This window comes from Clavibacter sp. GW821-FHT01D01, from assembly GCF_059422605.1.
Genome location: NZ_JBWKXC010000001.1, coordinates 57334 through 112110, shown reverse-complemented (window position 1 = coordinate 112110; position 54777 = coordinate 57334). Strand labels below are relative to the sequence as shown.

At 74.8% G+C, this 54777-nt stretch carries 57 protein-coding genes (2 of these 57 cut by a window edge); 26 read left to right on the top strand and 31 right to left on the bottom strand.

From position 1 onward, the window contains the following. The 3 genes in view from AC07VC_RS00510 to AC07VC_RS00500 are tightly spaced (each overlapping or abutting the next) and all read left to right on the top strand, a layout consistent with a single transcriptional unit that may run on beyond the window. Nucleotides 1-42, top strand: the 3' portion of a protein-coding gene (locus AC07VC_RS00510; protein WP_104290421.1) for a carbohydrate ABC transporter permease. The gene continues 984 nt to the left of window position 1, outside the view; the window shows 42 of its 1026 coding nt (coding positions 985-1026); its start codon lies beyond the left edge, outside the window; its stop codon occupies nt 40-42. Continuing rightward, a complete protein-coding gene (locus AC07VC_RS00505) occupies nt 39-944 on the top strand; it encodes a carbohydrate ABC transporter permease (protein WP_494674828.1) in 906 nt (301 codons plus the stop codon). The genes AC07VC_RS00510 and AC07VC_RS00505 overlap by 4 nt, the downstream gene beginning before the upstream one ends. Next, a complete protein-coding gene (locus tag AC07VC_RS00500; protein WP_494674829.1) occupies nt 941-3319 on the top strand; it encodes a beta-xylosidase/alpha-l-arabinosidase in 2379 nt (792 codons plus the stop codon). Before AC07VC_RS00505 ends, AC07VC_RS00500 begins: the two co-directional genes overlap by 4 nt. A 124-nt stretch (nt 3320-3443) precedes the next feature. On the opposite strand, the gene AC07VC_RS00495 is transcribed toward AC07VC_RS00500, so the two are convergent. Next, nucleotides 3444-4292, bottom strand: coding sequence for an SDR family oxidoreductase (locus AC07VC_RS00495; protein ID WP_494674830.1), 849 nt, complete (start codon nt 4290-4292; stop codon nt 3444-3446). 95 nt (nt 4293-4387) lie between these two features. Between AC07VC_RS00495 and AC07VC_RS00490 the strand changes: the two genes are divergently transcribed. Further along, nucleotides 4388-5137 (top strand): TetR/AcrR family transcriptional regulator, encoded by a 750-nt coding sequence (locus tag AC07VC_RS00490; RefSeq protein ID WP_494674831.1) that lies wholly within the window; start codon nt 4388-4390, stop codon nt 5135-5137. Nucleotides 5138-5176: 39 nt separating this feature from the next. Here AC07VC_RS00490 and AC07VC_RS00485 read toward each other — a convergent pair whose 3' ends face one another. Further along, nucleotides 5177-6034, bottom strand: a complete 858-nt coding sequence (locus AC07VC_RS00485; RefSeq protein ID WP_494674832.1) for a helix-turn-helix transcriptional regulator — start codon at nt 6032-6034, stop codon at nt 5177-5179. Nucleotides 6035-6135: 101 nt separating this feature from the next. On the opposite strand from AC07VC_RS00485, the gene AC07VC_RS00480 reads away from it, so the two are divergent. Further along, entirely contained in the window at nt 6136-6816 is a 681-nt protein-coding gene (locus tag AC07VC_RS00480) for an SDR family NAD(P)-dependent oxidoreductase (protein ID WP_494674833.1), read from the top strand. 41 nt (nt 6817-6857) lie between these two features. After that, entirely contained in the window at nt 6858-7256 is a 399-nt protein-coding gene (locus AC07VC_RS00475; protein WP_494674834.1) for an SRPBCC family protein, read from the top strand. 30 nt (nt 7257-7286) lie between these two features. Here AC07VC_RS00475 and AC07VC_RS00470 read toward each other — a convergent pair whose 3' ends face one another. After that, a complete protein-coding gene (locus tag AC07VC_RS00470; protein ID WP_317230506.1) occupies nt 7287-8150 on the bottom strand; it encodes a helix-turn-helix transcriptional regulator in 864 nt (287 codons plus the stop codon). Between the two features lie 102 nt (nt 8151-8252). On the opposite strand from AC07VC_RS00470, the gene AC07VC_RS00465 reads away from it, so the two are divergent. Both AC07VC_RS00465 and AC07VC_RS00460 read left to right on the top strand, forming a co-directional pair. After that, a complete protein-coding gene (locus tag AC07VC_RS00465; RefSeq protein ID WP_494674835.1) occupies nt 8253-8993 on the top strand; it encodes an SDR family oxidoreductase in 741 nt (246 codons plus the stop codon). Between the two features lie 29 nt (nt 8994-9022). Next, nucleotides 9023-9919 (top strand): serine hydrolase domain-containing protein, encoded by an 897-nt coding sequence (locus AC07VC_RS00460; protein ID WP_494674836.1) that lies wholly within the window; start codon nt 9023-9025, stop codon nt 9917-9919. 10 nt (nt 9920-9929) lie between these two features. On the opposite strand, the gene AC07VC_RS00455 is transcribed toward AC07VC_RS00460, so the two are convergent. Beyond that, nucleotides 9930-10349 (bottom strand): rhodanese-like domain-containing protein, encoded by a 420-nt coding sequence (locus AC07VC_RS00455; protein ID WP_494674837.1) that lies wholly within the window; start codon nt 10347-10349, stop codon nt 9930-9932. A gap of 94 nt (nt 10350-10443) precedes the next feature. On the opposite strand from AC07VC_RS00455, the gene AC07VC_RS00450 reads away from it, so the two are divergent. Both AC07VC_RS00450 and AC07VC_RS00445 read left to right on the top strand, forming a co-directional pair. Beyond that, nucleotides 10444-10902, top strand: coding sequence for an Lrp/AsnC family transcriptional regulator (locus AC07VC_RS00450; RefSeq protein ID WP_494674838.1), 459 nt, complete (start codon nt 10444-10446; stop codon nt 10900-10902). Nucleotides 10903-10969: 67 nt separating this feature from the next. Next, nucleotides 10970-12208, top strand: a complete 1239-nt coding sequence (locus tag AC07VC_RS00445) for a P-loop NTPase family protein (RefSeq protein ID WP_317230501.1) — start codon at nt 10970-10972, stop codon at nt 12206-12208. Nucleotides 12209-12220: 12 nt separating this feature from the next. Here the strand turns inward: AC07VC_RS00445 and AC07VC_RS00440 are convergent, their stop codons facing one another. Continuing rightward, nucleotides 12221-12778 carry an AAA family ATPase gene (locus AC07VC_RS00440; RefSeq protein WP_494674839.1) on the bottom strand — a complete coding sequence of 186 codons (558 nt, stop codon included), beginning with the start codon at nt 12776-12778 and terminating at the stop codon, nt 12221-12223. 31 nt (nt 12779-12809) lie between these two features. Next, nucleotides 12810-13742 (bottom strand): alpha/beta hydrolase fold domain-containing protein, encoded by a 933-nt coding sequence (locus AC07VC_RS00435; RefSeq protein WP_494674840.1) that lies wholly within the window; start codon nt 13740-13742, stop codon nt 12810-12812. Between the two features lie 225 nt (nt 13743-13967). Between AC07VC_RS00435 and arfA the strand changes: the two genes are divergently transcribed. Both arfA and AC07VC_RS00425 read left to right on the top strand, forming a co-directional pair. Further along, nucleotides 13968-15509 (top strand): arabinosylfuranosidase ArfA, encoded by a 1542-nt coding sequence (gene arfA / locus AC07VC_RS00430; RefSeq protein ID WP_494674841.1) that lies wholly within the window; start codon nt 13968-13970, stop codon nt 15507-15509. Nucleotides 15510-15651: 142 nt separating this feature from the next. Next, nucleotides 15652-16191: a phosphoribosyltransferase family protein gene (locus tag AC07VC_RS00425; RefSeq protein WP_494674842.1), complete on the top strand. Its 540-nt coding sequence runs from the start codon at nt 15652-15654 to the stop codon at nt 16189-16191. A 42-nt stretch (nt 16192-16233) separates the two neighbouring features. On the opposite strand, the gene AC07VC_RS00420 is transcribed toward AC07VC_RS00425, so the two are convergent. The 3 genes from AC07VC_RS00420 to AC07VC_RS00410 all read right to left on the bottom strand — a co-directional run bounded on the left by AC07VC_RS00420 (nt 16234) and on the right by AC07VC_RS00410 (nt 17539). Then, nucleotides 16234-16452: a hypothetical protein gene (locus tag AC07VC_RS00420; RefSeq protein ID WP_494674843.1), complete on the bottom strand. Its 219-nt coding sequence runs from the start codon at nt 16450-16452 to the stop codon at nt 16234-16236. An 80-nt stretch (nt 16453-16532) separates the two neighbouring features. Beyond that, a complete protein-coding gene (locus tag AC07VC_RS00415; RefSeq protein WP_494674844.1) occupies nt 16533-17123 on the bottom strand; it encodes a GNAT family N-acetyltransferase in 591 nt (196 codons plus the stop codon). Between the two features lie 38 nt (nt 17124-17161). Next, entirely contained in the window at nt 17162-17539 is a 378-nt protein-coding gene (locus tag AC07VC_RS00410; protein WP_494674845.1) for an Lsr2 dimerization domain-containing protein, read from the bottom strand. Between the two features lie 98 nt (nt 17540-17637). Between AC07VC_RS00410 and AC07VC_RS00405 the strand changes: the two genes are divergently transcribed. Next, entirely contained in the window at nt 17638-18711 is a 1074-nt protein-coding gene (locus tag AC07VC_RS00405; protein WP_494674846.1) for a CobW family GTP-binding protein, read from the top strand. 41 nt (nt 18712-18752) lie between these two features. Here AC07VC_RS00405 and aztA read toward each other — a convergent pair whose 3' ends face one another. Further along, a complete protein-coding gene (gene aztA / locus AC07VC_RS00400; protein ID WP_494674847.1) occupies nt 18753-19409 on the bottom strand; it encodes a zinc ABC transporter ATP-binding protein AztA in 657 nt (218 codons plus the stop codon). Between the two features lie 56 nt (nt 19410-19465). Here aztA and aztB point away from each other — a divergent pair, with 56 nt between their 5' ends. The 6 genes from aztB to AC07VC_RS00370 all read left to right on the top strand — a co-directional run bounded on the left by aztB (nt 19466) and on the right by AC07VC_RS00370 (nt 27302). Further along, nucleotides 19466-20350, top strand: a complete 885-nt coding sequence (aztB, locus tag AC07VC_RS00395; protein WP_494674848.1) for a zinc ABC transporter permease AztB — start codon at nt 19466-19468, stop codon at nt 20348-20350. A 77-nt stretch (nt 20351-20427) separates the two neighbouring features. Continuing rightward, on the top strand, nt 20428-21660 hold the full coding sequence (locus AC07VC_RS00390; protein WP_494674849.1) for an ABC transporter: 1233 nt from the start codon (nt 20428-20430) through the stop codon (nt 21658-21660). Continuing rightward, nucleotides 21657-22619 (top strand): zinc ABC transporter substrate-binding protein AztC, encoded by a 963-nt coding sequence (aztC, locus tag AC07VC_RS00385; protein ID WP_494674850.1) that lies wholly within the window; start codon nt 21657-21659, stop codon nt 22617-22619. The genes AC07VC_RS00390 and aztC overlap by 4 nt, the downstream gene beginning before the upstream one ends. Nucleotides 22620-22653: 34 nt before the next feature. Continuing rightward, entirely contained in the window at nt 22654-23865 is a 1212-nt protein-coding gene (gene aztD, locus AC07VC_RS00380; RefSeq protein ID WP_494674851.1) for a zinc metallochaperone AztD, read from the top strand. 144 nt (nt 23866-24009) lie between these two features. Further along, nucleotides 24010-25047, top strand: coding sequence for an NAD(P)/FAD-dependent oxidoreductase (locus AC07VC_RS00375; RefSeq protein ID WP_494674852.1), 1038 nt, complete (start codon nt 24010-24012; stop codon nt 25045-25047). A gap of 65 nt (nt 25048-25112) precedes the next feature. Beyond that, nucleotides 25113-27302 carry an ATP-dependent Clp protease ATP-binding subunit gene (locus AC07VC_RS00370; protein WP_494674853.1) on the top strand — a complete coding sequence of 730 codons (2190 nt, stop codon included), beginning with the start codon at nt 25113-25115 and terminating at the stop codon, nt 27300-27302. A 26-nt stretch (nt 27303-27328) separates the two neighbouring features. Here AC07VC_RS00370 and AC07VC_RS00365 read toward each other — a convergent pair whose 3' ends face one another. From AC07VC_RS00365 to AC07VC_RS00335, 7 genes are all read right to left on the bottom strand, one after another. After that, nucleotides 27329-27973, bottom strand: a complete 645-nt coding sequence (locus tag AC07VC_RS00365; RefSeq protein ID WP_494674854.1) for an ABC transporter ATP-binding protein — start codon at nt 27971-27973, stop codon at nt 27329-27331. Nucleotides 27974-27994: 21 nt separating this feature from the next. Then, nucleotides 27995-28699, bottom strand: a complete 705-nt coding sequence (locus AC07VC_RS00360; RefSeq protein ID WP_317229642.1) for a hypothetical protein — start codon at nt 28697-28699, stop codon at nt 27995-27997. Continuing rightward, nucleotides 28696-29472: a hypothetical protein gene (locus AC07VC_RS00355; RefSeq protein WP_494674855.1), complete on the bottom strand. Its 777-nt coding sequence runs from the start codon at nt 29470-29472 to the stop codon at nt 28696-28698. Before AC07VC_RS00355 ends, AC07VC_RS00360 begins: the two co-directional genes overlap by 4 nt. Beyond that, nucleotides 29469-30122: a hypothetical protein gene (locus AC07VC_RS00350; protein ID WP_494674856.1), complete on the bottom strand. Its 654-nt coding sequence runs from the start codon at nt 30120-30122 to the stop codon at nt 29469-29471. The genes AC07VC_RS00355 and AC07VC_RS00350 overlap by 4 nt, the downstream gene beginning before the upstream one ends. 216 nt (nt 30123-30338) lie before the next feature. After that, complete coding sequence (locus tag AC07VC_RS00345) at nt 30339-30734, bottom strand: hypothetical protein (protein WP_494724443.1); 396 nt, start codon at nt 30732-30734, stop codon at nt 30339-30341. A gap of 313 nt (nt 30735-31047) precedes the next feature. After that, a complete protein-coding gene (locus tag AC07VC_RS00340; protein WP_494674858.1) occupies nt 31048-33231 on the bottom strand; it encodes an alpha-galactosidase in 2184 nt (727 codons plus the stop codon). A gap of 86 nt (nt 33232-33317) precedes the next feature. Beyond that, nucleotides 33318-33677, bottom strand: a complete 360-nt coding sequence (locus tag AC07VC_RS00335; protein WP_494674859.1) for a hypothetical protein — start codon at nt 33675-33677, stop codon at nt 33318-33320. Between the two features lie 124 nt (nt 33678-33801). On the opposite strand from AC07VC_RS00335, the gene AC07VC_RS00330 reads away from it, so the two are divergent. From AC07VC_RS00330 to AC07VC_RS00320, 3 genes are read left to right on the top strand one after another with little or no spacing between them, the layout of a single operon-like run. Next, nucleotides 33802-34806: an aldo/keto reductase gene (locus AC07VC_RS00330; RefSeq protein ID WP_094114807.1), complete on the top strand. Its 1005-nt coding sequence runs from the start codon at nt 33802-33804 to the stop codon at nt 34804-34806. Between the two features lie 7 nt (nt 34807-34813). Continuing rightward, the gene (locus tag AC07VC_RS00325; RefSeq protein ID WP_494674860.1) at nt 34814-36061 is read left to right on the top strand and encodes a dipeptidase; all 1248 of its coding nucleotides are present in this window, start codon (nt 34814-34816) and stop codon (nt 36059-36061) included. Further along, nucleotides 36058-36948 (top strand): GNAT family N-acetyltransferase, encoded by an 891-nt coding sequence (locus AC07VC_RS00320; protein ID WP_494674861.1) that lies wholly within the window; start codon nt 36058-36060, stop codon nt 36946-36948. The genes AC07VC_RS00325 and AC07VC_RS00320 overlap by 4 nt, the downstream gene beginning before the upstream one ends. Before the next feature lie 60 nt (nt 36949-37008). On the opposite strand, the gene AC07VC_RS00315 is transcribed toward AC07VC_RS00320, so the two are convergent. The 13 genes from AC07VC_RS00315 to AC07VC_RS00255 form a co-directional block, all read right to left on the bottom strand. Further along, nucleotides 37009-38838, bottom strand: a complete 1830-nt coding sequence (locus AC07VC_RS00315; RefSeq protein WP_494674862.1) for a DUF2207 domain-containing protein — start codon at nt 38836-38838, stop codon at nt 37009-37011. Further along, nucleotides 38825-39208, bottom strand: coding sequence for a hypothetical protein (locus AC07VC_RS00310; RefSeq protein ID WP_494674863.1), 384 nt, complete (start codon nt 39206-39208; stop codon nt 38825-38827). Before AC07VC_RS00310 ends, AC07VC_RS00315 begins: the two co-directional genes overlap by 14 nt. Before the next feature lie 39 nt (nt 39209-39247). Further along, complete coding sequence (locus AC07VC_RS00305; protein WP_494674864.1) at nt 39248-40666, bottom strand: serine hydrolase; 1419 nt, start codon at nt 40664-40666, stop codon at nt 39248-39250. Nucleotides 40667-40758: 92 nt separating this feature from the next. Next, nucleotides 40759-41946, bottom strand: a complete 1188-nt coding sequence (locus AC07VC_RS00300; protein ID WP_494674865.1) for a glycoside hydrolase domain-containing protein — start codon at nt 41944-41946, stop codon at nt 40759-40761. A 241-nt stretch (nt 41947-42187) separates the two neighbouring features. Then, nucleotides 42188-43414 (bottom strand): glycoside hydrolase domain-containing protein, encoded by a 1227-nt coding sequence (locus AC07VC_RS00295; protein ID WP_494674866.1) that lies wholly within the window; start codon nt 43412-43414, stop codon nt 42188-42190. 248 nt (nt 43415-43662) lie between these two features. Continuing rightward, nucleotides 43663-44121, bottom strand: a complete 459-nt coding sequence (locus tag AC07VC_RS00290) for a phage holin family protein (protein ID WP_494674867.1) — start codon at nt 44119-44121, stop codon at nt 43663-43665. Nucleotides 44122-44232: 111 nt separating this feature from the next. Then, nucleotides 44233-44838, bottom strand: a complete 606-nt coding sequence (locus tag AC07VC_RS00285; protein WP_494674868.1) for a hypothetical protein — start codon at nt 44836-44838, stop codon at nt 44233-44235. Beyond that, nucleotides 44835-45413, bottom strand: coding sequence for a hypothetical protein (locus AC07VC_RS00280; RefSeq protein ID WP_494674869.1), 579 nt, complete (start codon nt 45411-45413; stop codon nt 44835-44837). Before AC07VC_RS00280 ends, AC07VC_RS00285 begins: the two co-directional genes overlap by 4 nt. Further along, the gene (locus tag AC07VC_RS00275) at nt 45410-45784 is read right to left on the bottom strand and encodes a hypothetical protein (RefSeq protein ID WP_094114813.1); all 375 of its coding nucleotides are present in this window, start codon (nt 45782-45784) and stop codon (nt 45410-45412) included. The genes AC07VC_RS00280 and AC07VC_RS00275 overlap by 4 nt, the downstream gene beginning before the upstream one ends. Beyond that, a complete protein-coding gene (locus AC07VC_RS00270; protein WP_094114814.1) occupies nt 45781-45969 on the bottom strand; it encodes a DUF2273 domain-containing protein in 189 nt (62 codons plus the stop codon). The genes AC07VC_RS00275 and AC07VC_RS00270 overlap by 4 nt, the downstream gene beginning before the upstream one ends. Further along, nucleotides 45966-46397 carry an Asp23/Gls24 family envelope stress response protein gene (locus AC07VC_RS00265; RefSeq protein ID WP_494674870.1) on the bottom strand — a complete coding sequence of 144 codons (432 nt, stop codon included), beginning with the start codon at nt 46395-46397 and terminating at the stop codon, nt 45966-45968. The genes AC07VC_RS00270 and AC07VC_RS00265 overlap by 4 nt, the downstream gene beginning before the upstream one ends. A 202-nt stretch (nt 46398-46599) precedes the next feature. Further along, nucleotides 46600-47799, bottom strand: coding sequence for a helix-turn-helix transcriptional regulator (locus AC07VC_RS00260; protein ID WP_494674871.1), 1200 nt, complete (start codon nt 47797-47799; stop codon nt 46600-46602). Nucleotides 47800-47969: 170 nt separating this feature from the next. Continuing rightward, nucleotides 47970-48911 carry a ferritin-like domain-containing protein gene (locus tag AC07VC_RS00255; protein WP_494674872.1) on the bottom strand — a complete coding sequence of 314 codons (942 nt, stop codon included), beginning with the start codon at nt 48909-48911 and terminating at the stop codon, nt 47970-47972. Between the two features lie 199 nt (nt 48912-49110). Here AC07VC_RS00255 and AC07VC_RS00250 point away from each other — a divergent pair, with 199 nt between their 5' ends. The 3 genes from AC07VC_RS00250 to AC07VC_RS00240 all read left to right on the top strand — a co-directional run bounded on the left by AC07VC_RS00250 (nt 49111) and on the right by AC07VC_RS00240 (nt 54134). Continuing rightward, nucleotides 49111-50217 (top strand): spore photoproduct lyase family protein, encoded by a 1107-nt coding sequence (locus AC07VC_RS00250; protein ID WP_494674873.1) that lies wholly within the window; start codon nt 49111-49113, stop codon nt 50215-50217. Between the two features lie 264 nt (nt 50218-50481). Then, a complete protein-coding gene (locus tag AC07VC_RS00245; RefSeq protein ID WP_494674874.1) occupies nt 50482-52176 on the top strand; it encodes a ribonuclease J in 1695 nt (564 codons plus the stop codon). A 155-nt stretch (nt 52177-52331) separates the two neighbouring features. Then, entirely contained in the window at nt 52332-54134 is a 1803-nt protein-coding gene (locus AC07VC_RS00240) for a BCCT family transporter (protein ID WP_494674875.1), read from the top strand. Nucleotides 54135-54278: 144 nt separating this feature from the next. Here the strand turns inward: AC07VC_RS00240 and AC07VC_RS00235 are convergent, their stop codons facing one another. Next, nucleotides 54279-54512: a YrhK family protein gene (locus AC07VC_RS00235; protein WP_494724442.1), complete on the bottom strand. Its 234-nt coding sequence runs from the start codon at nt 54510-54512 to the stop codon at nt 54279-54281. A gap of 193 nt (nt 54513-54705) precedes the next feature. Between AC07VC_RS00235 and AC07VC_RS00230 the strand changes: the two genes are divergently transcribed. After that, nucleotides 54706-54777: the start of a maleylpyruvate isomerase family mycothiol-dependent enzyme gene (locus AC07VC_RS00230; protein ID WP_494674877.1), read on the top strand. Its footprint extends 579 nt past the window's final position; only the first 72 of its 651 coding nucleotides appear in the window; its start codon is at nt 54706-54708; its stop codon lies off the right edge, out of view.

The window sequence follows — 54777 nt, the reverse complement described above, 5'->3', positions numbered from 1 at the left end:
ACCGCCGGCGCCCTCACGGGCACGGGAAGGAAGAAGAAGTGACCGTCGTCACCGCCGCTCCGCGCAACGCGGACCTGGACCCCGCCTACTCGGCGAAGGCGCCGAAGCCCCGGAGGGCGAAGACGCCGGGGCAGGGCAACAACCCGATCCCGTACCTCGTCGCGGTCGTGCTCATCGCCCTGATGCTGACGCCGGTGGCGTACATCATCCTCGGCGGCTTCCGCACGAACGCCCAGATCACGACCGACCCGGCGGGCTTCCCGTCGCCGTGGCAGATCCAGAACTACGTCGACGTCCTCACGGGCTCCATGTTCTGGCGCCAGGTGGGCAACTCGCTCATCGCTGCGATCGGCACCACGGTCGGCGCGGTCGTGCTCGGCCTCATGGCGAGCTACGTGCTGGCCCGGTACACGTTCTTCGGCCGCGGGGCGCTGTACGCGCTCTTCGCGTCGGGGCTCATGTTCCCCATCACCGTGGCGATCACGCCGCTGTACATCGTGATCCGCTCGCTCGGCCTCACGAACTCGCTGCCGGGGATCATCCTCCCGCAGATCGCATTCGCGCTCCCGACGACGATCATCATCCTGGTGCCGTTCCTGCGGGCGATCCCGGACGAGATCCAGGAGGCCGCGTTCATCGACGGGTGCAGCCGACTCGGGTTCTTCTTCCGCATGGTCGTGCGGCTGTCGATGCCGGGCGTGATCACGGTCGGGATCCTCGCGTTCATCGGCAGCTGGAACAGCTACCTCCTGCCGCTGTTCCTCCTCAGCGACGCGTCGATCTACACGCTGCCGCTCGGCGTGCAGTCGTTCTCGTCGCAGTACTCGGTCGACACCGCCAAGGTGCTCGCGTTCACGTCGCTGTCGATGATCCCCGCGCTCGTGTTCTTCTCCGTCTTCGAGCGCCGCATCGTCGGCGGCCTCACCGGCGCGGTGAAGGGATGACCGGCGCGGAGGCGCCGGCGCCCGGCGCCGTGGAGCTGCCCCGGGTGTCGGAGCGCGTGCGCGAGCTGCACGCGCGCATGACCCTCGAGGAGAAGCTCGCGCAGATCGTCGGCTACTGGGTCGACCAGGGCGGCGAGGTCGTCGCGCCCATGCAGGGCGAGATGGCCACGACCGGCCGGTACGAGGAGGCCACCGAGCACGGCCTCGGGCACCTCACCCGCGTATACGGCACGCGGCCGGTGGATCCCGTGGAGCGCGCGTCGTGGCTGTGGGCCGAGCAGAGGCGGCTCCAGACGGAGACGCGGCTCGGCATCCCGGCGCTCGTGCACGAGGAGTGCCTCACCGGGCTCGCCGCGTGGCAGGCCGCCACGTTCCCCACGCCCCTCGCGTGGGGCGCGTCCTTCGACCCCGGCCTGGTCGAGGAGATGGCGGGCCTCATCGGCGGGTCGATGCGGGAGCTCGGCGTGCACCAGGGCCTCGCGCCCGTGCTCGACGTGATCCGCGACGCCCGCTGGGGCCGCGTCGACGAGTGCATCGCCGAGGACCCGTACGTCGTCGGCACCATCGGCACCGCGTACGTGAAGGGGCTGCAGGGCGCGGGGATCCACGCCACGCTCAAGCACTTCGTCGGCTACTCGGCGTCGCAGTCCGGGCGCAACCACGCGCCGGTGCACGTGGGCCCGCGCTTCGTGGAGGACGTGCTGCTGCCGCCGTTCGAGATGGCGGTGCTCGACGGCGGCGTGCGCTCGGTCATGAACTCGTACGCGGAGATCGACGGCGCGCCCGTCGGCGCCACCCCCGAGTACCTCACCGACGTGCTCCGCGGCCGCTGGGGCTTCGACGGGGTCGTCGTCTCCGACTACTTCTCCGTCGCGTTCCTCCAGGTGATGCACGCCGTCGCGGGCGACCGCGGCGAGGCGGCCGAGCTCGCGCTCGCGGCCGGCATCGACGTGGAGCTGCCCACCGGCGACGCGTACCTCGCGCCGCTGGCGGAGCGGATCCGCGCTGGGCTCGCCGACGAGTCGCTCGTCGACCGCGCGGTGCTCCGGGTGCTCGACGAGAAGGAGGAGCTGGGGCTCCTCGACGCGACCTTCGACGCGCCGCCCACGAGCATCGACCTCGACACCCCGGCCCACCGGGACGTCGCGCGTCGCCTCGCGGAGGAGTCCGTGGTGCTGCTCGCGAACGACGGCACCCTGCCGCTCGCGTCGGCCGACCGGCCCGCGCCGCGCCGCATCGCGCTGATCGGCCCCAACGCCGACAGCGCCGAGGCGCTCATGGGCTGCTACTCGTTCGCCAACCACGTGCTCGCGCACCACCCGGGCACCCCGCTCGGGTTCGCGATCCCGACCGTGGCCGAGGCGCTGCGCGTCGAGCTGCCCGACAGCGAGCTGGTGCTCGTCGCCGGCGCCGAGGTGGAGGGCGACGACCGCTCCGGCTTCGACGCGGCCGTCGACGAGGCCTGCCGTGCCGACCTCGCGGTCGTGGTCGTCGGCGACCGGGCGGGCCTGTTCGGCCGCGGCACGGTCGGCGAGGGCAACGACGTCGAGAGCCTCGACCTGCCGGGCGTGCAGCGCGAGCTGGTGGAGGCGATCCAGGCCACCGGGACCCCCGTGGTCATGGTGCTGCTCACCGGCCGGCCGTACGCGGTGGCGTGGGCGATCGAGGGCGAGTCCGCCCCCGCGGCCGTGCTGCAGGCGTTCTTCCCGGGCGAGGAGGGCGGATCCGCGATCGCGGGCGTGCTCTCCGGCCGGGTGTCGCCGTCCGGCCGACTCCCGGTGTCGCTCCCGCGCTCCGCGGGCGCGCAGCCGTTCTCGTACCTGCACCCGATCCTGGGCGGCCCGTCGGAGGTGACGAGCGCCGACCCGACGCCCGTGCTCCCGTTCGGGCACGGACTCTCGTACACGTCGTTCGCGCGCACCGGCCTCGCGGTCGCGGCTTCCGAGGTGCGGGCGGGGGAGTCGTTCACGGCGACCGTCGAGGTGCGCAACACGGGCGACCGCGACGGCACCGACGTGGTGCAGCTGTACGCCCGCGACGTGCAGGGCAGCGTGACGCGGCCCGTCGCGCAGCTGCTCGGCTACCTGCGGCTGGACCTCGCCGCCGGCGAGTCCGCGCGCGTCCGGTTCGAGGTGCCCACCACCCGCCTCGCCTTCACCGACCCGCGGTACCGCCGCATCGTCGAGCCGGGCGCGGTGGAGCTGTGGGTGGGGCCGTCGAGCGCCGTGCGGGAGACGGAGGCGGCGATCGAGATCGCCGGACCCGTGCACCACGTCACGATCGCGGACGAGCGGTACGTGCGCACGTCGGTGGAGCCGGTCGGCGCGTCCGCGGGCGCGCCGGCCGTCCCGGAGCGGGTGCTCGAGCCGAGCTGATCCGGCCTACACCGGCCCGCAGCGCGGAGCCCCGGCGCCACGTCCTCGCGACGCGGCGGCCGGGGCTTCGTCGTGCGACCGGCCCGACGCCCGGACGTGGACCGCCCGGACGCGGGTCGCCCGGTCAGCCGCGCGCGAGGTGGTCGCGCACGCCCTCGGGCTCGCGGCCGAGGAGCTCGGCCAGGAGCGGGTCCGTGCCCGCGAGGAAGCCGCCGGCAGCCGCGAGCGGGAGCCCCAGGAGGAAGCGCGCGACGGGGGCGGGCGTGCCGACGGCGACCAGCCCGGCGATCCAGTCCTCGGCATCCACGACCTCGAGGCGCACCGGGCGGCCCGCGACCTCGGACGCCAGCTCCGCCACCTCGGCCATGGTCGGCGCCGTGCTCGCGGTGAGGGTGACGGGACCGTCGGCGGGCGCGTCCTGGAGCAGGATCCGCGCGGCGCCCTCCGCGGCGTCGGCGCGCGACGTCCAGGAGACGGGGCCGTCGGCGGGGACGCGGATCACGCCGGTCTCGCGCCAGGCGCCCAGCAGCAGGTCGATGCTGTGCAGGTAGAAGCCGTTGCGGAGCGCCGTCCACGGGATGCCGGAGGCCGCGAGGATCCCCTCGGTGGCGGCGTGGTCGTGGGCCGGGGCGAAGGGCGAGTCGGGGGCCGCGCCCTGGTGGCTCGTGTAGAGGATCCGTCCCACGCCCGCCTCCGTCGCGGCCTCGACGGCGGCGCGGTGCAGCGCGACGGCGTCGGCGCCCGGATCGCTGGCGGAGACGAGGAGCAGCCGGTCGGCGCCCGCGAAGGCGGCGGGGAGCGATGCCGCGTCGGCGTAGTCGCCGCGGCGCACCTCCACGCCGCGGTCGGCGAACGACCGCGCGCTCGCGGGGTCGCGTGCGACGACGGCGATGCCCGCCGCGGGGACGGTCCGCAGCAGGTGCTCGGCGGTGGCGCCGTTGAGGGCGCCGGTGGCTCCGGTGATGACGATCATGTGCGTGCCTCTCGTTCGTCTCGTGTTATCGGTGGTAACGCGTGAAAGGTAGCACGGGAATCACTGCGCTAACACCCGTGCGTTATCGTCGGTCCATGACCACCGACGCTCCCGCGCCCGACGAGGCCGCCGCCGACCCGCGCGCGGGCACGCGCGACCGCATCGTCGACGTGGCCGCCGACCTGCTCCGCGCATCCGGCCGGCCGGCCGTCACCACCCGCGCCGTCTCCGAGGCCGCGGGCGTGCAGGCCCCCACCATCTACCGGCTATTCGGCGACAAGGAGGGGCTCCTCGACGCGGTCGCGGAGCGGGAGATGACCCGGTTCAGCGCCGTCAAGGCCGAGGCCGTGCGCGCCGCCGCGGCGGGCGCGGCCGACGCCGTCGACGACCTCCGCGCGGGCTGGGACGCGACGATCGCGTTCGGGCTCGCCAACCCCGACCTCTACGCCCTCATGAGCGACCCGGCCCGGGGACTCGGCTCCCCGGCCGTGCGCGCGGGCGTGGCCCTCCTCGAGGCGCGCGTGCACCGGGTCGCGCTCGCGGGACGCCTGCGCGTCGCCGAGCCCGTCGCGGTCGACCTCCTCCACGCGGCCGCGACGGGTGCGCTGCTGTCCACGATCCGCCGCCCGGCCGCCGACCGCGACCGGGTCCTGGTCGACGTGATGCGGGAGGCCGTGCTCCAGCGCATCCTCACGCCCCCGCCGGGAGGCCGCGCCCGCCGCGAGCCCGGCCTCGTCGAGCGCGCCGTCGCGCTGCGCGCCCACGTGGCCGACGCCGACCGGCTCAGCACGGGCGAGCGGACGCTCCTCGCGGAGTGGCTCGACCGGATCGCAGCGGCCCGCTGATCCACCGCCACGCGACGCGAGCGCCCCGGCGGACCGCCCTCAGGCCCCCGCCGCCTCCACCGGCGCCGTCGTCAGCGCCTGCAGGCCCGTGACCCGGAGCAGGTCCAGCCGCGCCTCGTCCTCGCTGCCCGGCTCGGCCGTGTAGACGACGATGCGCAGGTCGCTGCCCGGCACGGAGAGGGTGTCGCAGTCGATCGTGATGGGGCCGACGGGCGTGCTCGTCACGGTCTTCCGGCTCGACCGGTGCTCGGCGACGCGGGCCTCGCTCCAGCGGCGCGCGAACTCCGGCACCTCGGCGCGCAGCCGGGCCACGAGCCGCGCGAGCGCGCGGTCCGCCGGGTAGCGGCCCACCGCCGTGCGCAGGTCCGCGGTGAGGTCGCGCGCGAACTCCTCCTCGTGCACGGCGTCGAAGTCGGTGCCGGCGTGGCCCTCGGTGAAGTACGTCCACACGAGGTTCCGGTCCCAGCCGGTGCGCGTCGACGGATCCCCGTTCAGCGCCGCCCACAGCGGGTTCCACAGGAGCAGGTCGTGCGTGGCGGTGAAGACCGCGAGCGGCACGTCGCCCAGCCGGTCGACGATGCGGTGCACCCCCGGCGTGATGTGCCGCGGCACCTCGCCGCGACCGGGCGGGGCGACGCCCGCGACGCGGTGCAGGTGGTCGCGCTCGTCCTCGGTGAGGCGGAGCGCGCGGGCGAGCGCGCCGAGCATCTGCGGGGACGGGTTGACCGAGCGGCCCTGCTCGAGCCGCACCACGTAGTCGACGCTCACGCCCGCGAGCGCGGCCAGCTCCTCGCGGCGGAGGCCGGCGGTGCGGCGATGGGGTCCCGCGGGCAGGCCCACGTCCGCCGGCTGGACGCGTTCGCGCCAGGCGCGGAGGACGCTCGCGAACTCGGTCATGGACCAATCCTCCGCGCTCGCGGCCCGATCAGCCTGGTACCGCCGGTCCTCCCGTCGACGGGTGCCTGGACGCGGCGTCGGCCCGGGCGCAGGCTCGACGCATGACCACCACGCTCATCACCGGATCCAACCGCAGCCTCGGCCTCGAGACCGCGCGCCGCCTCCTCGAGGCGGGGCACACCGTCTACGCCGGCATGCGCGACACCGCCGACGGCGATGCCGTCCGCGCCCTGGGCGCCCACCCCGTCCAGCTCGACGTCGACGACCAGGCCAGCGTGGAGCGCGCTGTCGCCTCGCTGCCGGAGCTCGACGTGCTCGTCAACAACGCCGGCGTGCTCGGCACCTCCTTCGGGGTCGACGACCTCACCCCCGCGGCGATGCTCTCGGTGCTCCAGACCAACGTCGTCGGCATCGTGCGGGTGACGCAGGCCGCGCTGCCCCTGCTGCGGGCGTCCGCCGCGCCGGTCATCGTCAACGTCGCCTCGGGCGTCGGCTGGCCACGCGCCCTCGCCGGCGACGGCACCGACGAGAGCCACGTGCTCGCGGTGCCGTACGCAGCCTCGAAGGCGGCCGTCATCACCCTGACCCTGCAGTACGCGAAGAACCTGCCGGGCTTCCGGGTCAACGCCACCGACCCCGGCTACACGGCCACCGACTTCAACGGCCACGGCGGCCACCAGACGGTCACCGAGGGCACCGACGCGACCGTCGCGATGGCGCTCGTGGGACCGGACGGGCCGACGGGCGGGTTCCACAGCCGGCACGGCCGCATCGACTACTGAGCGGCGTGGACCGCCGTGCCGCTGCGCGCTACCGTCGAACCGTGACCTGGCCCGCGCTGCACGTCTCCCGTCCCGTCGACGCCGACGTGGCGTCCGTCGTCGCCGTCGCGGGGGATCCCGCGCGGCTGCCCGAGTGGGCGGCGGGTGTCAGCTCGGGCATCCGCCTCGAGGGCGGGCGCTGGCTGTCGGACTCGCCGATGGGCGCGATCGAGATCGCGTTCACCGGTCCGCGCGAGCTCGGGATCCTCGACCACGACGTGACGCTGCCCGACGGGACGGTCGTGCGGAACCCGCTGCGCGTGCTGCCGAACGCCGACGGCAGCGAGGTGGTGTTCACCCTCTTCCAGCGCCCGGGCGTGACCGACGAGGAGCTCGCCGCCGACGCCGCCCTCGTCGCCGCGGACCTCGACCGGCTCGCGGCGCTGGTCGTCCGCGCCTGACGTCAGCCCCGCGTCGCGCGGCTCACGCCGTCACGCGTCGGCCGTGACCGGCGCGTCCTCGCCGAACCGGTGGTGTCCGAGCACGGCGAGCAGCTCGAGCTTCCCCGCGGCGTCGGACCGCGGGGCGGCCGTGAGCACGAGGAGCGCCTGGCCCTGGTCCTCGGTGAACAGCGCCTGGCAGTCGAGCTCGATCTCGCCCAGCTCCCGGTGGATCAGCGTCTTCCGGTCGTGGAACCGGGTCCCCACCTCGTGCCGTTCCCACAGCGCCCGGAACTCGTCGCTCGTCGCGCTGAGCCGGTGCACCAGCGCGGCGGCGGGGGAGGACGGGCCGGCGGAGCCGAGGGCCATCCGGAGGCCCGCGACGAGCGACGCGCCCTGGCGCTCGTGGTCGGACGCCGGGTACACGTCGCGCTCGCCCGGCCGGGTGAACCAGCGGTAGACGGCGGCGCGCGCCATCCCGCGCTCCTGCATGTGATCGCCGAGCAGGATCGCGGCCAGCCGGTTCTGCGCGAGCGTCTCCCCGAGGCGGGAGATGATGACGGCCGGCGTGTCGTCCAGCCGGTCGAGCACCCGGCGCAGCGGCGGGGCGACGTGCGAGTCGAGGGGCGTCCGCGCGGGGACGTTCTGGCCGGCCAGCCGGTGGAGGTGGTCGCGCGCGTCGTCCGTGAGCCGCAGCGCACGGGCGAGCGCCTGCAGCATCTGCACGGACGGCTGCGGACCCCGCCCCTGCTCCAGCCGCGCGTAGTAGTCCGTGGACATGCCCGTCAGCTGCGCGACCTCGTCGCGTCGCAGGCCCGGCACGCGGCGGCGGGGCGAGTCGGGGAGCGCCACGTCCGCGGGCCGCAGCCCCTCGCGGCGGGCGCGCAGGAAGGCGGCGAGCGCGGATCTGTCCACGCCGCCATCATCGCGCTCGCGGCGGGGCGGGAGGGAGGGAGCGCCGGTCCCACGATGACCGCTCCCCTCCCGGATCCGCCCGGGCCGCCGCACACTCGGCCCATGGACATCACCGGCAACACCGCATTCATCCCCGGCGCCACCTCCGGCATCGGCCTGGCACTGGCCCTGCGACTGCAGGCGGCCGGCAACACCGTCGTCATCGGCGGACGCCGCACCGGGCTCCTGCAGCGACTGGCCGCCGAGCACGGCCTGGGCACCGTCGTCATCGACGTCACCGATCCCGCCTCCGTGCGCGCCGCCCGCGACCAGGTGCTCGCCGAGCACCCCGACCTCGACGTCGTCATCGCGATGGCCGGCGTCATGGGCGTGGAGGACATCCGGAGCGCGGACTTCCTCGACCACGCCGAGCGGGTCATCGACACCAACGTCCGCGGACCGCTGCACCTGGTCGCGGCGTTCGTGGAGCACCTGCGGACCCGCCCGCGTGCCGCCCTCATCACGGTCTCCTCGGGGCTCGCCCACACCCCGCTCGCCGTCACGCCCACGTACAACGGCTCCAAGGCGTTCATCCACCGGTTCACCGAGTCGATCCGCCTGCAGCTGGCCGGCACCTCGGTGCAGGTCATCGAGATCGTCCCGCCGGGCGTGCGGACGGAGCTGCTCCCCGGGGGATCCGAGGACGAGCGGTTCATGCCCCTCGACGCCTTCGCCGACGAGGTGATGGCCCTCCTCGGGTCCCAGCCCGACGCCCGCGAGATCCTGGTGGAGGCGGTCAAGCCGCTCCGCTTCGCCGAGGTCGAGGGCCGGTACGACGCGACGGTCGCCGCGATGAACGGCTGAGGGGGCGGGCCGGCCGCCACACTGGATCCATGAGCACCGCCGCCGCCGACGTCCTCGCCCGCCTCGTCGAGGGCATCGACCGCGAGCGGCTCGGCGCGTACGGCGCCGTCGTCCGGATCGGCGACGACGAGGCCGCCCACCGCTGGCGCAGCGACGACCGGGAGGACCTCTACTCGGTGTCGAAGGGCGTGTGCGCGCTCGCCGTCGGCATGGCGGTGGACGCGGGGATCCTCCGGCTCGACACCCGCGTGCCCGAGCTGCTGCCGGATCTGGACCTCGGCGCGGGCGTCGACCGGGTCACGGTCGAGCACCTCCTCACCATGACGAGCGGCATCGACTTCGCGTGGTTCGGCGACGAGCCCGTCCCCGGCCCCGATCTCGCGCAGGCGATGCTCGGGCTCCCGACCCGCGGCCCCGGCACCGTCTTCCGCTACAGCGACGCGAGCCCGTACGTCGCCATGCGGATGCTCGCCGCGGCCGTCGGCGACGTGCGCGACTGGCTCCTCCCGCGCCTCTTCGCGCCGCTCGGCATCGGGAACCCGCAGTGGCACCGCTGCCCCCTCGGCTTCGTCGTGGGCGGCAGCGGACTGCACCTGCGGACGGGCGAGCTGGCGCGCATCGGCCGGCTGCTGCGCGACCGCGGTGCGTGGGAGGGTCGTCAGCTCGTGAGCGGGGAGTGGATCGACCGGATGCACGCCGACTGGGTCGGCACCGGCGGCGACGATCCCGACGCGCCCTTCGCCCGCTACGGCCTCGCGACCTGGGACGGCCCGGGCGACGCCTGGCGCCTCGACGGCCGGTACGGGCAGTACGTGGTCGTGGACGCGTCCCGCGACGCGGTCGTCACCATCACCGCGCACGAGGAGGAGCGGGACCACCTGCTCGCCGAGCTCGCGGTGGCGTCGGTCGTCGACGTCGTCGGCTGATCCGCGCGGGTCAGTGCACGGGCGCCGTCAGCGGATCCGGTGCCCGGCGCGTGCGCCCCGCGTCGGTCGCCACCGCGAACCCCTCGCGTGCCCAGTACTCGAACCCGCCGATCAGCTCCTGCACGGCTGTGTAGCCGAGCGTCGCGAGCGCGAGGGCGGCGCGCGTGCTGCCGTTGCAGCCCGGTCCCCAGCAGTAGACGACGACGCGGGCGTCGCGGTCGGGCAGCTCGGTGGCGGCGCGCTCCGCCAGCTCCGCGCCGGGGATGTGGACCGCCCCGGGGATGCGCCCCTGCGCCCACGCGGCGTCGGATCGCACGTCGACCACGAGGGGCGCGGCGCCGCTCGCGCGGTCCGCGGCGAGGTCGGCGGGGTCGGTCTCGCAGGCCAGCTTGGCGGCGAGGAAGTCGATGGCGGAGAGGCTCGTCTGCATGCCTCCATCGAAGCGGTCGGGCTCCCCGGCGCGGAAGGGCGGTCGCCCGGCATCCGGGCCCTCGCGCCGCGGATCGCCCGGTAGGTTCGGCCGCATGCCGACGAATCCGCCGCTCGCCCTCGACGCCACCGACCACGCGATCATCGCCGGGCTCCAGGCCGACGGCCGCATGAGCGTCGTGCAGCTCGGCCGCGCCGTCTCGCTCTCGGCCAGCGCGACGGCCGAGCGGGTGCGCCGCCTGACCGAGGCCGGGATCATCACGGGCTACTCCATCACGGTGGATCCCGAGGCCCTCGGCTGGGCCGTCACCGCCTTCGTGCGGCTGGCCTACCCCTCCGGCGACTACCGCCCCTTCCACGCGCTCGTGGCGGAGATGCCGGAGATCGTCGAGGCGCACCACGTCACGGGCGCCGACTGCTTCATCGTCAAGGTGCACGCCCGCTCGATGCGCGACCTCGAGCGAATCACGGGCCGCCTCGCCGTCCTCGGCGGGATCACGACCCACGTCGTCTACTCCAGCCCGGTCCCGGGTCGGCACGTCGGGCCGGCATGACCCGCGCCGGGACCCGGACGGGTTGGTAACATTACCAAGCCTCGCGGGGCTTGGTAACATTACCAACATGCGCGACGCGACGGACAATCCCTTCAGCCCCGGATCCGACACGGTCCCGGAGATCTGGGCCGGCCGCACCGAGCAGCTCGGCGACTGGCGCGACGTGGTCCGCCCCCGGCTCCTCCGCGGGCTCCCCGAGCGCGGGCGCACCGTGCTCGGGGAGCCCGGTCTCGGCAAGTCCTCGCTCGTCCGGCGCATCGCGCGGACCGCCGCCCGCGACGGGGACTGGGTCACGCCGCAGCTCCGCATCCCGCTCGGCGCCGATCCGCTGAAGCCCGTCGCGGCCGCCGTGCTGGAGCTCGCGCGGGCCGCGGGCCTGCCCTCGGCGCGCGAGAGGCGGATCCGGGAGGCGATCGACCGGGTGGAGACGGTCGCCGCGGCCGGGCTCTCGCTCACCGTGCGTGGATCCGACCGGAGCGGCCCCGAGCCGTACACGGCGCTGACCGCGCTGCTCGTCGAGGTCGGCCGCGCCGCCATGCGCCAGGACCGGGTCGCCCTGGTCCACGTCGACGAGGTGCAGAACATCACCGACGAGCGGACGCTCTCCCAGCTGCTGATCGCGTTCGGCGACGCCCTCACGCACGAGGAGGAGGTCGAGGTCCCCGGGGGCGCGCGCGTGCGCCGGTCCCTGCCCATCGCGGTGTACCTCACGGGCCTGCCGGACTTCGAGGACCGGGCCGGCGCGCACAAGGGGGCGACGTTCGCGCGCCGCTTCCGCACGACCGTCCTCACCGCGATCGACGACGAGGACATCCGCGCCGCCCTGCAGGACTTCGTCGTGCCCGGCTGGGAGGTCGCGGACGGGACCGGCCGCACCGCGCGGATCCGCATGGAGCAGGACGCCGCGGCCGCCATCGTCGACCTGTGCCGCGGGGAGCCGTTCCTCTTCCAGCTGGCGGGGGAGCGCGCCTGGTACGCCGGATCGGGGACGACGATCACCCGCGACGAGGTCCACGCCGGCTGGCGGGGCGCGGAGCGCGAGGCGGCCGCGCACGTGGAGCGGATCCTCGAGCGGCTGCCCCCGCGGGAGCGCGCCTTCGTGGAGGCGATGGCCGCGCTGCCCGCGGCCGAGCGCACGCTCACCCGCATCGCGAGGGCGATGGGCCGGTCGAGGGCCGCGGAGGTCGGCACGACGGCGCAGCGCCTGGACACCGTCCGCGGGATCATCGACCGGGGCACGTCCTACGGCTTCCGCCACCGCGCGATCGAGGCCCACCTGACGAGCGCCTGGCCGCGGGTCGGGTGACGGGTCCGCGGGTCAGCGCGGCGTCGCACGCGGCCGCCCGTCGTGGAGCCACCCCGTGAGCGCCACCACCTCCGCCGCGATGTCGCCCACCGACCGGCCGTCGGTCGCCACGCGGTGCACCGCGCCCGACGCGCCCGCCGCGAGCCGCGGCGCCGCGGCCGCGCTGCGCTCGACGGCCTCGGCGAGCCCGGATCCGATCTCGCGTCCGGCGAGGCGCCGGGCGGCGGTCGCGTCGTCGGCCGTCAGCAGCACGCCGACGGCCTCGACCTCGCCGCCGAGCGCGGCCGTGAGGGCCGGCATCTCGAGCACGCTCACGGTGTTCGCGTAGATCACGCGCGTCCATCCCGCCGCGCGGTAGTTCCGCCACATCGCCGCCAGGTTCCGCTCCGCCAGCGGGATGCCCTGCCGCCACGGCTCCGGATGCGCCTGGTCGAGCGCGTCGCCCTCGACGAGGGCGTGCCGCACGTCGGCGAGGGCGAGCAGCCGCGACGCCTCGGCCGCCACCGTCGACTTGCCGACGCCGGAGCGCCCGCCGAGGAACAGGGCCTGCGTGGGAGCCGGGATCGTCATGGTCCGAGCGTGGCATGCGGCGCCGGCCGGGTCAGCCCGCGGGATGCAGCGCCCCGCGGAGCGCGGCGGCCTGTGCCCGCCAGAACTCCCGGGAGACCCCGGCGCGAGGCAGGATCGCGTCGAAGCCGTGGAAGGCGCCGTCGACGACCGTCAGCTCGACGGCGACGCCCGCCTCCCGGAGCCGCTCGGCGTAGCGCACGTCCTCCTCGCGGAACAGGTCGAGCGAGCCGACGCCGATCCACGCGGCGGGGAGCCCCGAGAGGTCCTCGCGTCGCGCGGGGGCGGCGTAGGGGGAGACGTCCGGGGCGCCGGGCGGACCGCCGAGGTACGCGGTCCAGCCGACGCGGTTGCTGCCCGGCGTCCAGACGCGCACCTCCGACGTGTCCATGTCGGTGCGGGTGACGGTGCGGTCGTCGAGCATCGGGTAGACGAGGAGCTGGAACGCGGGTGCCGGGGCGCCGCGGTCGTGCGCCATGAGGGCGACGGCGGCGGCGATCCCCCCGCCCGCGCTCGCGCCGCCGACCGCCACCCGGGACGCGTCGACGCCGTGCTCCTCCGCGTGCGCGTGCAGCCAGAGCAGGGCGGCCAGCGCGTCCTCGACGGCGGTGGGGGCCCGGTGCCCGGGGGCGAGGCGGTAGCGCACCGACGCGACGACGATCCCGAGGGTCCGCGCGAAGCGGATGTTCGACGCCTCGTCCTGCAGGTGGTCGCCGAGCACCATCCCGCCGCCGTGGATCCAGAGCAGGGCGGGCACCCGCCCCGAGGCCGTCCGCGGGCGGTAGAGGCGCATGTCGACCGCCGACGCGCCCCCGTCGACGGGCACCCGCACGTCGTGCACGAGGAGGTCCTCGGGCGCCTCCGACCGGCGGGGCTCCCGTCGCGCGGCCATCGCCACGAGCGGCGCCGGGAGGGTGAAGCGGGGGATCAGCCGGGCGAGGGCGAGGTCGGGGTGCAGGGCGGACATGGTGCTCCATCCGGTGGTCGGGCCGCCTCGGCGGGCGGCGTCGGGGGAACCGTACGCGGGCCGCATGGGAGCTCCGACCCGCCCCGCCGCGGACCCGCGTTGACACTGCCCCGACGCCCCCGCGAGAATGGGGGGACGTTGCTCTTACAACGTTGTAATGGCCCGGATCGCCTGCGTTCGCCAGGCGTCGACCAGCCCCGTTCCCGATGAAGTGAAGGACACTCCATGACCGACGCCTCCACGTCGACCGACGCCCGCACCGCCGCGGACGCCCGCATCGCCATCGACCGCACCGCGGTCGTCGCCCCCGTCAACCGCCGCACGTTCGGCTCGTTCGTCGAGCACCTCGGCCGCTGCGTGTACGACGGCATCTACGAGCCCGGCCACCCCACCGCGAACGAGGACGGCTTCCGCCTCGACGTGGTCGACCTCGTCAAGGAGCTCGGCTCGAGCGCCATCCGCTACCCCGGCGGCAACTTCGTCTCCGGCTACCGGTGGGAGGACGGCGTCGGCCCGCGCGCCGAGCGCCCGAAGCGCCTCGACCTCGCCTGGCACTCGCTCGAGACCAACGAGGTGGGCCTCGACGAGTTCGCGCGCTGGTGCGAGCTCACCGGCAGCGAGCTGATGATGGCCGTGAACCTCGGCACGCGCGGCGTGCTCGAGGCCCTCGACATCCTCGAGTACTCCAACCACCCGGGCGGCACCGCCCTCTCCGACCAGCGCATCGCCAACGGCTCCCCGGAGCCCCACGGCGTCAAGATGTGGTGCCTCGGCAACGAGATGGACGGCCCCTGGCAGGTCGGCCACATGACCGCCGACGACTACGGCAAGCTCGCGAACCGCACCGCCGGCGCCATGAAGATGGTGGATCCCACGCTCGAGCTCGTCGCGTGCGGCAGCAGCGGATCCGGCATGCCGACCTTCGGCGAGTGGGAGCGCACCGTGCTCGAGCACGCGTACGACAACGTCGACTTCATCTCCGCGCACGCCTATTACCAGGAGCGCAAGGGCGACCTCGGCAGCTTCCTCGCCTCCTCGCTCGACATGGAGTACTTCATCCGCACGGTCGTCGCGTCGGCCGACCAGGTCAAGTACCGCCGCAAGAGCGACAAGACCATCAACATCTCGTTCGACGAGTGGAACGTCTGGTACCTCGACGAGCACCAGGAGTCCGGCGTCATCACCGAGGGGTGGCCCTACGCGCCGCACCTGCTCGAGGACGTCTACTCGGTCGCGGACGCGGTCGTGCTCGGCAACCTCATGATCACGCTGCTCAAGCACAGCGACCGGGTGACCTCGGCCAGCCTCGCGCAGCTCGTGAACGTGATCGCGCCGATCATGACGGAGAAGGGCGGCGGGGCCTGGCGCCAGACCACCTTCTTCCCGTTCTCGGTCACGAGCCGCCTCGCGCAGGGCGAGGTGCTGCGCCCGCGCATCGACGTGGGCACGTACGAGACCGAGGTGCACGGCACCGCGCCGCTCGTCGACTCGGTCGCCACCTTCGACGAGGCCACCGGCCGCGCCGCGGTCTTCCTCGTGAACCGCAGCCTGTCCGACGCCCTCACGATCGAGGTCGACGTCGCCGGGCTCGCCGTCTCCGAGGTGCTCGAGGCGGTCGGGATCCACGACGACGACGTCTACGCGAAGAACACCTTCGAGGACCGCGAGCGCGTGGGCCTCACGGAGAACGCGTCGGCGACCCTCGCGGACGGCACCCTCACCATCACGCTGCCGCCCGTGTCGTGGACGGCCGTGTCGCTCGGCTGATCCGTACCGCTCCACCACGCGCCCGTCGCGCCGCACCCGCGGCCGGCGGGCGTCGTGCGCGGTGCCGGGTGCGTCGGGTCACGGCGCCGCGGCCGAACGTGCGGGGCGCGGGGCCTCGCGGGCTCGGCGATACGGTGGGCGCGTGGGCGACGAGGCGATCATCGAGCGGGGCCGGCGGCACGTCCACGAGCGGTTCCGCTGGATCGACGGGCACGCCGACACGTGGGCGATGCTCCGCGACCCCGGGTCGCTCGCGGCCGTGGTCGCGGCGCTGGCGGAGCTGGCGCGGGGCGACCGGCCCGACGTCGTGGTCGGCATCGAGGCGCGCGGGTTCGCCCTCGGCCCGGCCGTCGCCGTGGCGCTCGGGGTCGGGTTCGCGCCGATCCGGAAGGACGGCGCGCTCCTGCCCGGGGACGTCGTGCGGCGGGACGCCGACGCCGACTACCGGGGCGTCCGACGCGGGTACTCCGCGCGGCGCGACCTCCTGCTGCCCGGGCAGCGCGCGGTGCTCGTGGACGACTGGATCGAGACGGGCAGCCAGGCCGCCGCCGCGGCCGCGCTCGCGGGGGACTGCGGGGCCGCGCTGGCGGGGATCGCGGTCATCGTGGACGAGCTGCGGCCCGGCATGCGCGCCACGCTGCCGCCCGTCCGCGCGCTGACCACGGCCGACGCGCTGCGCTGACGGCGCCGCCGCGGCGGCATCACGAGGGCGTGCGCGGCGGGGTCAGGCCTGGCGGGACCGTTCGCGCGCGGTGCGTTCGTTGCCGCGCCTGTAGTCGCCCGTCACGCGCGCCATGATCTGCTGCGCGTCGCCGGACTCGACCTGCGCGAGGAACCTGCGTGCGGTGGATCCCCGCAGCGTGGCGGCCACCCGTCCGTGATGCCGGATGACCACCTCGTCGCCGCGCGAGGTGTGCTCGAAGCCGTTCGGGGGCGTGCCCATGGCGGCACGCTACCCGAGCCGTCCTGCCTCGAGGAGGGCGCCGGCTGCCGTGCGGCGGCCCGGCTGCGCCCGCCCGGAGGTCAGGGGCGCGGATCCGTGCGGAGGAGCGCCATGACGATCACGTCGACGGGCTCTCCGTCGAAGCGGGAGGCGGCGCGGAGGCGCCCCTCCTCGACGAAGCCGACGCGCGCGTAGACGCGGCGGGCGCGCGGGTTGGACGCCAGGACCTCGAGGGAGACGCGCTCCAGGTCCGTGGCCGCGAACGCGTGGTCCACGAGGAGCCGGACGGCCTCGGTGCCGAGGCCGCGGTCGCGCCCGGCGGGTCCGATGAGGATGCGGAGGTTCGCGCTCCGGTCCTCCGGGCTCCACTCGTTGATGACGGCCTCGCCCACGCAGGCGTCCGACGCCCGGTCGACGAGCGCGAGGTCGAGGCGGTCGGGCTGGGCGGCGCGCGTGGCGTACCAGGTGCGCGTGCGTGCGTCGAGCGTGGGGCGCGCGGACAGCTCGGCGACCTCCGCGGTCGAGTGGGCGGATGCGGTGAGGCGGAGGACCTCGGGATCGGCGAGCACCGGTCCCATCGCGTCGACGTCGGCGGGGGAGAAGGGTCGCAGGATCACGCGCTCTCCGACGAGGAGCGGCACGGCGGGGAACAGGCGGGGCGGGGCGGTCATGGCGGCACCGGGGCGGGACGCGGCGCGGGCGGCCGGCGTCAGCGCCCGTCGCGGGCGCGGTAGAGGGTCATCAGCGTGGCCGAGATGCGGCCGCCGGGCCCGAGGCGGTGGCCGTTCGCCTCCAGCCACGCGCGGGCGGCGGCACGCTCGCCGGTGGGGGAGCCGCCGGTCGCGGCGGCACGCTCCTCGGGCATCGGCGTGATCGTGACGGTCGTGCGCCTCCCCGCGGCGACGTAGGGCGCGAGCACCGCGCGGAGGGCGCGCGCGTCGGCGGCGTCGAGGTCCGCCTCGAGCACGAGGCCGTCGAGGCCGAAGCGGACCGCCTCGGTCGTGCCGGCGCCCGCGGGCCCGTGCCCGTCGTCGTGCCCGTCGTCGCGTCCCTGCCCGTCGTCGCGCGGATCCGCGTGCTCCGTCATGCCGTCTCCTCGTGCCTCATGCCCCCTCCGAAAGCCTAGATCGCCGTCGTCCCGTCGCCGCGCCGCAGATGAGAACGGTTCTCTTCTAGGCTGGGGTCATGGAACCCCCCGCGAACGCCCGCCCGATCGTCACCCGCGGCGGCCTCGCCGTGATCGTCGTGTCCTCGTCCGACCTCCGGGCGGCGTCCCGGGTCGCCGCGGCCGCGGTCGGGGCGCCCGCGTCCGAGGAGCCCACGCCGGTGGAGGCGCCCGGCGGCGACAGCGGCGACCTGGGCGCCGACCTCGCCGAGGGGCTCATCCAGGACGCCGACGACGGGCGCACCGGGCTCGCGGTGGTGGCGATCGAGCCCGCCGCGGATCCGCTCGAGGTGGCCCTGGTGCTGGAGCACGTCGTCGAGGCGCGGCACCCGGGGTCGACGCCCATCGGGATCCTCGACCTCGTCGCCGTGTCCTCCGTCGCCGAGGTGCGCGACCTGCTGCTCGACCCCCGGACCGTCGATGCGACCCCGTTCGATGCCGCCGAGCGGCTGGCCGGGCGCCTCGAGTGCGCGAGCGTCGTCGTGCTCGAGGACCTGGATCCGGCGCGGCCCTCGCCGGACGCCCGCCGGGCCCTCGCCCTGCTCGCGTGCCTCGCCCCGGACGCGCGCGTGGTCGCCGTCGCCGACCGGGCCTCGCTCGTCGCCGCGCCGCTGCGGATCGGGCGGCAGCGCGCGCGGCGGCTGGCCGCCGGCATGGGCTGGCAGGCGGCGCTCGCCGGCGTCGCCGTCCCGCCGTCCACCGGCGGGATGGGCGTGCACGTCTTCCGGGACCCGCGGCCGTTCCACCCCGGCCGCCTGCATGCGGCCGTCGTGAACGACCTCGTGCCGGGCCCCGTCGGGCGGATCGTGCGCTCCCGGGGCCTCGTGCGCCTCGCGACGCGACCCGCGACCGTCGGCTCGTGGGCCACCGCGGGCGATGTGCTGAGCCTCGATCCCACGGGCATGCGCAGCTGGGACGCCGAGTCGCCCGCGGGCCAGGAGATCGCGTTCGTGGGCGAGCACCTCGACGCCGCGCTGCTCGACGGGATCCTCGGCGCGTGCCTCCTGGCGCCCGACGAGCTGGTCGCGGGACCGGGCGCGTGGCACGGCTACGCGGACCCGTTCCCCGCCTGGGACGCCGAGCACCGGCACTGAGGTCCGCCGCCGGACGGCGGCGTCCGTGCGGCCCGGCCCGCTCACGCCGCCGAGTCGTGCGCGACGAGCCCGTCCTCCAGGCGGACCACGCGGTCCGCGTCGGCGAGCACCGCCGGGTCGTGCGACGCGCACACGACGGCGACCCCGCGGCCGGCCTCGGAGCGCATGATCGCGCGGATCCGCTCGGCGCTCGCCGCGTCGAGGCCCGTCGTCGGCTCGTCGAGGAGCAGGAGCCCGGCGCCGCGGGCGAGGCCCTGCGCGAGGAGCGCCCGCTGCCGCTGCCCGCCCGAGAGCGCCGCGAATCCCCGTCCGGCGAGGGGGATCAGGTCGAGGCGGTCGAGGGCGTCGTCGACGGCGCGGCGGGCGGTCGCGTCGAGCCGTCGCCAGCGCCCGGCCCGGCCCCAGGCGCCGACGGTCGCGACGTCGCGGACGGTGACGGGCAGCCGGTCGGAGACGGCGGCGCGCTGCGGCACGAAGGCCGCGGCGGCGGCGAGCGCGCGCGTCCCCGACAGGGGGATCCGCGTGCCCGCGATCACCTCGAGGAGCGTCGACTTGCCGGCGCCGTTCGGCCCCGCGATGACCGTGAGCGCGCCGGAGCGGAGCTCGAGGTCGACGCCGCCGAGGGCGCGGTGCCCGTCGATCTCGACGTGGATCCCGCGGAGGGCGGCGGCGGCAGCGGGGATCGAGGGCGGGGGCACGCGTCCGATCCTAGCCGTTTGATAAGCGTTCTCATTCTCGACTAGGGTCGGCGATCGTGACATTCCTCACCCGCGGAATCCTCGAGCCGTTCGCGCTCGACTTCCTCCAGCGCGCCCTCCTCGGCGGGGCGCTCGTCGCGATCCTCTGCGGCGTCGTCGGCACGTGGGTCGTCATCCGCGGCATGGCCTTCCTGGGCGAGGCCCTCGCGCACGGCATGCTGCCCGGCGTCGCGCTCGCGACCGTGATCGGCGCCCCCGTCCTCGTCGGCGGGGCCCTCAGCGCCGTGGCGATGAGCCTGGGGATCGCCGCCCTGCAGCGTCGCGGCCGCCTCTCCTACGACACGAGCATCGGCCTGCTCTTCGTCGCGATGCTCGCCCTCGGCGTCGTCGTCATCTCGCACTCCGGCAGCTTCGCGACGGACGCCACCGCCATCCTGTTCGGCGACATCCTCGCCATCGCGCCCGTCGACATCGCGCTGCTCGCGGGCGCCGTGGCCGTCGGCCTCGGGGTCGCGTGGGCGTTCCACCGGCCGCTCGTCGCGCTGGCCCTGGATCCCCGGGTCGCCGCGGTGCTCGGCCTCGGCCCGCGCTCGGCGCAGGCCGCGCTGGTGGGCCTCGTGACGCTGGCGGTCGTCGCGTCGTACCAGGCCGTGGGATCCCTGCTGGTCGTCGGCCTGCTCCTCGCGCCCGCCGTGGCCGCCGGGCACTGGACCGCGCGGATCCCGACGCGCATGGCCCTGGCCGCGGCCCTCGGCGTCGCGTCGGTCCTCGTGGGCCTGCTCGTGTCGTGGCACGCCGCCACGGCCGCGGGCGCCTCCGTCGCGGCCACGGCGATCGCCGTCGCCCTGCTCTCCGGGCTCGCCCGCGCGGGCCTCACGGCGGCGCGGTCCGGCCGGCCGCGGCGCGATCCCCGCGTCATCCGCGGCGTGCCCGTCCCCTGACCGTCGCGACGGCCCGCCGTCGCGACCCGCCCCGACCGACCCGACCCACCCGCCCCACCACTCCCCGAGAGGACCGCGTGCGCTCCCGCATCCCCACCATCCCCCTGCTGGCCGGCCTGGCGCTCGCCCTGACGGCGTGCTCCGCCGGGACCCCGGCCGGACCCGCCGACGAGCCGGCCGCGGAGGCGACCCCCGAGGGGCACGGCGCCGTCGCGGGCGCCGCGGAGCTGGCCGAGCCGCGCCTCGGCCTCACCAGCATCGACCCGACCGGCGCCGTCACGCACCTCGACCTCCTCGACGGATCCGTCGCCGAGCTCGGCCGGATCGGCGCACCCACCGCGATGGACACCGACGGCCGGTACCTCCTGGCGCAGACGGCGGCCGGCGTGGAGATCGTCGACAGCGGGGTGTGGACCTGGGACCACGTCGACCACTTCCACCACTACCGGGCGGACCCCCGCCTCCTCGGCACCGTCGAGGGCGAGGGCACCGCCGTCGTCGCCACGACCAACCTGTCCACGACGGGCGGCACGGGCCTCCACTTCCCCGGCTCCGGCGAGGCCATCCTGCTCGACACCGCGGCGCTCTCCGAGGGGCGGATCGAGGAGTCGTTCCGCCTCGCCGGCGAGCCCGGCCCCGGGATGGTCGTGCCGGTCGGGTCCCTGGCGCTCGTCACCGAGGGCGAGGGCGCGGACGCGACGGTGGTCGGCCGCACCCGGGACGGCGCGCGCACCGGGCTGGTCGAGCCGTGCCCGGATCCCGCCGGCACCATCACCACGCGCGTCGGCGCCGTCATCGGCTGCGGTGACGGTGCACTGCTCGCGAGCGTCGACGGCGAGGAGCTGGCCGTCGAGCGGATCCCGTACCCCGAGGGCGCGACGGCCCCCGCCGCCACCTCCTTCGACAACCGCGAGGGCCGTCCGACGGTCGCGGGCCTCGCCGGGGACCAGGGCATCTGGGTGCTCGACACCCGCGCGCGCTCGTGGGCGCTCCTCCCCGCGCCCGCTCCGCTCGTGCACGTCACCGCCGTCGACGACGCGGACGACCGCCTCCTCGCCCTCACCGCGGACGGCCGCGTGCTCGTCCTGTCCGGCGGGGACGGCGCGGTCATCGCCGACACCGGCCCGCTCGTGGCCGGGTCGCTCGCGGCCGGGAGGATGCCGACGCTCGTCGCCGACCAGCAGCGCGCGTACCTGTCGGGCCCCGTCGAGCGCCGGCTGCACGAGATCGACTTCGCGGACGACGCGCGCGTCTCGCGCACCTTCGACACCGCGGCCGAGCCGGCCTTCACCGCGGAGACGGGCCGATGAGCGCGGGCCGTCCCCGGCGGCGCCGCCTGTCCGCGGCGCTCGCGGGCGCCGTCACGACCGCCGGCGCCCGCGCGCTGACCCTCGCGCTGGCCCTCGCCCTCACGGGCTGCGCGGTCGCGGGCGACGAGCGGCCGACCGTGCACGTCTCCACCAACATCCTCGGCGACGTCGTCGAGGAGCTCGTGGGCGACGAGGCGGAGGTCGTGACGCTGATGGGGCCGGACGCGGATCCGCACTCGTTCGAGATCTCCGCGCAGGAGGCCGCGCGCCTCCGCGCCGCCGACCTCGTCGTCTCCAACGGCCTCGGCCTCGAGGAGGGGCTGCAGCAGCACCTCGACGCGGCGGCGGACGCCGACGTGCCGGCCTTCGTCGCCGGCGACGCCATCGAGGTCCTCGCCTACGCCGAGGGCGACGCGGAGGGGATGCCCGACTCCCACTTCTGGACCGACCCCGCGCGCATGGTCGACGTCGTCGACGCGCTCGAGCCCGCCCTCGCGCGCATCGAGGGCGTCGATCCGGCTGCCGTCGCCGCCCGGACCGCCGCGTACCGCGCGGAGCTCGAGGCGCTCGACGCGGAGATGACCGCGGCGTTCGCCGCCATCCCCGCCGAGCGCCGCGCCCTCGTCACCAACCACCACGTCTTCGGGTACCTCGCCGACCGCTTCGGGTTCGAGGTCGTCGGCGCGGTGATCCCCGGCGGCACCACCCTCGCCGCGCCCTCCGCCAGCGACCTCGCCGACCTCGTGTCGGCGGTCGAGGAGACCGGCGTCCCCACGATCTTCGCGGAGTCCTCCTCGCCCGACCGCCTCGTCCAGGCGCTGGCGAGCGAGGCCGACGTCCGCGTGGAGGTGGTCGAGCTGTTCACGGAGTCCCTCACGGGCCCCGAGGGCGGCGCCCCCGACTACCTCGCCATGATGCGCGTCAACACGCAGCGCATCGCCACCGGGCTCTCCCCCTGAGCGCCCGCGACCACCCCACACAGGAGGAACCACCATGCGCACCCCCCGACTCCGACGGACCGGCATCGCCGCCGTCGCCCTGGGCCTCGCCGCGACGCTCGCGGCCTGCTCCACCCCGGCACCGGAGGGCTCCGCATCCTCCGAGGCGCCGGCCGGATCCGGCGAGGCAGCCGGATCCCGCGTCGCCGTCTCGTACGAGGGCGGCATCCTCGTCCTCGACGGCGACACCCTCGAGACCGTCGCCGACCTCGACTCCGAGGAGTTCACCCGCCTCAACCCCGCGGGCGACGGCCGGCACGTCATGGTCACCATGAGCGAGGGCTTCCAGGTGCTCGACACCGCGGCCGGCAGCGCCGACGAGGCCGAGCTGACCGACACCGTCTTCGAGGCCGACACCCCCGGCCACGTCGTCCGCCATGCGGGCAGGACGATCCTCTACGCCGACGGCACGAGCGACACGACGGTCTTCGACACCGCGGCGCTGGCCGCCGCCGACGGCCTGCCGGAGACGGAGACCATCGAGGGCGTCGAGGCGCACCACGGCGTCTCGATCGTGCTCGAGGACGGCACCTTCCTCACGACCGTGGGGAACGCGGACGGCCGGGACGGCGTCGAGGCGCGCGACGCGTCCGGCGCGGTCATCGCGCGGACCGACCAGTGCCCCGGCGTGCACGGCGAGGGCACCGCGTCCGGCGAGGCCGTCGTCTTCGGCTGCGAGGACGGCGCGATCCTCTACACGGACGGCGCCTTCACGAAGCTCCCGGCGCCCGACCAGCCCTACGGACGCATGGGCAACGCCTACGTCAGCGAGACCAGCCCCGTCGTCGTCGGCGACTACAAGGACGACCCGGACCTCGAGGGCTACCTGCTGGACGCCGTGACGCTGATCGACACCGAGGCGAGGACCCTCCGCGTCGTCGACCTGCCCGAGGGGGTCGGCTACACGTTCCGCGACGTCGCGCGCGGACCGGACGACATGGCGTACATCATCGGCTCCGACGGCGCGATCCACGTGCTCGACCCCGAGACCGGCGAGCTGACGGACGCGTTCCCCGTCATCGACGCGTGGGAGAGTCCCGTCGAGTGGCAGGATCCGCACCCCGCGATCGTCGTGGCGGACGGCGTCGGCTACGTCACCGAGCCGGCCACGCAGGAGATCCACGCGGTCGACCTGACGACGGGCGAGGTGCTGGCGAGCTCCACGCTCGAGGTCACGCCGAACGAGATGGCGGTCGCCGCGGGCTGATCACCCGACGAGGGAGGGCGCGGGGCGGATCGCTCCGCGCCCTCCGTGCGTCGGTCGTCGTCCCCGCCCGACGAGCAGGTGCGCATCCTTGCCGATCCCGCAAGGAGCCGTGCGCCACGCGCTTCACTCCCGCAAGCTCAGTGCATGGACATCGCACAGCAGGACATAGCGCAGCAGCACACCGCACAGCAGGACATCGTCGGCATCGAGTGGGACGCTGTCGTCGTGGGCGGGGGCGTCGCGGGTTCGAGCGCCGCGCTCATGCTCGCCCGCGCCCGCCGGAGCGTGCTCGTCGTCGACGCGGGTCAGCCGCGCAACGCCGTCGCCGCGCACATGCACGGCGTGCTCGGTCACGACGGCAAGCCGCCGCGTCAGCTCGTCGCCGAGGGGCGCCGGGAGATCGAGGGCTACGGCGGCGTCGTGGTCGACGGGCGGGTGCAGGGCGTCGATGCCGTCGAGGATCCGGCCGGGCCGCGCTTCCGCGTGACGCTCGACGGCGGTGCGGAGGTCCGTGCCCGCCGGGTGGTCCTCGCGACCGGCCTCGCCGACGTGCTGCCCGAGGTCCCCGGCCTCGCCGCGCACTGGGGCGCCGGCGTCGTCGTATGCCCCTACTGCGACGGCTACGAGGTGCGCGACCGCCGCATCGGCGTGCTCGCCACCGGGCCCGGCAGCCTCCACCACGTGCAGATGCTCCGCCAGTGGTCGCCCGACATCACGTTCCTCGTCGCGGGCGGCACGGCGTCCGGCGAGCCGCTCGGCATCGACGCGGCGACGCGCGCGGGGCTCGACGCCCGCGGGATCCGGATCGAGGAGGAGGTCGTCACCCGCGTGCTCGGGGAGCGGGGCGCGCTCGAGGGCGTGGAGCTCGCCGACGGCCGGGTCCTCGGGCTCGACTCGCTCTTCGCGATGCCCGGGGTGGCGCCGCGCGACGGCTTCGCCCGCGCCCTCGGCGCCGCGACCGAGGAGACCCCCTGGGGCGCCTTCGTCACGGCGGATCCGATGGGCCAGACGAGCGTGCCCGGCCTCCTCATCGCGGGCAACGCGTCGAGCGGATCCGCCAACGTGCCCGTCGCCATGGCCGCCGGCACCATGGCGGGTGCCATGGCGAACGCGGGCATGGTCACGGAGGACGTGGCGATCGCCATCACCGCCGCCGCGGCGTCCGTCCTCGCCGGCCGGTAGCGGTGGGCGTCGTCCCGGCGTAAACTTGAGTCCGCAAGACTCAAGTACGTGGAGGAAGGAACGCATTGGCCAACATGCAGGGCGCACCCGCCAGCGCCGAGGACGCGAGGACCGCGCTCGAGCAGTACGGGGTGAACCTGACCGAGATCGCGAAGAGCGGCAAGCTCGACCCGGTCATCGGACGCGACGCGGAGATCCGGCGCATCAGCCAGGTGCTCACGCGGCGCACCAAGAACAACCCGGTCCTCATCGGGGAGCCCGGCGTCGGCAAGACCGCCGTCGTCGAGGGCCTCGCCCAGCGCATCGTCGCGGGCGACGTGGCCGACTCCCTGAAGGGCAAGCAGCTCGTCTCGCTCGACCTCGCCGCGCTCGTCGCGGGCGCGAAGTACCGCGGCGAGTTCGAGGAGCGGCTGAAGGCGGTGCTGAAGGAGATCGACGACGCCGACGGCGAGGTCATCACCTTCGTCGACGAGCTGCACACCCTCATGGGCGCGGGCGGCGGCGAGGGGTCCGTCGCGGCGTCCAACATGCTGAAGCCCATGCTCGCGCGCGGTGAGCTGCGGCTCATCGGCGCGACCACGCTCGACGAGTACCGCCAGTACATCGAGAAGGACGCCGCGCTCGAGCGCCGCTTCCAGCAGGTGTACGTCGGCGAGCCGAGCGTGGAGGACACCGTCGCGATCCTCCGCGGCCTCAAGGGCCGCTACGAGGCGCACCACCAGGTGCCCATCACGGACGCGGCGCTCGTCGCGGCCGCGTCGCTCTCGAACCGCTACATCCCTGCCCGGCAGCTGCCGGACAAGGCCATCGACCTGATCGACGAGGCCGCCTCGCGGCTGCGGATGGAGATCGACTCCTCGCCCGTCGAGATCGACGAGCTGCGCCGCGCGGTCGACCGGATGCGGCTCGAGGAGCTGGCGCTCAAGCGCGAGAAGGACGAGGCCTCGAAGGAGCGGCTCGCGCGGCTGCGCGAGGACATCGCCCAGCGCGAGGAGACCCTCGGCGGGCTGCAGCGGCGCTGGGAGGCGGAGCGCGCGAGCGTCAACCGCGTCGGCAAGCTGAAGGACGAGCTGAACGAGCTGCGGATCCGCGCCGAGCGGGCCCAGCGCGAGGGCGACCTGGAGAAGGCGTCGCGCCTGCTCTACGGCGAGATCCCCGTCATCGAGCGCGAGGTCGCGCAGGCGGAGGCCGCCGAGTCGGTGCCGTCGGCGGAGGAGCGGCTCGTCAACGAGCAGGTCACGGGCGAGGACATCGCCGCGGTCGTCGCCGCCTGGACGGGGATCCCCGTCGGCCGGCTGCTGCAGGGGGAGACCGAGAAGCTGCTGCACCTGGAGAAGGAGCTCGGCAAGCGCCTCATCGGCCAGCGGCAGGCGGTGGCGAGCGTCTCCGACGCGGTCCGCCGCACGCGCGCCGGCATCTCGGATCCCGACCGGCCCACCGGCTCCTTCCTCTTCCTCGGCCCCACGGGCGTCGGGAAGACGGAGCTCGCGAAGGCGCTGGCGGAGTTCCTGTTCGACGACGAGAAGGCGATGATCCGCATCGACATGAGCGAGTACGGGGAGAAGTTCTCCGTGTCCCGCCTCGTCGGCGCCCCTCCCGGCTACGTCGGCTACGAGCAGGGCGGACAGCTCACCGAGGCCGTCCGGCGCCGCCCCTACTCGGTGGTGCTGCTCGACGAGGTCGAGAAGGCGCACCCGGAGGTGTTCGACGTGCTCCTGCAGGTGCTCGACGACGGCCGCCTCACCGACGGCCAGGGCCGGACGGTCGACTTCCGCAACGTGATCCTCGTGCTCACCAGCAACCTCGGGTCGCAGTTCGTCAGCGACGCGTCCCTGCCGCTGGCGAGCCGCGAGGAGGCGGTGCAGCAGCTCGTGCGCCAGACGTTCAAGCCGGAGTTCGTGAACCGGCTCGACGACATCGTCGTGTTCCAGACGCTGTCGATGGACGACCTGGCGCAGATCGTGGAGCTCTACATCGACCGCCTCGGCGACCGGCTCGCGGACCGCCGCCTCACGCTCGGGGTCACCCCGGACGCCCGGCGCTGGCTCGCGGAGCGCGGCCACGACCCGCTGTACGGCGCACGTCCCCTGCGCCGGCTCATGCAGCGCGAGATCGACGACCGCCTCGCGCGCGAGCTCCTGGCGGGCGACATCCGCGACGGCGACGCCGTGCGGGTCGACCTCGCGCCCGACGGCGAGGGCCTCACGGTCAGCCGCGCGTGGGACGACGAGCCGGAGGACGCTCCCGTCCTCTGATCCCGATCCGTCCCATCGCGCGTCCCTCAGGGGCGCGCGACGGGACGGATCCGTCCGCCCGAGATCTCCAGCACCTCGTCGCTCAGCGCGTCGATGTGCTCGCGCTCATGGCTGGTGAACAGGATCGTGGTGCCGATCGCCTGCTGCCGTCGCAGCTCGGCCGTGAGGCGCTCGACGCTCTCCGCGTCGAGGGCGTTGAACGGCTCGTCGAGCAGCAGCACCTCCGGTCGCTCCATGAGCGCCTGGCAGAGCGACAGCCTCTGCTTCATCCCGAGCGAGTAGCTGCGGACGCGCGTGCGCGAGTCGGGATCGAGCCCCAACTCGCGCATCGACTCCCGCACCTCGTCCACCGTGATCCGCTTCCGGATGGCGGCGAGCTCGGTCAGGTTCTGCAGGCCCGTGCGGTGCGCCAGGTAGGCCGGCCCGTCGACGATCGCGTCGAACCGGTCGGGGAACGTGCGCCCGGGGGAGAGGAGCGCCGGGTCGATGTCGACGACGCCAGCGTCGGGACGCAGGAAGCCGAGGATGATCTTGAGCAGCACGGACTTGCCGCAGCCGTTGGGCCCGACGAGTCCGTAGGTGCGGCCGCGCTCCAGGGCGAGGTCGACGCCGTCGAGGAGGGGGACGCCACGGAAGCCCTTCGTGACGCCGGTGAGGGTGATGATCGGCATGGTGCTCCTTGTCGTTCGGGATCAGGCGGGGCGGGTGCGCTGCACGAGCGCGGTGAGGGCGAGGCCGAGGATGGCGACCCAGAGACCGAGCGTGGCCGTGGCGTCGCCGACCTCCGACCATCCGCCGCGTGTCACGGCGAGGTCGGCGAGCTGGAGGGGCAGCCACGTCCGCGTCTCGAGCTGGAGCGCGCCGCCGACGACGATCACGCCGACCGTGAGGAGTCCGGCGGCGGACCCCCGCGCGAGCCAGGTGACGATGAGGACGAGAGCCGAGTAGACCCCGAGCTGGAGCAGGCCGCCGACGAGGTACTGCCCGGCGAGGAGACCGAGTCGTCCGGGGGCGGGGAGCACGGGCCCGGATGCGGTGAGGACGGCGATCCCGAGCCCGAGTGCGGCGACGACGGCGAGGTACAGGACGGCCGCGACCGCGTGGCGCGCCGTGCGCGCCGCCGCCCACCGCGTGGCCGAGCCGTGCCGTAGGAGACGCTGCAGGAGCATGCCGCGGGCCTCGTGGGACTCGCGGAGCTGCAGGACGAACGCGAAGCCGCCGTACACGGCCAGTCCGCTCAGGAGGTGGAGGACCGTCCCGTCGCCGGAGAGCGCGGAGGCGAGACGGTCGACGGCGGTCGGCGGAGCTTCGTCCCGGAGGAGCGGATCCGCGGGCATCGCCAGGAGTCCGGTGAGGCATGCGCCCACCACGGCGACGAGCACGATCCACGCCCTCACCCCCTGCGCCGTCCGAGGAGGGCGGGGCGCGAGCGGTGCCCGCGGTCCTTCGCCCGGGTCGCGAGGAGCAGCGCCGCGCACGCGGCGGTGACGGCCGCCCAGCTGGCGGTCGCGGCGCCGGGGTCGGCCGCGACGGTCCGCGCGGTCGTGAGGTGGCTGAGGTTCAGGGGTGAGGCGGCGTCGATCAGCCCGGCCGCGGAGAGCAGCGCGAGCATGCCCACGGACACGGCGAAGGCGATGTCGAGCCCTCGGCCGGGGCCGATGAGGTGGAGGGCGAGCGCGAAGATCTGGGTCGCCATCAGGAGGGCGAGCGCGAGCGCGACGGTGCCGACGATCAGCGCCAGCCACGGCCAGCCCAGCCGCTGCTGGGCGGCGCTGTAGCCCTCGATGCCGTGGGTGCCGTCGTCGGCGACGGGGAGCCCGAGCGCGGTGACGTACATGGCCACGACGAGGAGCGGCAGGATCGTGAGCGCCCAGGTCATGCCGTCGCGGCACGCGGCGAGGAGAGCCCGGACGTAGGTGCCGTGGCGAATGAGACGGTCGGGCCGGGCGTCGGCCGGCGACCGGACCACGAGCGCGACGAGCCAGGCGAGCAGCACGACGTTCGCGAGGAACCGTGTGTCCGTCACCTCGTCGAGCATCAGCTTCGTCTGGGTGAGGCGCACGCCGGTCGGTGAGGCCTCGTCGAACGCGCGGGTGTACGCGCCGGACGCGACGGCGAAGCCGGCCAGGACCAGCGCCGGGACGCTCGTGATCCGGTCGGCGACCGTCACGAGAGACGGCCGCTGGTGGGGATGCGCCGGATGGTGAAGATCGCGACGACGGCGACGACGACCGCGAGGATGAGGTGAGGGGCGAAGACCTCCGCGTCGGAGGGGTACGTGAGCCCGAATGCGATCGCGGAGAAGTAGAGGGCGAGGCTGGGGTGCCCCAGGAGCTCGGCGACGAACGTCTCGCCGAACACGAACAGCATGGGGAGGGCGAGCGCAAGGAAGCGGTTGCGGACGAGCACGACAGCCGTGACGCCGATGGCGGCGTACAGCGCGGCGCAGAAGCCGAACCAGCTCGAGTGCACGAGGCCGAAGGGCAGATCCCCGAAGCGCAGGTAGCTACCGAACGCCTCATGCTGCTGGGTGTACGCGACGGCTTGCTCCGGCGTCATCAGGTAGCTCGCCGGGTCGATTCCCGGATCGCCGAGGAGGGGCCAGATGTGGAATGCCGTCACGTAGGTCAGGAAGGAGAAGAGGAACGCGAAGGAGAAGCCCATCATCGTCGCTGTCACGTAGCGCGTGGCGAGGAGGAGCCTCATGTCGCAGCGGGTCCGCTGCACGCTGATGAATCGATGCGCCAGGTCCGACGAGAAGCGCGTGCAGGTGAGCAGCGTGATGCCCAGCGGCATCAGGATGAGCGATGGCGAGAGCATGCCGGACGCGAAGACACCTGATCGGTCACGTAACACGGAATGCCCGGTGCTGTGGATCAGGAGGATCCCTGCGAGAGCGGGCAGGAGTGCAGCGCTGATCGTCTGGGACGGACCGATGGCGCGGCGCAGAGCGGGACGGAGCACCTCACCCGACCCCGTTCCCGGCTTCACCTGACGCAGAGCCGCGCCATCCGCGGACGCCGGTTCCGCAGGGCATCAGTTGCTGGCCCACGAGCCGATGGCCTCGACCCGGACGATGTTGTGAGGAGTCGCGTGCAGCTGCAGGTGGGCGCGTGCCCCCGAGGGGAAGGGAGAGTCGAGGAGTGCTCCTTGACCTTGTCTGATGTCCTTGATCTCCCCGCCGCAGGAGTTGTTCCCGCCGCCGCAGATGCGTGCGTTCATGTGGTACTCGGCGCCGATCGTGTCGAATGAGACGAACCCCTGCCCTCCGGTGGAGTCCTTGGTCTGAGCGGTCGAGTCCCAGGGCTGCTGGAATCGTGGGGTGATGGCGTCGAAGTGCGAGGTAGCGGTGCCGGCGTATGCCGCGCTGCCCGCTCCGACGAGGAGGCAGATGAGGGCGGTCGTGGTCGTGGTCTTCGTGGTGAGGCGCATGAGGATCCGTTTCTGCGATGAGGGTGCGTGACGGCGGTCCATGGCGACCACGAGGTCATCGGCAGCGTCTTCGCGTGCGGGGATCATGCGGCGAGTCGGGTGGCGAGGGTGGCCTCGGGTTCGTCGCCGGCGCGTCAGGAGCGCCGGCACGACCGAAGGTAGGCGGGAGGGCGGCGGGCGTGCGCCGTTCCTCCACAGGCGCACATCGTGCGGCTGCGTGCGGCTGCGTGCGGCTGCGCGTTGCTGCGTGCGGCTGCGGGCCACGCGCCGCGGGCCGCGGGCCGCTGCTCGCCGCAGCGGCCCGCGCGTCGGGTCAGACCGCCGTCACCCGCAGGAGCGCGATCGTCTCGGGCCACATCGCCGGGGTGTGCAGGCCCGAGACCGCGAGCGCGCGGCCCGTCAGCTCGACGCCGTCGAACCAGGCGGGCGCGGTGAAGCCGTGGTCGGGCACGCCGACGCGGACGGGCTCCACGCGGTAGCGGCGCTCCGGGTCGAGGCCCGGCAGGAGGAAGCGGCCGCGCGGCGACACGTCGGAGCGGCCCACCGTCGCGAGGAAGAACAGCGCGGCGGAGGCGTCCTCGGCCACCGAGCCGTACACCCAGAGGCTCGGGTCGGAGCCGTCCGCGCGCACCACCGTGCCCGTGTGCAGGAGGGCGCGCTCCCGCTTGTAGAGCGCGATCCACTCGGCGAGGTCGCGCTCCTCGTCCGGGGTGGCCTGCGTCAGGTCCCACTCGATGCCGAAGTGCGCGAACAGCGACGTGCCCGCGCGGAAGGCGAGGGTGTGCGCGCGGCCCGTGGTGTGGTTGACGCCCGACGCGATGTGGGAGCCCATCAGCTCCGGCGGCAGCAGCTGCATGGTCCAGCGGTTCATCTGCTGGCGCTCGAGCGGGTCGATGCAGTCGGACACCCACACGCGGTCGGTGCGCTCGAGCACGCCCAGGTCCACGCGGGATCCGCCCGAGGAGCACGACTCGATCTCGAGGTCCGGGAAGCGCTCGCGGAGCTCGTCCATGAGCCGGTACGCGGCGAGCGTCTGCAGGTGCACGCCCGCTTGGCCGCGCGGGGCGATGCCGGCGTCGACGAGGTCCCGGTTGTGGTCCCACTTCACGTAGGCGATGTCGTACTCGGCGAGGATCGCGCTGACCCGCTCCAGGATGTGGGCGTACGCCTCCGGGATCGCGAGGTCGAGGACCTGCTGCTTCCGGTGCGTGCCCGGGCGGCGGCCGCCGGTGGCCATGATCCACTCGGGGTGCTCGCGCGCCAGGTCGGAGTCCTCGTTGATCATCTCGGGCTCGAACCACAGGCCGAACTCCATGCCGAGGGCGCGCACGCGGTCGATGATCGGGGTGAGGCCGTCGGGCCAGACGCCCTCGTCGACGTACCAGTCGCCGAGGCCCGCGTCGTCCGCGCGGCGGTGGCGGAACCAGCCGTCGTCGAGCACGTAGCGCTCGACGCCGAGGGCGGCCGCGCGCTCGGCGAGGTCGGTGAGGCGCGCGAGGTCGTGGTCGAAGTAGACGGCCTCCCACACGTTCAGGGTGACGGGCCGGTCGCGGCGCGGGTGGGTGTCGCGAGCGCGGAGGAAGCGGTGGAAGCGGGCCGCCTGGTCGTCGAGGCCGTGGCCGTACGCCGCGTAGACCCAGGGGCTCGAGTAGGCCTCGCCCTCGGCGAGGCGCACCTCGCCGGGCAGGAGGAGCTCGCCGCCGCCGATCACCTGTCGGCCGCTGGAGAGGCGCTCCGCGTAGTGGCGGTGGTCGCCGCTGAAGGCGACGTGCGCGCCCCAGACGTCGCCGTGGCGGAAGCCGAAGCCGGGCACGCCGACCGAGAGCACGGTCGCGGCGTCGGAGCCCGTTCGGCCGCGACGGCCCTCGCGCTCGTGGATGCCGACGTTCAGGGGGCTGCGCTGCGGGGTGCGCTCCTTGCCCCAGCGGCCGGCGAAGTCGAGGACCTCGCGCGCCTCGGGCGGGATCGGCAGCGCCAGCGTGATCCCCTCGAGGTCGTAGATCCCCGCGCCGGCGTTCGTCAGCTCCGCGCGGGTGCGCACGAGACCGGAGGGCAGCAGCTCCACGTCCACCGCGAGGCCGAGGCCGGCGACGTCGTCGACCGCGTCCACGTGCACGAGCGCGGGGCCGTGGGCGGCGGATCCGGGGTGCCCCTCGGAGCCCGCCGGCATCGGGGACCCGTCCACCGTCGCCGCGGTCACGCGGAACGAGGGCGACCAGTCGGCGCCGGAGCGGTGCCCGGCGATGCCGGGCTTCCCCGTCCAGGAGGTGTGCGCCTCGGGGAGGATCGCGAGGCGGATGGGGTCGTCCGCGACGTTCGGCACGATGGGCTCGACGGCCGCGAGGGCCATCGTCTCGAGGTCGGAGGCCGTGGTGGCACCGAGGTCCGCGCCCCAGTGCACGACGGCGGGCAGGCGGCCGTCCGTGAGGTCGAGCACGAGGGAGACGCCGGAGGCCCGGAGGTGGAGGAGGGCGGACGGGACGGCGGTGTCGGGCATGGTGCTCCTGCGTCGATGCGGGTGGGATGCGTCCATCCTGCCGCGACGCGGGCGGTCGCCGCACGCCTCCACGCCGAGGCGGTCGCCTAGTCCAGGTCCTCGAGGCCGGGCACCGCCGTGCCGTCCTGGTGGTCGGCGGTGACGCGGGTGCCCGGCTGCGACTGCCGGGCGCTGATGGTGAGCGCGCGGATGCGGGCGACGGCCTCGGGGTCGCGCAGCTCCTCGCCCGCATGGTCCGCGGCGTCCGCGGGCTCCACCACGATCTGGCTGGCCGGGCCGATGAGGATCTCGACCTCGCCCGCGCCGCCGTCGGGCAGCCGGACGGGCACCCGGACGGCGTCGGCCGCCCGGCCCTCGCGGGCGAGCGCCTGCGCGCAGTCGACGACGGCCCGGGCGATGTCGTCGCCGGTCAGGTAGCGGCCGTCGGCGTAGTGGATGGTGTGCACCCTCCCACTGAACGCCATCCCGGGCGCGGCGACCAGGGGCTTGCCGCCGGGAGCGGGAGGGTGGAGGGTCCGCGCGGCGCCGGAGCGTCGCGGTCGCGGCCCCCGGCCTCGGTACGCTCGGCGGATGACCTACGTCGCTCATCCCGATCGCTACTCGTCCATGCCCTACCGCCGATCCGGCCGCTCCGGCCTCAAGCTCCCCGAGCTGTCCCTCGGCCTCTGGCACAACTTCGGCACGTCCCGCCCCATCGACACGCAGCGGGCCATCGTGCGCCGCGCCTTCGACCTCGGCATCACCCACTTCGACCTCGCGAACAACTACGGCCCGCCCCCCGGCAGTGCCGAGACGGCGTTCGGCCGGATCCTCCGCGAGGACCTGCGCCCGTACCGCGACGAGATCGTCATCTCCTCCAAGGCCGGCTACCACATGTGGGAGGGCCCCTACGGGGAGTGGGGCTCCCGCAAGTCGATGCTCGCCTCGCTCGACCAGAGCCTCGGCCGCATGGACCTCGAGTACGTCGACGTCTTCTACTCGCACCGGCCCGACCCCGAGACGCCCATCGAGGAGACCATGGGCGCGCTCGCGACCGCGGTGCACCAGGGCAAGGCGCTCTACGCCGGCATCAGCAACTACTCGCCCGAGCAGACCGAGCGCGCCGTGGCCGCGCTCGCCGAGCACAAGGTGCCGCTGACCATCCACCAGCCGAGCTACTCGATGTTCAACCGCCACGTCGAGGGCGGGCTGCTGCCCGTGCTCGAGGAGGCGGGATCCGGCTGCATCGTCTTCTCGCCGCTCTCCCAGGGGCTGCTCACCGACCGCTACCTGTCGGGATCCATCCCCTCCGACTCGCGCGCCGCGACCAGCGGGTTCCTCGACGAGTCCGCCGTGTCCGACACGTACCTCGAGCGCGCGCGCGGCCTGCAGGCCGTCGCCGAGGGGCGCGGGCAGACGCTCGCGCAGCTCGCGCTGTCGTGGGTGCTGCGTCACCCGGGCATCACGAGCGCGCTCATCGGCGCGTCGAGCGTGGAGCAGCTGGAGCAGAACGTGGCCGCCGCCGGCGCCCCGGCCCTCACCGACGACGAGTTGGCGGCGATCGAGCCGCTCGCGGTCGACGGCACCGGCCGCTGATCCGCGTATGACCGGCTCGCCCGACACCGCTGCCGGATCCGCCGCGCCCGGCGCCGCGCCCGGCGCCGCCTCCGCGCTCGCCGAGCGCGTGCAGCGGCTCCTCGACGAGCAGGGCGTCGTCGACGGGCACGACGACCTCGCGTGGGCGCTGCGCGAGCGGGCAGTGCGGGAGGGCGGGCCGAGCGCGTCCGTGGCCGACGACGTGATCGCGCGGCTCGCCGTCGAGGACGCCGTGCCGGGGCTGCACACCGACCTGCCGCGCCTCGCGCGGGGACGGGTGGCGGCGCAGTTCTGGTCGGTGTGGGTGCCGGACCTCCCGGGCGTCGACCCGGTGCGCTCGACCATCGAGCAGATCGACGTCGTGCGGCGGATCGTGGCCGCGCACCCGGACCGGCTCGCGCTCGCCGTGACGGCCGACGACGTGGACCGCGTGGTCGCGTCCGGCCGCATCGCGTCGCTCCTCGGCATGGAGGGCGGGCACTCCATCGGCGGCTCGCTGGGCGCGCTCCGGGCGATGCGGGCGCTCGGGGTCCGGTACATGACGCTCACCCACAACTCGGCCGTCCCCTGGGCCGACTCCGCGACCGATGCGCCGGTGCACCACGGCCTGAGCGCCGCGGGCGAGCGCGTGGTCGCGGAGATGGAGCGGATCGGCATGGTCGTCGACCTCTCGCACGTCTCGGCCGACGTGATGCGGCACGCGCTGCGCATCGCCCGCAGGCCGGTGCTGTTCACCCACTCCGGGGCGCGCGCCGAGTGCGACGTGCCGCGCAACGTGCCCGACGACGTGCTGCAGGCCCTGCCCGCCAACGACGGCGTGTGCATGGCGACGTTCGTGCCGCAGTTCGTCGCGCCCGCGGTCGCCGCGTGGCACGAGGAGACGCTGGCGCTCGCGGTGGCCGAGGGCGTGGACCCGCGGGACCACGAGGGCGTGCAGGCGGTCGCCGCCCGGAGGCCCGGGGAGAGGCCGCGTGCGACGCTCGCCGACGTCGTGCGGCACGTGGAGCGGATCCGCGAGGTCGCCGGCGCCCGCCACGTGGGGCTCGGCGGGGACTACGACGGCGTCGACCGCACGCCCGACGGCCTCGAGGACGTCGCGCGCTACCCGGCGCTCATCGCCGCGCTCGCGGAGCGCGGCTGGTCCGATCGGGACCTCCGCGCGCTCGCGGGCGGCAACGCGCTGCGCGTGCTGCGAGCGGCCGACGCGGACGACGAGGTGTCGCGCGGGGAGGCGGACACGGGGACGCTGGCGTGACGGACGGCGATGCCGGATCCGCGCCCTCCGCGGCGGCGCCGGGGTCGACCGAGCCCGCCTCGGCCGCGGCCGTGCGGACCATGGCGCCGCGCGACGCGGCGGCCCTCCTCGACGGGCTCGCGGACCGCGGCTGGCCCGCCGAGCTGCGGGAGCGGCACGGGGGCTGGATCCTGCGCGCGGCAAGCGGGGTGACCCGGCGGGCGAACTCCGCGCTGCCCGTCGGCGCCGTCGACGACGCGGACGCGGCGCTCGACGCGGTCGAGGCCTTCGCGCTGCGTCACGGGATCGCGCCGTGCGTGCAGGTGTCGCCCGCGTCGGAGCCCGGGGACCTCGCGGCCCGGCTGGCCGCGCGCGGCTACGCAGCCGACGCCCGGACGCTCGTGCAGGTCGCGGACGCGGACGCGGTCACGAGGGCGGTCGCCGGCCTCGCGACGGACGGCCGCCCCGCGGATCCCGCGCTCGAGGTGCGGGTCGCGGACGCGCCCGACGACGCCTGGCTCGACGCGTGGTGGAGCGTCGACGGGCGCGGCGGACCCGCGGAGCTGGCCGTCGCGCGGCGGATCCTCACCGCGGGTCCCGCGGTCTACGCGGACGTGCGGCAGCGCCCCGCCGACGGGACGCCCGCCCGCGTCCTCGCGACGGCCCGACTCGCGATCGTGGGCGGCTGGGGCGGTCTGTACTCGGTCGCCACCCGGCCCGAGGCGCGTCGTCACGGCCTGTCCCGGGCGGTGACCGCGGCCGCGGTCGCCGCCGGGCGGGAGCGCGGCGTCACCGCGCTCTGGCTGCAGGTGGTCGAGGCGAACGCGGGCGCCCGTGCGCTCTACGGGGGGCTCGGCTTCGCGACGGCCTCGCGCTACGAGTACTGGACCGGGCCGACGCCGCGCTGATCCGCTACCCCGCTGACCGGCTGACCGGCTGCCGCGCGGACCCGCCGACCCGCGTCCGGCTCAGACCCCGCCGCCCCCGCCGCCTCCGCCGCCGCCTCCGGAGGTGGTGCCCCCGGAGGATCCGCCGCTCGAGCTCGAGGTGGACGAGACGCCGTGCATGCTCGACGACACCGAGCCGAGGCTGGCGGCGAACGACGCGGGCGCGAACGGCCCTGTCCCGCCGTACCAGCCCGGCCGGCTCCGCTGGTGCTCGTAGCGGCGGCCGAGCTCGTCGCCCCACTCCTCCTCCTGGCCGAACATGGCGGCGTAGGGCAGCAGCTCCTCGGTGAGGCGCAGCACGTCCCGGTCGTCGTGCGGCAGGTCGCGCCGCTCGGCGCCCGCGGGCGACTGCAGCACGCGGATCCGGTCGGCCTCGGCCAGCCGGATGAACTCCCGCAGGCCCGCGAGGTGGTCGCGGAGCGCGACGCCGCGCTCGGTGAGCGGGTGCTTCACGAGCGCCACGATCGTGGTCACCAGCGCGAGGACGCCCACGACGAGGAAGGCGATGACGACGGGCCCGCCGTAGGCCTGCACGAGCGAGATCACGGCGAAGGCGAGCGCGGCGGCCATGCCGAGCGACGCGGCCACGAGCAGTCCCACGATCGGGCCGACGGGGAGCGGCTTCCGGAGGCCGTCGGTCACCGTCCGCTTCGTCACGGCGGCCATGAGCTTCTGGATCCGCGCGGCCACCTTCGCGTCCGCGCGCTTCAGCTCCTTCACGCGGCCGGCTCCCGAGCCCTCGCCGAAGACCGCGGCGACGAAGCGCCGCTCGTCGGGGTCGGTCACGCGCGCCGGGTCCACGAGCTCCAGCGCGAACGAGGCCTTCCGACCGCCGTCCCGCTCCAGGATGCGGAGCGCGCCGCGCACCGCGAGGTCGAGCAGGAGCGCGGTGGTCGCGCGGGCCGCGTTCCCGGACACGACGGACGCGACCAGCAGGCCGACGCCCTCCGGCGGCGCGTACTCGGCGACGATCGTGCCGCGGCCGGGCGCGTCCGCGAGGCGGCGACGCCGCAGCACCAGGGCGCCCACCGCGGCGGCGACGGCGACGAGCGCTCCGCCGAGCGACAGCGTGGGCCACGGCGCCGCGAGGAACGAGGAGTCGCGCGGCGTGAACGTGCCGGGCTCGAAGCCGATGGAGAGGCTGAGGTTCTCGTACGCCCCGAGGTCGGTCGCGGTCGCCACGAAGCCCTCGTCGGTGCGCGTGATCTCGGCGGGGCCGTCGGCGCCCTCGGGCCCGGACGCGGCGTCCGCCCCGCCCGTGAGGCGCGCCTGGAGCTCCGGCGGGATCTCGACGGTCGCCGTGACGCGGCCGAACGGCTGCGCCCAGCCCGTGCCGTTGACGTCCCAGTAGAACTCGTCGGCGCCCGTGTCGGCGTAGGCGCGGGTCACGTCGCGCTGCTCGTACTCGATGACGTAGGTCTGCTCGCCGCGCACGTAGCCGGCGTCGGCGATCGTGAGCACCAGGGCGCCGTCCTCGGTCTCCGTCTCGTAGGCGCGCGGGGTGCCGCCCTCGTCGGCGACGGACAGGACGCGGAGCCCGGTCGGGTGGCCGTCGTACGACCGCACCAGCTCGCGGCGGATCCCGCGGTTCTGGTCGCGCTCGGGGAACTCGGCCACGAGCGTCTCCGTGGTGCGGAGGACGGACCGGCCGTCCTCATCGGCCGAGAGCCGGTAGACGGCGTCGAAGGAGCGGAACGAGAACGCGTCGGCGTCGGCGTGCGCCGGGGCGGCGAGCCCGAGGGGCACGGCGAGCACGGTCAGGAGCGCCACGAGGAGGGCGGCGCGGATGCGGGCGAGGCGCCCGGCCGTCGCGGAGGGCCGCGGCGGCATCCGGCGGTCACGCATCGCCATCACCCCGTTCCGGGCCCTGGCCCGGATGCCCGTCGACGATCCGCCACTCGGCGACGAAGTCCCGGACGCTGCGGGTCTCGAGGTCGAGCCGCACGCGCTGCAGCAGCAGGTCGGCCTCGGACAGGGAGCCGGCGTTCGTGCGCAGGACCTCGCGGCCCGTGTCGATGCGCCGGACCACCAGGTCGGACTCGCGGCCGAGGTCCCCGCCGTCGCCGCCGACGACCGCCAGCGCGAGGGCGCCGATCGCGCGGACCGCCTGCCGCACGGGGCGTCGCGGCCCGACCTCCAGCCACGCCTCGAGGACCTCGGCCGCCACGGCCGGCTCCCCGTCCGCGTGGTCGTCGCCGGTCGTGGATGCGTCCGCGCTCATCGTCGTGCCCCCTCCACGCGGCCCCCGCCGCACAGGGAGTCAACCACGGGAGCCGTCGGCGATCAGGGCCGCCGCGTCGGTGGCGAGGCCCGCGTAGGCCGACTGCCGTTCGAGGCCGGCCGCGTCGCGCGCCGCGGCCTGCACCACCACGGTCCAGGCCGCGTCGCCGTCCTCGAGGAGGTACGCGAGCGCCAGGGTCCCGACCGAGCTGCCGCCCTTGAACGCCACGTGGTCGAAGCGCTCCGGCTCGGGCAGGCCGGGGTTCGCCGCGAGGATCCCGCGCACGGGCTCCCCGGCGGGCGTCGCGGCGAGCGCGGCCAGGCCGAGCTGCGCGCGGGCGATGTCGTCGGGCGTCGCGAACCAGTCGGCGCCGTCGGTCCACGCGACGTCCGACACGGCGGAGACGGGGACGTCGAGGACCCCGCCGGGGAGCTCGTCGAGGAGGGCGCGGCGCTCTGCCGCGTCACCGTCGGCCCACCGCGCGCGGAGGGCCCCGTCGTCCTGCCACCCGACGCGGAAGAGGTCGCGCGTCGTCATGAGCGGCACGTTCCGCGGCGGGTCGGAGTGCCCGAGCTCCGCCAGCCGCTCCTCGACGGACTCCCGCCCGACGGCCGAGATCAGCATGTCGGTGGCCGTGTTGTCGCTCAGCGAGATCATCTTCGCGGCCGTGTCGCGGACGCTCACGACCGTGCCCGTGGACGCGTCCTGCAGCTCGCCGGAGGGGAGGCTGCGCACGTCGTCGGTGACGGTGAGCGGGTCGTCCCAGCCGAGGCGCCCCTCCTCGACCGCCTGGACGACCGCGCCCAGCACGTAGAGCTTCACGATCGATCCGATGGGCCGGGCGTCGCTCGCGGCGACGCCCTCCGGGAGCACCTCGAGGACCCGCTCGCCCAGGGCGCCGTCCTCGACGCGCGTGACGGTGAGCGACACGTCGCCGCCGAGCGCCGCCGCCTGCTCCTCCAGCTCGTCCCAGCTGGTCGCGGGCTCGCGCTCGGGCTCCGGCTCGCCGAAGAACAGGCCCGTGATGAGGCCGGCGTCGTCGACGGCCACCTGCATGTCGAAGGTGCCGGCGTCCGCGCTGGCGATGGTGGTGACCGACTGCGCACCCTGCTCCTCGTGCGCGGTGACGGTCCACGGGCGTCCGGCGCGCACCTGCTCGAGCACGCCGGCCAGCTCCTCGGCGGGCGCCGCGTCGAGCATCACCTGCGCGAGGCGCTCGCCGGTCTCCTGCACGGGGACGGCGTCGTCGGATCCGACGGTGTCGACCAGCCACCGCGCCTGCGCGCCGACGGGGGTGTCCGGCAGCACCACCGGCTCGGCGACGGGCGCGGGGGTGGCGGGATCCGCGGGCGCCGCCGCGCAGCCGGCCGTGAGGGCCGTGACGGCGGCGACGGCGAGGGCGAGCGCGGCACGGGCGGGCCGGGACGGGCGGGGCGGACGCAGCGGTGACGGGGCCATGCCCCCAGTCGACCGGAGCGGGGCCCTCCGCACGTCCCCCAGGAGGGGGAATCGTCCGGAGGGCCCCGCGTGCCTCGCCGCCGCGTCGCGCGTCAGGTGGTGGGCTGGATGCGCGACTGGCCGGGATCGCGCCCCGACACGATGCCCTTGTCGATGTCGAACCCGGTCTCGCCGGGGCCCATGCTCAGCTCCTGCACCTGGTCGAACGCCCAGTTGCCCGGCATCCTCACCCCCAGGTTGGAGAGCCACCCCGTGGACATCCCGGCCACGAAGCTGAGGTCGGCGAGGTGCGCGGCGGACAGCGTGGCGCACACCTGCCTCCCGCCGTAGACGCCCACCGCGTACGCGCTCCCGCGGCGGGCGAGCTCCGCGCGGATGCCGCGGAAGTGGGGCTGGACCAGCCGCTCCACCTGGTCCGGCGTCGCGTCGAAGTCGACCGCGAAGTAGATGGTGGTCCCGGGCAGGAAGCCCAGGCGCCGTGCGGCGTCGTCGGCCCGTGCCGCGGCGCGCACGCCGAGCTCGTACGAGAAGTACGTCGTGTCGGTGCCACCCTCCTGGAAGATCGGGAACACCCGGAGGCCGCCCGCGAGGATCGACTCCAGCTCGCCGTCCTGGATGCGCTTGGCCAGCGCGTCGGGCCGGTCGGAGTCGGTGAGGTAGCGCCCGACCACCTCGTAGCCGGCATCCCGCAGCACCCGGGCCCGGGCGAGGGTGATGACGGCGATGCCGTCGGCCGCGGTGCCGGGTCGGGTCGGGTCCCCGTTGCTCGCGAGCAGGGAGGACCACGTCGCGAAGTCCCCGCGGCCGGTCCGCGCGAGCCCGACGGAGTCCTGGAACGCGCGGAGTCGCGCGGCCTGAGCGGACGAGAAGCGCCCGTCGACGGGGCCGTCCCAGGTGGTCATGGCGACGAGGGCGGCCTGGAGCAGGTGGCCGAGGAACCCGGTGGTGTCGACGGACCCCTCGACGAGGTCGGGCAGCTCCTTGAGCTTCGCCCGGGTGAGCGGCCCGAAGGACCCGTTGGCCACGGTCTCCGCGAGGCCGACCTCGAGCTGGAGGGCGTGGATGAGGGCGCGCTGGGTGTCGCCCGTCCATCTGCCGTCCGTGTTGACCGACGGGAAGCCCGGTCGCGCGCCGTACCTCGTCGCGAGCTGGCGTTGGACGTCCTGCACGACGGGACGGCCGACGGCCGCGGCAGCCGCATGCGCGGGGCCCGCGGTCAGCAGGACGGCGGGGGCGACGGCGAGTGCGCCGGTGAGCACGGCACGACGGGACGGTTCCATGGAGCAGCCTCCTCTGCCGCCCGGCCTCCCAGCCGCTCGAGGAGGGGACAGGGGAGGGCGGCGCTGTGGGATTCTCCGCCGGCGGGGGACGCGGAGCGCGACCGGGCCGGACGGCGACGGACGGCCACCGTACGACGGGGACGAGGGGGCGGGCGCCGGTGGTCCACAGCGCAGCCGCCCCCACCGGGGCCCCTCGGCCCCGCTGATCCCGACGCGGGGACGGGGGCGGGGACGAGGCCGCTCAGCCGCGCGGCGCGACCCGGCTCTGCCCGGCGTCGCGACCGGACGCGACGACCGTGTCGATGCCGAACGCCCGGTCGCCCGTGCCGACGGGGTGCTCGAGGATCTGGTCGAACGCCCAGTCCTCCGGGATGCGCACGCCCAGGTTCGCGCCCCAGCCCGTGGACATGTCGGCCACGTAGCTGAGCTCGGTGAGGTGCGCGGCGCCGAGGGTGCGGCAGACGCGGCGGCCGCCGTAGACGCCGACGCGGTAGTCGCTGCCGCGGCGGTCGAGCTCCGCGTGGATGCCGCGGAAGTACGGCTCCAGGTCCTCCTCCACCTCCTCGCGCGTCGCGTCGAAGTCGACGGCGTAGTAGATGGCCGTGCCGGGCAGGAAGCCGAGGCGGCGGGCCGCGTCGTCGGCCCGGCCTGCCGCGCGGACCCCGAGCTCGTGGGAGAAGTACGTGGCGTCGGTGCCGCCCTCCTGGAAGATCGGCACGATCCGGAGGCCGCCCGCGAGGATCGCGTCGATCTCGCCGTCCTGGATGCGCTTCGCCAGCGCGTCGGGCACCTCGGAGTCGGTGAGGTAGCGGGCGATGACGGTGTACCCGGCGTCGCGGAGGGTCCGCGCGCGCTCCGGCGTGATGACCGTGATGCCGTCGGCCGCGGTGCCCGGGCGCGTGGGGTCGCCGTTGCTCGCGAGGAGTGCGGCCCAGGTGCGGTAGTCGGCCCGGCCCGTCTCGGGCAGGGCCACCGTGCGCTGGAACCGGGAGAGGCGCACGCCCTGCTCGTCGGAGAGGACGCCGTCGACGGGCCCGTCCCACGTGCTCATGACGACGAGCGACGCCTGCAGGAGGTGCACCAGCCAGCCCGTGGTGTCGGCGGATCCCGCGGCGAGGTCGGGCTGCTGCTGCAGCGTGCGGCGGGTGAGCGGCCCGAGGACGCCGTTGGCCGTGTCCTCCGGGATGCCCATCTCGAGCTGCAGGGCGTGGATGAGGGCGGAGTGCGCGGCGCCGGTCCAGACGCCGTCGGTGGTGACGGCGGGGAAGCCGGCGCGGGCGCCGTAGCGGGCGACGAGCTGCCGCTGGATGTCGCGGACGACCGGGCGGCCGTTCGAGGCGAGGGGGGCGCCGGATGCGCCGGCGTCCGCGGGCGCGGCCTCGTCGGCCTGGGCGGGAGCCGCGGCGAGGAGGGCCACGGGGACGGCGGCGAGGGCGCCGCCCAGGATGGAGCGTCGGGACAGGGTCATCGGTGTGCCTCCCATGCCGGCCACCGGCAGACGGCCCGCGGGGACGGGCGACGGTCCGGAGGACGGCGGTCTGCGGTTGTCCGACGGCGGGACGGCGGCGCGTTCTGCCACCGGGCCGAGCGGGCGTGAAGGGGACAACCTACGCAGGTGCCGCGCACGACGCCGCCCGCTGTCCACAGGGGACGGCGGGCGGCGGGATCGTGCGGGTGGGCCGGCGAGCGGGCGGCGGGCGGGATGCGCCGGGCGGCTCAGCCCGCGGACGTCGGGGAGGCCGACGGCCCGTCGACGCCGTCCCGGTCCGCGCCCCGGTCGCCCGGCCGCATGCGGTCGCGGGCGTGGTGCAGGGTGTCGGTGGGCACCGGGGGGACGCCGCGCGAGAGCCGCGACAGGCCGACGCGCACGACGACAGCCGTCGCGATGCCGAAGAGCGCCAGGGTGATGAGCGTCGCGGCCCAGAGCGGCAGGGCGAGCAGGAGGAGCGCCACGATCACGGCGGCGAGGAGCCCCAGGGAGACGAGCGCGAGCGCCACGCCGGCCCCGAGCATGATCGCGCCGGACCGCGCGGACCGGGCGCGCTCGCCGATCTCCCGCTTCGCGGAGTCGATCTCGGCGCGCACGGCGCGCAGCAGCGGGTCCACGGCCTTCTGGGCGAAGGATCCGCCCAGCCAGCCGCCGCGGGAGGTGGAGGAGGTGTCGTCGTCGGTCATGGTGGGGTCTCCTCGGTGGTCCGGCACGGGGGCCGGAGCGGGGTACGGGTGGGGGATGAGGACGGCCGCCCGGTCCGGATCGCGGGGATCCGGACCGGGCGGCCGCGGGGATCAGGCCAGGCGGGTCTCGCTCGACATGCTCGAGCGGAGGCCCCCGGTGATCTGGATGACGACCGGCACCTCGGTGCCGAGCACCGCGTCGAGTCGCGCGACGGCCTCGTCGACCGTGCGGCGGGCCGCGACGGGGGAGACGCCGCGACGCGTGACCGCGGTGACGCGGAGCGTCGTGGCGTGGCCCACCTCGAACGCCGTGACGTCGACGGAGACGATTCCGCTGTCGTCGCCCAGGGCGTCCTCGAGCAGCTGCGCGGCGACCTTCGCGTCGATGACGAGCGCGCCGCCCGTGGGCGTCTCGCCGCCGCGACCGCCCTCGATGCGCACCAGGGTGCCGGTGCGTCCGTGGCCCTGGCGCAGGGCGAACCACGCGAGGACGACGATCAGCACGAGCGCCACGAGCGCGACGACCCAGAGGATCCACGGCTGGCCGCCCGAGAGCGCGTCGCCCACGGGCTGCTGCGCGTCGGACGCGGCGCCGGAGACCGTGGACTGGACGTCGGGCAGCAGGCTGCCCGCGCCCAGCGCGACGCCGACGGCGATCAGGACGAGCCCGATCACGATCACGAGGAGGCGGTTGAGCGCCCGGTTCGTTCTGGTCATGACCCCACCTTCCCGTTCTTCGCGAGCGTCACCTTGGCGGTGAGCTTCGGCGTGTAGTCGTACTCGGCCAGCTCGGCGCGGACGGCCTCCTCGATGGCGCGCTTGTCGGCCGTGTACCCGGTGGAGGGCGTGAGGCGGACGAGGGCCTGCCGCTTCGAGACGGTGACGTCGACCTGGTCGGGCGACACCTCGCCCGCGTAGCTGGCGGTGAGGGCGATCGAGCGGGCGATGACGCGGTCGTCGACGACGGCCGCGGTGCGTCCGATGCTGCCGCCGCGACGGCCGCGGCTGCCGGGAGCGACGCCCACGATCACGAGGATCAGGCCGAGGACCGCGACGACCACGCCGATCGCGACGAGCGCCCCGGCCGGAGCCGACGCGGCGTCGAGCGCGGCCGAGACCGCGTCCGCGGGGGCGAGGAGCAGCGGCGCGGAGCCGACGGCCGCGAGGACCGACTCGGTGCCGAGCCAGGCGAGCACGAGGATCAGCAGCACGGCGATCGTGATGGCGATGCCGGCGCGCGACGAGTGCGTCTCCCGCCGCACGAGGCGGCGGTAGGTGCTGTCGGTGCTCATGAGACCCTCCTGCGTTCCTGGATGCGGGCGCCCGTGATGCGGAGGTCGACCCGGCCGACCGTGGAGCCGGTGAGGCCGAGCACGCGCTCGCGGATCTGCGTCTGCGCGGTGGTGAGGCGCTCCACCAGCGTCCCCTCGCGGACCGGGCGGTCCGAGAGGGCGGGGACGCGGATGGAGGTGCGCGCCTCCACGGTGAGCTTGCCGCCGGCGTCCGTCAGGGTGACGGACACGTCGCCCGCCGGGACCTCGAGGGCGTCGGCGGTCACGGCGGAGACGACGCGGCGCACGGCGCGCGACGTGATGGTGGTGCGGCCCCGGGGAGCCCCGGACGGTGTCCCGGGCTTCCGGGGGGCCGACACCGCGGTGGTCACGACGACCGACGCCCGCGGAGGGCGTCAGCGAGGCCGCGGATGTCCAGCTTGCCCTCGAGCACGCGGCCGACGCCGAAGCCTGCGGCCATGAAGATCAGGACGAGGAGGAAGCCGCCGAAGCCGAAGGCGAGGCCGGAGAGCGCGAGGACCGCCCCGACGAGGAGGCCCGTGGTCGTGGGGGTCACTGGACGCGCTTCTCGGCCGCGTCGTCGTCGGACGACTTGTCGGACGGGAGGTTCACGTCCGTGATGGTGACGTTGACCTCGGTGACCTCCATGCCGACGACCTGGTCGATGGCGTCGGTGACGGACTTGCGCACGTCGTCCGCGACCTGCTGCAGGTCGACGGGGTACTCGGCGATGAGCGTGATGTCGACGGCGACCTGGGTCTCGCCGACCTCGACGGACACGCCCTGGCCGCGGTCCTGCTGGCCGATGACGTTGCGGATCGCGCCGACGGCACGGGCCGCGCCGTTGCCGAGGTCGTGGACGCCGGGCACCTGGCGGGCCGCGATGCCGGCGACCTTCTCGACGACGCCGTCGGCGATCGTGTTCCTGCCGCCGGTGGTGCCGGTGCCGGTGAGGCCGGAGGAGGTGGGGGTGATGCTCGACATGGTGTCTCTCTCTCGTGGTGGGTGGATCGTGGTGGTGCTGCTGCGTGGGGCGGTTCGGAGGGTTCCTCGCGATCCCGCCTCGTCATTCAGACGCATGGACCGGGCGGTTCGGCATGCGGTTCAGGCGACTCCCAGGGACGCCGCTCCGCGCTTCGCCTCACGGACACGGATCGGGCCATGAGCGGATAGCGCGTGACGCTCGTCAGCCGCGCAGCGTCGCGCTCGGCAGCTCGCCGAACCGCTCCGCGTAGGAGGCCGCGAACCGGCCGAGGTGGCCGAAGCCCCACTGCTCGGCGACGGCCCGCACGGTGGTCGTGGTGGGGGAGGCGTCGCGGAGCTCGGCGCGCACGCGGTCGAGCCGGATCCCGCGGAGCAGGGCGCTCGGGGTCGTGTCCTCGTAGCGGCGCACGGCGAGCTGCAGCACGCGCGTGCTGATCCCCGCGGCGCGCGCCGCGTCCGCCGGGGTGATGGGCCGGTCGGCGTGGTGGTGCAGGTACTCGATGGCGGTGCGCACGGCGCTCATGCGCGGCGCGCGCATCTCCGCGCTGAACGGGACGTCGTGCCACGGGAACAGCTGCAGGGTGGCGCGGGCGATCCGGAGGGCGGCCTGCATCCGCAGCAGCGGGCTCGAGGCGGCGTCCTGCAGCACCGGGCTGGCCTCGCCGACGGCGTGGCGCCAGGAGGCCGCCTGCTCGGGGCTCGGCGCGCGCGTGTGGTCGAACACCAGCGGGCGGGATCGGCCCTCGTGCAGCTCCGCGGCGGTCTCCTCGAGGAAGGCCGCGTCGACGTGCACGAGGTTCTGCACCCCGGGCTCGCAGCGGAAGGTGAACGAGCGGCCGGAGGGGAGGAGGAACGGACGCGACCCGCTCGACCGCACCTCGTGCGAGCCGATGTCGACGGCGCCGGACCCCTCGCGCCACCAGGCGACGACGTAGTCCGGGAGCGCCGGGAGTCGGCCCCAGTGCTCCGCGGGGAACGCGGAGGAGCGGAGCGTCACGTTCTCGTCGCCGACGAACGAGTACCGGTAGGCGAAGTCGCCCGCGCCCTTCGCGGCGCGGAACTCGGTGCCCGGGTACAGGGCGGCGTAGCGCGCGACGGCCTCGTCGATGTCGGTGCCGGACATGTGCCCGCGGCGGAGCGCGGGCGCGGCCGTGGCGGCGGCCCAGCCCTCGGCATCCGCCGGGCGGCCGTCGGGACCCGGGCCGTCCGCTCCGCCGGCGTCCGCGGGGGGCGTGATGGAGTCGACCGTGGCGTCGCCGGCGTGCGTGCGGGCCGACGTCGCGGGGGACGCGGGCGCTGCGGGGGCGGCGCGGTGCTCGTCGGCCGGCGCGGTCAGCGCGGGCAGCGCGTGCAGGGGGGACGCCGCCCGGCGGCGCCCGTCGGGCGCGGGTGCGGTGCTCATGGATCCTCCGTCCTGCGCGACCGGGATCCGGTCGCGTGTCATGGAGTTGACGTTCCGAGAGGGTGGTTCGTCACGCGACCGCCCCCGATCCGCTCCGGGACGTCGGGCCGCCCTGTCCGGGCGGAGGACGGGCCGGGGCGCCTCGCGGTGCCCCGGCCCGGTGTTCGCCGCTAGTTCGCGGCGCTCGTGTTGACCGAGCCGTTGACGCCGTTCGGGTAGAACCCGCCCTTGGTGACGGCCTTGTTGTTCAGGTACACGATGTTGAGCACCTGGCCGGGCGAGCGGCTGAACGCGATGCCGTTGGCGTCCGTCGGCACGAGGTTCGCGCCGCCGGAGACCGTGACGCCCTGGTCGAGGTCCGTCGGGCCGTCGAGCGAGTCGCGCGCGTTCGAGATCGCGTTCGCGGGCTCCGCGAGGCCGCGGGCGAACAGCTGCGTGCGGATGATGCCCGCGTGGTACGCCTCGACCGCGAGGATGCCGGCGGCCGCCTCGAGGTACGCCTTATTCGTGATGAGCGGCGCGGCGCCCTTGTACGCGGTCACTCCGACGTCCTCGAAGATGAACGAGGCCAGCAGGAAGTTCTCCTGGTTGGCGAACGCGTCGAACTTCTCGCCCGGCTTGATCAGCCCGGACGCGGCGGCGGCGGCGGAGAACGCGGCGTCGAGGTCGATCGCGGGACGCGCGACCTTCGCCGAGCCGAGGGCGGCGCGGAGGAACTTGACGTGCGCCTTCTCGTCCTGGGCGATCTCGTAGGCGTACTGGCGGATCGCGTAGTCCTTGAACTGGACCGCGCGGCCGCCCGTGACGCCGCCGGGGGTGCCGACGCCGGAGATGTCGTTCGGGACCAGGCCGTTGCCGGTGACGGCGCGGAGGTAGAACTCGGCCTCGAGGTACTCGAGGTTGAGGGCGAAGTTGAGGACGGCGGCGTCCGTGACGGCGCCCGCGTCGGCCTCGGCCTGCGCATCCGCGGCCTGGGCGCCCGTCGCGGGGATGAGGGCGGCGGCACCGACGCCGAGCCCGGCGACGCCCGCTGCGCTGAAGAAGCGACGACGGTCCAGCGGCGACTGCGCGCTCCGGTCGATGGCCTGGGTGATGAACTTCCTGTCGAACATGTGCACGCTCCGAGGAGGTCGGCGGTGCGCATGGCTCGTCCATGGGCATCCGTGCCCCTCACGATCCGCTGACATCCGTGCGGGCACAACGGATCGGGGGACGGAGGACGCTGGGATTCGCCCGTGGGATACCGGGATCCGGGTCCAGGCCCCTCGACCGGGGGCGGGCCGTGTCGGGGGTCCCCGGTAGGAAGAGGGGGTGACCACGCCCGCGCCCGCGCCCGCCGCGCCCGCCGCCGCCCGGCCGCGGCGTCCGCTGCTCGACATCACGCGCATCTACGCGGAGCCCGCCGCCCTCGAGCTGCCGCGCGGGCAGGAGATCGTGGCGGCCTGGCCCGACGCGACCATCGTGGAGGTCGCCTCCCACTGGGCCATCCCCGAGGTCCACGGCGACGAGGCGAACGTCGCCCGCTGGGTGCGCATCAAGACGGAGGCGCTCGTCGTGGGCGTGAAGAAGTCGCTCGTCACGCGGCCCAACGGGCGCAGCGCGGACTTCATCGCGCCGTCCACGGCGAACGGCTGCGCCATGGCGTGCGCCTACTGCTACGTGCCCCGGCGGAAGGGCTACAGCAACCCCATCACGGTGTTCGCGAACATCGAGCAGATCCGCCGGCACGTCGCCCGGCACATCGCGAGGCAGGGCCCGAAGGCCGAGGCGAACCAGTGCGACCCGGAGGCGTGGGTCTACGACATCGGCGAGAACAGCGACTGCTCGGCCGACGCGCGGGTGAGCCCCAACGTCCGCGACCTCGTGGAGCTGTTCCGCATGTCGCCCACCGCCAAGGCGTCGTTCGCCACCAAGCACGTCAACCGCGACCTGCTCGACTGGGACCCGATGGGCCGCACGCGCGTGCGCTTCTCCCTCATGCCCGAGTCCATCGCCCGCATCACCGACATCCGCACGTCGTCCATCGCGGAGCGCATCGCCGCGATCGACGACTTCGTGGCGGCGGGGTACGAGGTGCACCTCAACCTCTCGCCCGTCATCCTCACGCCGGGCTGGCGCGCCGAGTGGGAGCAGCTGCTCCGCACGCTCGACGACACGCTGGCGCCCGCCACCAAGGCCCAGCTGGCGGCGGAGGTCATCATGCTCACGCACAACGAGCAGCTCCACGAGGTGAACATGGGCTGGCACCCGAAGGCGGAGGAGCTCATCTGGCAGCCGGGCCTCCAGGAGCGGAAGGTGTCGGAGAACGGCGCCGTCAACGTCCGGTACCGCCGCGGGCTCAAGGGCGACGCGGTCGCCGAGTTCACGGCGCTGGTGCGGCGCATCATGCCGTACTGCCGCATCCGGTACGCGTTCTAGGGGCGCGCGACGCCCCGGATCCCGTGTCGGTACGCGCACGGGTCCCGGGCCTGGGACACTGGTAGCCACAGCTCCGGTCGCTGACGCGCTCACGCCGATGCCGCCCTGCCCCTCGGACGCGCTCCAGCGCTCGGCGGCACGCGGCCTCATCGCGGGCGAGCGCCGCGACCCGGACCGGGCCGTCACCCGACGGCGCACCCGCGCGGGACCAGCCCGCGCCCACGACATCACCCGCACGACCACATGACGCACGAGAAAGGCACCATGCCTACCACCAACCACGCCCTCGACTTCGCCAAGCCCGGCCGCCTGCCCCGCGGCGGCCTGCGGGTGACGCCCCTCGGCGGCCTCGGCGACGTCGGCCGCAACATGACGCTCTTCGAGTTCGACGGCGAGCTGCTCATCGTCGACTGCGGCGTCCTCTTCCCCGAGGAGAGCCAGCCCGGCATCAACGTGATCCTCCCCGACTTCAGCACCCTGCGCGGCCGCCTGGACAAGATCACCGGCATCGTCCTCACCCACGGCCACGAGGACCACATCGGCGGCGTCCCCTACCTCCTGCAGGAGCGTCCCGACATCCCGCTCATCGGCGCGCGCCTCACGCTCGCGTTCATCAGCGCGAAGCTCGAGGAGCACAAGATCACGCCCGTCACGCGCCAGGTGCGCGAGGGCGACCGCATCACCATGGGCAAGTTCGACCTCGAGTTCGTGGCGGTCAACCACTCCATCCCGGACGGCCTCGCGGTCGCGATCCGCACCGGCGCCGGCATGGTGCTGCACACGGGCGACTTCAAGATGGACCAGTTCCCCATGGACCGCCGCCTCACCGACCTCGGCGCGTTCGCCCGCCTCGGCGAGGAGGGCGTCGACCTCTTCCTCACCGACTCCACCAACGCGGAGGTCCCCGGCTTCACGACCGCGGAGAAGGACATCGCGCCCGCCATCGAGCAGGTGTTCCGCACCGCCCCGAAGCGCATCGTCGTCTCCAGCTTCGCAAGCCACGTGCACCGCATCCAGCAGGTGCTCGACTCCGCGCAGGAGCACGGCCGCAAGGTGTCGTTCGTCGGCCGCTCCATGGTGCGCAACATGAAGATCGCGTCCGACCTCGGGTACCTCCGCATCCCCAAGGGCCTCGTCATCGACCTCAAGGCGCTCAACAAGCTGCCGGACGACAAGGTCACGCTCATCTGCACCGGCTCGCAGGGCGAGCCCATGGCGGCGCTGTCGCGCATGGCCCGGCGCGAGCACATCATCGAGGTCGGCGAGGGCGACACGATCCTGCTCGCCAGCTCCCTCATCCCCGGCAACGAGAACGCCATCTACGGCGTCATCAACGGGCTCATCCGCTGGGGCGCCGACGTCGTCCACAAGGGCAACGCGAAGGTGCACGTCTCCGGCCACGCCAGCGCCGGCGAGCTCGTGTACTGCTACAACATCGTCAAGCCCCGCAACGTCCTCCCCGTGCACGGCGAGTGGCGCCACCTCGTCGCCAACGGCGCCCTCGCGGAGAGCACCGGCGTGAAGAAGGACAACGTGCACATCATCGAGGACGGCGTGAGCGTCGACCTCGTCAACGGCCGCGCCGCCATCTCCGGCCGCGTGCCCGCGCCGTACGTGTTCGTCGACGGCATGACCATCGGCGTCGCCACCGAGGAGGCCCTGGAGGAGCGCCGCACGCTGGCGGCCGAGGGCCACATCACGGTGCTCGGCATCTTCGACGAGGACGAGCAGAAGCTCATCCACCCGGCCGAGCTCATCACGCGCGGCTTCGTGGAGCACGCCGGCTGGATCCCCGAGGCCGAGGCCGCGATCGCCGCGGCGCTCCGCAACGCGACCGCGAAGCGCAAGCTCGACGGCCCCGCCGCCGAGCGCGCCATCTCCGAGGGCCTGCTCCGCTGGCTCCAGCGCCGCCACCGCCGCACGCCGGTCGTGACGGTCATCGTCGTCGACGCCGACTAGGAGCCGGACGCGGCACGACCACGGCGGGGTGCCCTCGGGCGCCCCGCCGTCGCCGTCCCCGTGCGCCCCGGCCGGGCCGGATGCGCGCCGGATCCGCGGCCGGGATTCGCGGCCGGGATTCGCGGCCGGGGCCGGCCGGCGGGCACCATGGGAGCATGACCGGCCCCGATCCCACCCCGTCCACCGACCGCGCGACCCGCGTCGAGGCGAGCGCGTCGCCGAGCACCGCACCGCGCGTCAAGAGGTGGGTCTTCTGGCCCGCGGCGGGGATCGTGCTGACCTTCGTGGCCTTCACCCTGATCGCGCCGAGCGCCGCCGAGTCGATGTTCTCGACCCTCCAGAGCGGCATCGTCAACAACTTCAGCTGGTACTACGTGCTGGCCGCCGCCTTCTTCATCGGCTTCTCGATCTTCGTGGGCTTCAGCCGCTTCGGGCGCATCAAGCTCGGCAAGGACACCGACGAGCCCGAGTTCTCCACGGGGTCGTGGTTCTCGCTGCTCTTCGCCGCGGGGATGGGCATCGGGCTCGTGTTCTACGGCGTCTCGGAGCCCCTCAGCCACTTCGCCTCGCCCCGCCCGGGCGTCAGCGGGACCGAGAGCCAGCTCGCGCAGCAGGCGATGACGCAGACGTTCCTGCACTGGGGCCTGCACGCGTGGGCGATCTACGTCGTCCTCGGGCTCGCGCTCGCCTACGCCATCCACCGACGCGGGCGGCCCGTGTCGATCCGCTGGGCCCTCGAGCCGCTGCTCGGCGACCGCGTCCGCGGCGGGTGGGGGAACCTCATCGACGTCCTCGCTCTCGTGGGCACGCTGTTCGGCGTCGCCACCTCCCTCGGGCTGGGCGTGATCCAGATCGGCGCGGGGCTCGAGAGCGCCGGGCTCGCCGAGAGCAGCGCCGTCAGCCAGATCGCGATCATCGGCGTCATCACCGCGGTGACGATCGTCTCGCTCGTCACCGGCGTGACGAAGGGCATGAAGATCCTGTCGAACTTCAACCTCGTGCTCGCGGCGGCGCTGCTCCTGTTCGTGCTCATCGTCGGGCCGACGCAGTTCCTCCTCCGCGACTTCGTGCAGTCCATCGGCGCGTACCTGCAGAACGTCGTCGGGCTGTCCTTCAACGTCACGGCGCAGCAGGGCGCGGCGGGCGAGGCCTGGCAGGGCTCGTGGACCACGTTCTACTGGGGCTGGTGGATGTCGTGGGCCCCCTTCGTCGGCATCTTCATCGCCCGCATCTCGAAGGGCCGCACGGTGCGCCAGTTCGTCTCCGGCGTGCTGCTGGTCCCGACGGCGCTCACCTTCCTGTGGTTCGCCGTGCTCGGCGGCGCCGCCATCCACCAGCAGACCGACGGCGCCGGCGGGCTCATCGGCGCCGACGGCAGCGTCGACATCGAGGGCTCGCTGTTCACGCTCCTCGGCGGCCTCCCCGCGGGCACCGTCCTCACCTTCGGCGCGATCCTCCTCATCGGCGTGTTCTTCGTCACGTCGTCCGACTCCGGCTCGCTCGTCATGGCGATGATCGCGTCCGGCGGCGACATCGAGCCGAAGAACTGGCTGCGGGTGTTCTTCGCGATCCTGACGGCCCTCCTCGCCGTCGCGCTCCTGCTCACCGGCGGCCTCGACGCCCTGAAGACCGCCGCGATCACGACGGCCCTCCCGTTCAGCGTGGTCCTGCTGCTGACGTGCTGGTCGACCGCCATCGCCTTCACCCGGGAGCGCCGCGCCTACGACAAGGCGGAGCGCGACGTGCTGCTCGAGCGCGTGGGCGCCTACTACGGGCTCGAGCTGGACGCCCCGGCCGAGCGCCGGCCCCGGGGCATCGCCCGCCCGTGGGAGGCGCTGCGGCGACGCCCGAGGGCGGCGGACGCCGCCGTCGTGGGCGACGCGGCCGCGTCCGATCCCGCCTCGGGGACCGCGGGCGCTCCGACGACGGGCGACGTCGACGAGGCCGGCCGGGGCTGAGCGGACGCGGACGGCCGGTCGCCCGGCGGCCGGCCGTTCCGCCGCAGCACGGCAGCCATCACGGCCGGATCACGGCCGGCGTGCCGGGGTGCCGGTGCCGGCGGCGGCGGATCGGACCGGTCGGGTCCCGGCCGCCGTCGGTCGTCAGTAGTCGCGCCCCGTGTCCCCCGGCGCCCCGTCCCCGATGCGGGTGAGGTGCACCCGGCGTCGGAGGCGGATGAGCGGACGGACCAGCAGCTGGACGCTGCCGGCGAGGAACAGCCAGGTACCCGCCGTGGTGGTGGACTCGGAGAGGAACAGGACGCTCCCGACCGCGAACCAGACGGCGCCCATGACGTCGTTGACGATGCTGGCGACCTCGTACTCGTGACGGATCACGAGCTCGTCGGGCCCGATCGTCAGCGTCAGCGTGCGGCCGTCTCGGGATCCTCGCGTGGGGTCATCCTCCGATGCAACCACGGCGCACGCGGTCGAAGCGGTCGGCAGGGGCGGTGCCGGCCTGCGACGGAGGTCGCGGAGCCCGCGCCGACGGGGGCGTGCGCCCCGCGCTCCCGCGTGCTTCAGTGGGCCCATGGCCTCTGGGGAGCGGATGTCGGTGTGGCCGGCGGTGCACGACGAGCGGCGCGCCGTGCACCGGGACCTC

Excerpts from the sequence above, each read along its gene's own strand:
- aztD (WP_494674851.1), top strand. The coding sequence starts at position 22,654 with ATGCGCACCCCCCGACTCCGACGGACCGGCATCGCCGCCGTCGCCCTG.
- AC07VC_RS00415 (WP_494674844.1), bottom strand. The coding sequence starts at position 17,123 with ATGACCGCCCCGCCCCGCCTGTTCCCCGCCGTGCCGCTCCTCGTCGGA.
- AC07VC_RS00300 (WP_494674865.1), bottom strand. The coding sequence starts at position 41,946 with ATGGAACCGTCCCGTCGTGCCGTGCTCACCGGCGCACTCGCCGTCGCC.
- AC07VC_RS00350 (WP_494674856.1), bottom strand. The coding sequence starts at position 30,122 with ATGCTCTCGCCATCGCTCATCCTGATGCCGCTGGGCATCACGCTGCTC.
- AC07VC_RS00490 (WP_494674831.1), top strand. The coding sequence starts at position 4,388 with ATGACCACCGACGCTCCCGCGCCCGACGAGGCCGCCGCCGACCCGCGC.
- AC07VC_RS00435 (WP_494674840.1), bottom strand. The coding sequence starts at position 13,742 with ATGTCCGCCCTGCACCCCGACCTCGCCCTCGCCCGGCTGATCCCCCGC.
- AC07VC_RS00480 (WP_494674833.1), top strand. The coding sequence starts at position 6,136 with ATGACCACCACGCTCATCACCGGATCCAACCGCAGCCTCGGCCTCGAG.
- AC07VC_RS00345 (WP_494724443.1), bottom strand. The coding sequence starts at position 30,734 with ATGCGCCTCACCACGAAGACCACGACCACGACCGCCCTCATCTGCCTC.
- AC07VC_RS00265 (WP_494674870.1), bottom strand. The coding sequence starts at position 46,397 with ATGTCGAGCATCACCCCCACCTCCTCCGGCCTCACCGGCACCGGCACC.
- aztC (WP_494674850.1), top strand. The coding sequence starts at position 21,657 with ATGAGCGCGGGCCGTCCCCGGCGGCGCCGCCTGTCCGCGGCGCTCGCG.
- AC07VC_RS00375 (WP_494674852.1), top strand. The coding sequence starts at position 24,010 with ATGGACATCGCACAGCAGGACATAGCGCAGCAGCACACCGCACAGCAG.
- AC07VC_RS00455 (WP_494674837.1), bottom strand. The coding sequence starts at position 10,349 with ATGCAGACGAGCCTCTCCGCCATCGACTTCCTCGCCGCCAAGCTGGCC.
- AC07VC_RS00240 (WP_494674875.1), top strand. The coding sequence starts at position 52,332 with ATGACCGGCCCCGATCCCACCCCGTCCACCGACCGCGCGACCCGCGTC.
- AC07VC_RS00340 (WP_494674858.1), bottom strand. The coding sequence starts at position 33,231 with ATGCCCGACACCGCCGTCCCGTCCGCCCTCCTCCACCTCCGGGCCTCC.
- AC07VC_RS00310 (WP_494674863.1), bottom strand. The coding sequence starts at position 39,208 with ATGAGCGCGGACGCATCCACGACCGGCGACGACCACGCGGACGGGGAG.
- AC07VC_RS00440 (WP_494674839.1), bottom strand. The coding sequence starts at position 12,778 with ATGACGATCCCGGCTCCCACGCAGGCCCTGTTCCTCGGCGGGCGCTCC.
- AC07VC_RS00445 (WP_317230501.1), top strand. The coding sequence starts at position 10,970 with ATGCGCGACGCGACGGACAATCCCTTCAGCCCCGGATCCGACACGGTC.
- AC07VC_RS00460 (WP_494674836.1), top strand. The coding sequence starts at position 9,023 with ATGAGCACCGCCGCCGCCGACGTCCTCGCCCGCCTCGTCGAGGGCATC.
- AC07VC_RS00450 (WP_494674838.1), top strand. The coding sequence starts at position 10,444 with ATGCCGACGAATCCGCCGCTCGCCCTCGACGCCACCGACCACGCGATC.
- AC07VC_RS00365 (WP_494674854.1), bottom strand. The coding sequence starts at position 27,973 with ATGCCGATCATCACCCTCACCGGCGTCACGAAGGGCTTCCGTGGCGTC.
- AC07VC_RS00290 (WP_494674867.1), bottom strand. The coding sequence starts at position 44,121 with ATGACCGACGACGACACCTCCTCCACCTCCCGCGGCGGCTGGCTGGGC.
- AC07VC_RS00305 (WP_494674864.1), bottom strand. The coding sequence starts at position 40,666 with ATGGCCCCGTCACCGCTGCGTCCGCCCCGCCCGTCCCGGCCCGCCCGT.
- AC07VC_RS00260 (WP_494674871.1), bottom strand. The coding sequence starts at position 47,799 with ATGAGCACCGCACCCGCGCCCGACGGGCGCCGCCGGGCGGCGTCCCCC.
- AC07VC_RS00245 (WP_494674874.1), top strand. The coding sequence starts at position 50,482 with ATGCCTACCACCAACCACGCCCTCGACTTCGCCAAGCCCGGCCGCCTG.
- AC07VC_RS00295 (WP_494674866.1), bottom strand. The coding sequence starts at position 43,414 with ATGACCCTGTCCCGACGCTCCATCCTGGGCGGCGCCCTCGCCGCCGTC.
- AC07VC_RS00325 (WP_494674860.1), top strand. The coding sequence starts at position 34,814 with ATGACCGGCTCGCCCGACACCGCTGCCGGATCCGCCGCGCCCGGCGCC.
- AC07VC_RS00330 (WP_094114807.1), top strand. The coding sequence starts at position 33,802 with ATGACCTACGTCGCTCATCCCGATCGCTACTCGTCCATGCCCTACCGC.
- AC07VC_RS00280 (WP_494674869.1), bottom strand. The coding sequence starts at position 45,413 with ATGAGCACCGACAGCACCTACCGCCGCCTCGTGCGGCGGGAGACGCAC.
- AC07VC_RS00420 (WP_494674843.1), bottom strand. The coding sequence starts at position 16,452 with ATGGGCACGCCCCCGAACGGCTTCGAGCACACCTCGCGCGGCGACGAG.
- AC07VC_RS00485 (WP_494674832.1), bottom strand. The coding sequence starts at position 6,034 with ATGACCGAGTTCGCGAGCGTCCTCCGCGCCTGGCGCGAACGCGTCCAG.
- AC07VC_RS00465 (WP_494674835.1), top strand. The coding sequence starts at position 8,253 with ATGGACATCACCGGCAACACCGCATTCATCCCCGGCGCCACCTCCGGC.
- arfA (WP_494674841.1), top strand. The coding sequence starts at position 13,968 with ATGACCGACGCCTCCACGTCGACCGACGCCCGCACCGCCGCGGACGCC.
- AC07VC_RS00315 (WP_494674862.1), bottom strand. The coding sequence starts at position 38,838 with ATGGCGATGCGTGACCGCCGGATGCCGCCGCGGCCCTCCGCGACGGCC.
- AC07VC_RS00410 (WP_494674845.1), bottom strand. The coding sequence starts at position 17,539 with ATGACGGAGCACGCGGATCCGCGCGACGACGGGCAGGGACGCGACGAC.
- AC07VC_RS00405 (WP_494674846.1), top strand. The coding sequence starts at position 17,638 with ATGGAACCCCCCGCGAACGCCCGCCCGATCGTCACCCGCGGCGGCCTC.
- AC07VC_RS00255 (WP_494674872.1), bottom strand. The coding sequence starts at position 48,911 with ATGTTCGACAGGAAGTTCATCACCCAGGCCATCGACCGGAGCGCGCAG.
- AC07VC_RS00285 (WP_494674868.1), bottom strand. The coding sequence starts at position 44,838 with ATGACCAGAACGAACCGGGCGCTCAACCGCCTCCTCGTGATCGTGATC.
- AC07VC_RS00495 (WP_494674830.1), bottom strand. The coding sequence starts at position 4,292 with ATGATCGTCATCACCGGAGCCACCGGCGCCCTCAACGGCGCCACCGCC.
- AC07VC_RS00500 (WP_494674829.1), top strand. The coding sequence starts at position 941 with ATGACCGGCGCGGAGGCGCCGGCGCCCGGCGCCGTGGAGCTGCCCCGG.